This is a genomic window from Pseudoleptotrichia sp., from assembly GCF_057270515.1.
Genome location: NZ_DBHIXS010000005.1, coordinates 61,683 through 119,353 on the forward strand (window position 1 = coordinate 61,683; position 57,671 = coordinate 119,353).

A 57,671-nucleotide genomic window follows, 5' to 3' on the forward strand; every position below is an offset into this window, starting at 1 on the left:
GTACGAAATGTTTGTTTCGGATACCAAAACAGGTCTGGTAAAGACAAGAGCTTTAGAATTAGCAAGAAGATATGATAAACTGAATAAAAAATAGTTTTATGAAATAAAATTGAATAAAAATAAAAAAAATTGATAAATTGTCAATTTTTTTTATGCCCAAAATTGCTGTCAAAGCTAAGTAAATAAAAGCATTGAGCAGAATATCCGAAAATTTGACAAATTTCGTATTCATATTATAAAATAAACTATATAATTAAAATTAAAAAAAGTGGCAATATCTTATAAAAATCTATAAATCTGTGTTTTTTAATAACAGATATTAAGGTAATAAAAAAGGAGAAAATTATGCCTGAAGATATGGAAAAATTAATGAACCTTGATAATCAAAAAGAAAAGATTACCAGTATGTCGGATAAAGAAAGATTTCAAAAAATAGTAAAGTATGTGCTTGAAGTAGAGGGCGGATATTCAAATGAAAAATATGATTCCGGAGGAAAAACAACTTTTGGAATTACGGAAAAAGAAGCCAGAGCATATGGATATAAGGGAGATATGCGTAAACTTCCCAAAGAATTGGCAATAGAAATTTTAAAAAAAGATTATTATGATAAAAATAGACTAAGTGAAGTAACTCATGACGGAATAGCATTGTCAATCTTTGATTTTGCACTTGTCGGTGGAGGATTTGGAGTCAGAAAGGCACAGGAAGCATTAAATATAATTAACGGTACTAATTTAGCTGTAGACGGTATAATGGGAGAAAAAACAATAGCAGAATTGAACAAGGTAGACCCTGAAAAATTTCTGAAAGTCTATCATGATTTACAGCGTCAACGTTTTCGTGATATAGTAAAAAAATATCCTGAAAAGAAAAAGTTTTTAAAAGGTTGGCTGGATAATAGAATGCCTGCTAAAGAAAAATTTATTGAAGAAAATATGATGGGAAGAAACAAGGAAAGTATAAAAAAAGGAGTTATATCTTCTGATAATTTAAAATCCCCCAATAATATAAAAAATGCTGATAATATAAAATCTTCGGATAATCCTGAACTGCACAATAAATATGACAAAGTAGTTAAAGAAAAGGATAAATCGGAAATATATACTGAAAACTTTGAAAAAGCATTTAAATTTACATCTCAAATGGAAGGCGGATATACAGAAATAGGAGGGGAAAAAATAAACTATGGAATTACAGAAGAAAAAGCCGGAAAGTATGGTTATAAAGGTAATATGAACAATATACCTTTAGAAACGGTAAAAAATATTTATAACAAAGAATATTATCAGAAAAATAAACTTGATAAAGTCAAAGATGCAGGAATAGCTTTAACAATATTTGACAGTGTAATTTATGGAGGAGTTGAGGGAATAAAAAGAGCTCAACGTGCATTAAATTTGATAAACGGAAATAACAATCTGGCTATAGACGGCATAATTGGGAAACATACATTGGCGGAATTAAATAATACAGATATCAAAAAATTTCTAAAAATCTATAATCAGATTGAACTGGAAACATATTGGGATACAATGAGAGAGAGAACGCCGAGATTGCAAAGTTTGTTTAAAGATATAGTTAAAAGAGTAAATAAAAGAGAGGACTATGTCGAAGAAAACTTAAGAATCGTAGATGAAAAAGAGATAATAAAAAGAATAATAGATCCTTATGGCAGTCTAATAAAAGATAAAAAAGAAGATAAGAAAACAGAGAAAAATATACAGGCATCAGTCAGAAAGAATATTGAAGAAATAAAAAAAGAATTTTCTTCTCAGGGAAAAACTGGCGTAAATGAGAACGTAAAAAATGAGAATATAAACAATAAAAAAACTAATACAAGATAAAATAACAATAGGAAGCAGAGAGTGATTTTAATGAAAAAAGTAGTGTCGATAATAGCAATAGTAGCAGTGTTAGGAGCTATCGGTTTTTTTGCGGGAAGTAAATTAATAAAAAGTACAAATAAAAATGCAGGAAACAAAACAGTTCAGACAGAAGAAAAAGCTGTTGACAGTAAGAATGTTGATAACAGTAAATCGGGTAATTATGCAGCAGATCTGGAAGAAAGAATGAAAGAATACAATGAAAAAGAAGAAGCAGGATTTTCAGGTTCAACAGATGAAATGGCGAATGCAGCACTGGAAATAGAAAACGTATGGGACCAGGAGATGAATAAAGTTTATGATTTGCTAATGACAAAATTGCCTGAAAATGAAAAAGAGAAATTACGTATATCTCAGGAAGACTGGGGTAAAAAAATGGAAGAAGAAGTTAAAGAAGCGGAAAAAGAAGCCGACGGAGGTTCAGTAGCAATTTTGTTGGAAATTGGAACCAGATTGGATTTAAAAAAAGAAAGAACGAGAGAATTGGCAAAAAAATATGATGAACAGAATAAATAAAAGTAATATTGTAAGTCATAAAAGTGGGCGAGAATAAAGATTTGGAGGCGTAAAGATGGAATTATTTGATGAGGATACTTTTAATACCGATTTGATTGATGCCGGTACAAAAAAAGTAAAAGAAGAAAATGGATTTTTTTCGAGTTTGGAAGACTCTATTTCAAACGGTCTTATAAAAGGTTTAAGCAATCTGATTTCAGACAGTGGGATGTTTAACAAAATTGTCGATGATATACCTGAAGAAAGAAAGGCTATCAGAATCGATAGAGGGAGAATAGAAAGAGGCGATAAGACTGAAAATAACAGTAGAGCTGAAAATAAGAGCAGAGTTGATAATAGTAGTGATAAATCTTCTCAAAAAAAAGGTAAGATTGGTAAAATTTTAGAAAAGATTATTAGTTTCTTTAAAGGTAATAAGCATAAAAAAATGGAAACAGTAAGTAATGAAGAGACAAATACGCTCATAAATAATCAAAATATGGAAATTGTAAATCTGAAAAAAGAAAATGAGATGCTTAAAACTCAGCTGTCCAAAAATTCCGAGAGAATGGAGAAATTAATAGACATACTTGTAGATTATGTGGATAGAAACCAAGAAAAAACGGAAAAAGAAAATACCAATATTCCAAAAAGTTTTAAAGCAGAGAAAAAAGATTTGCATAATATGTAAAAATTGAAACAGACTGTCTCATAAAAAATATTCAGTTTTACAAATTTTGTGTATTTTATTTTTTATAAGTCTTATAGAAAGTAATGATTTATAGCTTATAAACAGTTTTTAATTGCAAAAAAAATGGTTTTATCGGAATATCTTTTTTAGAATATAAACATAAGGGAGTAGATTTATGGAAAAAAGAAATGGCTTTTATATTATAGAAAGCCTTACAGAAGAAGAATTAAAAGAAAGTTTTGAAAGATTGAGAAAAAAAGTAATAAAAATTCTTGCCGATTTTAGAAAAAACAATAATCAAAATATTAGGGCAGAAGAATTAAGTTATACTGCAGAAAAGTTTATAAAAATTGATATTGACGGAATTTTCAGCTTTGAAGGAAAGTATTTAAAAGAATACAATTTTGATATGGAAAAGAGTTTTTATGGGAGTAATATAAAACTTTTGGACATCACATTTAATAATCCTGTAACAGGAATAAATACAGTTTTTGAACTTGTAATAGATGATATGAAAGAATTTACTAAAAAGTCCAATCTTGTTTATAAAGACGATATAAATACTAATATAATTGACGATTTTGTCAGTTTTATAGATTATTATCTTTTATTAATCATAGATAATTACAGTATGCTCGAATTTAATTGTTTACGAATAAGAAAATATGGAAGCTTGATACAGATTGGAGCGGAAAATAGACCGGAAATGACAGACGATTATAAATTGGCGTCTTCTATGAATTTCTTTGGAAGTGAAAATAAAAAAAGATATTATTCTTTAGAGGAGATACAGGAATTAAAACTTCTTGATAATACCCCTTATGAAAATTTTAAAATAGAAAATAGAGAAATCAGTCATTAGAAAGATGTGATTTGTAATGAAGTTATATATATTACCGACAGTACTTATAATATTGGAAATAACCTTTTTCCTTTATACTATTTCCAAAGATTATAATGAACGTTTCAGAGAAACGGCGCAACGGATGAAAGAAAAAATTATAAAAAAGACAAAGCTTGATTTAAATACCGAATTAAAAGATTTTTCCAGAAGAGATTATATTATCTTTCTCGGTATTTTCGTTTTCACAATTTTTCTTGATGATAGAATGGCTGCAACAATTTTAGTAACAGTGTTTATGATTATTCTTTTAAGATTTAGAATACCATACGAAAAATTTGAAAAGATATTCATAAATTATAAACCGTCCCTCAAAAAATATAATATATATTTACTCACTCTCCTTCTGATACAAATAATTACAATAGCTTTGACGGTACTATTGGCAGGTTAGGGGGTAGATTTACGGATGTCGGACCTGATACTGAAAATAAATTCGGAAAGTTATAATTACAATATGATTGACATTGTTTTTAAGAAACTGTCCAACAGGATAATTGATATAAAATTTGATACTGTAAATGATACAAAAGATAAAAGCAATGTAATCGAAAGTACTTTTTTACTAAATACCAATGGTTATAATATAAATGTAGAAAGCAGAATTTTTTTACATCTTTTCATTTTCAGTTATTTTATTGAGCTTGAAACCAGTGAAAGTGAAGCAGTTTATAGAAAAGTTCTAAACTCTTTTATCAAAGGAGCGATAGAATATTATGAAAGGGAGTTGAAAAGAACTGATAATATATATTCTGAAAATAAAAACAGATATAAAATATATAAAACCTTAAAAAGTCTTTTGGAGATTTCTGAAAGTGTTTTTTATAGGCTTATCAGTGATATTCCAAAAAATATAAGGGAAAATATATTAAAAAAGACTGTTTCAAAATTTAATTCCCTAAACAGGGAACTTGACGGTATAGTTAGAGAAAAAAGCTCCATTAATACGAGGATTGAGAAAAGCTATAACATAATAGAGAAAATATTTGAGACGGACATAATTCAGGAACTTAAAGAATACGAATTGGAAGAGGTAAATATAAGGGAATATCTTCTGAAAATAGTCGAAGATAGTGTTAAGGCGATATATACTTGCATAATTCTTGATAGAGGGAAAAGTAGAGAAAATTTTAAAATAATTTTTAATAAAGACGCATGGTTTATATATTTTTTCAGCCTGATTTTTTCCACTTATAAGGAAAAAGGAATTAATCTTCTAAAATTAAGCGGAAATACTGATTTTCTGGAATTTGGAGCAACTACGGACATTGTAAATAAGACTGTAGAAAAGTTTATGGAAGAAAATGAATTGAAAGAAGTAAAGAAAGAACTGGAACCCGAAATTTTCTATCTTCTTTTGGGGACAGGCTACAATGAAAAAGCTATATACAGTACAGAATATAGAGATGAGAACTATGAGTTTGAAATATATCCTGTTGATGAAAATGGAAACGAAATATTTGATAAAGGCTTTAAAGTTTGGAGATTAAACAAAGATTTTTTGATACCTGATTTTGTAGATATGGTTCTTACGAGTGATAATAATAATCTTAAAAGATACGTTACTAATTTTGTTGAAAAATTTGATACAGCTATAGAGGAAATTAATAGTTCCGACTATTTAACGGTAGACATAGAAACAGCTTTAAACAATATGTTTGTAACTCTTGAAGAAAATATGAGAGAAAAATATAATGAAATAAAGACATTATATGATAACAGTACAAAACAGCAGAAAATAGATATAATAAGAGAAATAATGAATATTATGGCAGAAAAAGTCAATATTAATCTCAACAGCAGAAATAGCCTGATAAAAAATTATAAAACTGTAAATAATTCTCTAAAAAATAAAATGAATTGCGAAGTTCAGATAGGCAAAACCGAAATAAAAAAAGACAGTATATACATATCACATAATTTGACAGATACGGAAAGAATAAAAAATGAAGAAATAATGATAAAGATTTTGGAAACGGATTTTCAGACAGTTCAGGAAATAAAAAGTATATGTCAGACTGATATTGATGAAATTGGGGAAAAGAAAAGCGATACTGTCAAAACTCTCAAAGATAAACTGATAGAAAAGTATAAAGAAAAAAGCAAAATTTTTATAAAAATAGATATGGGAGCTGATATATACGAAAGAGACGAAATTCCTGAATTTGTAATACATTCAAAGATATTTTTCTATCTAATTACATACAGTAAAATAAAAAGCAACAGCTATTTTCTTGGATTAAAAGAAAAATTCAGAAAAATATATTTCAGTGTTGTAGCCGACATAATATATATGCTTAATATGAAAGACAGCTCTTTGGTATACAATCTGAGTTTTTTAAAAGAATATGACTATTTTGGGGATGTTTTTGAAGATATTGAAAGTTATTTTCTTTCCTTATATTTAAATAACGAAAAAAATATAGAAAAAATAAATTTTAAAACATTAAGAGAAGCCGAGAATTTACTAAATGTTTTCAAAAATGCTCTAATAGACGGTTATTTATATTATAAAGATAACACTGATTATTTAAAAAATAATAATAATATTTCCGAAAACAAAGAAATTGATATAAAATCAAGAGAAATATTAAATTATCTGATTGAGTCTTTAAATTTCAATGAAATATTTGTTTGAAAATATGCTTATATAAACTTATGAAATAGCCCTAAATTAAAATACGTAATAAATATAAAAAAATTTTTTTCGAGAAAATATATGTTTATATTAATGACATTTAAATTATTAATGTTAAATATTAATAAGAAAATCTTGTCTTGATTGTTAGCTAAATGGGGTTTTTAAGTAATATTTGAAAAATTGAAATTTAGCATTATTAAAGCGTAAGACAATAAATAAGATGTAGAAAAATATTTAAAGCAATTGTTTTAAGTTTCCAAAAGTGGTATAATTCAAATATAATATAATTGAAAGAAAAAGGAAAGGAAAGAACGGATGAAGAATAAGCTCGAATTATTTATTGAAAATAAGCACAGTGAACTTAAAAAAGTGATGAGTGATACTAAAATCTCTAATTTTCTCGAAAAGAATGAACTGGACGAAATTTATGATGACAGATTTCTGGAAGACAAATTACTTGTTATGAAGTTTCTTGAGATACTTCTCTGTATGTACTTTCAACATAAAGGGGAAAAAGTTATTATGAAAACAAAGATTGACAGACTTGAAAAAGAAATTGATGAACTGAAGAAAAAAAAGAGAAAGTAAAAGTAAGTGAAAGAAGGTAAAAGAAAGAAAGGATAAGAAATGACTCTTGTAGGAGAAATTTTTTTCGGTAACGAAAAAATAGATTTTCTGTTCGTAATGGGGGTGTTCGGAAGAAAGAATGTTTACGTTAAAAATAAAGGAAAAATGTATGATTTACGTTATCTTGCCGATATGTTTAAAAGTAAAAAGATAATTTCGGCTGTAAAAATATACTATGATTCAGGTATGTTTGAAGAGCACGCGAAAAAAGTTTTGGACGGTACGGAAACAGAGCCATATATATTTAAATTTATAGACCTTATTATAAAAATGAAACTGTCCGATATAGTTAAACATAATTCAATAATAACGAAAATAACGGAATTGGAAGCGGAATTTGATGAAGAAAATGATACATTTTTTATAACGGCAATAACAGGCAATAAAATAATACATAGAGATGAAAATAATATCCGCTTTTTTTATCGCAGAATAAAATTGGTACTTGGCTATTACAATTCGGATTTAAATAAAATTATAAATCTTGTAGGTTCATATATAGATTTAAAAAAAGAATATAAAATAATAGATATATCAGGAAAAGAAAGTTCCGGCTGTTTTGCTGAAAAAAGGGAAAAAACACTGTTAAATTTTAAAAATATAGGGTTTATTTCTGTTGAACATAACAGAATTATCGACAATACGGTGAAAGAAAAACTGTATGAAGAAATAGAGGACAGATTGAGCGGAATTATAAGAGGCGAGATGCTGAAAAAACTGGTAGAATATTAAATATAAGGAAGGGAATTTATGAAAAGATTAAAATTGGGAATAGGAGCATTATTAATTTTTACAACGCTAAATGTCTATGCAAAAACGTCTTTGTCAGTAAAAGTTGAAAATCAGTCTTTTGAGACTGTCCAACCGTTACCTGTTTTCAAGAATGAAGTAATGGAAGGAGCAAATTCGTACACTGTAAAAGTATTGAAAGCAGACGAGATAACACAGGATTACTACACTTTTAAAAAAGACATAGTAGTAAGAAATGATTTGTATACTTATCCTACTACAAAATTCGAAAATGCAAATCTGAAAAATGCTGAAGATGAGAACTCCATACATTTTATAAATAATGTATATTTCAGAAAAGGTGCAGTAATAAATTTGAGAACAAATGTGGAAAAAAATCTGGGAGATTTTATAAATTTTGAAGATATCTCTCTTGAAGAAAATGAGCTTTTTGTTGATATAGCAGACAGCTCCCAAGTGCCGAGATTTTTAAAAATACCTTTGTTTGTAGTACCCGGAGATGAAACTACGATGAATGATTTAAATATAAGAATGATAAAACCTCTCAAGATAGGCGAAGCGGAATACGCTCTTAAAAGGGAATATGCAGGAAACGGTAAAGTGCTTTATTTTATAGAACCTCTCTATAAAGATGAAGAAACGGCACAAAAATATGCACTTATGGAAAAAAATTATACAGATGAAAGATATGGAAATAAAGAATTGCCTCAGACAGCACTTATAAGAGAAAAAATAACGACGTTTAAAGAAAAAGGAAAAAACTTTATTTATACGAGTAATATTATAGATTTATTTATCAGATAGGAGAAAAAATGAGAAAAATTATATGGACTATGGCAGCAATAGCGACAGTTAATATATCTTATGCAAAAATAAAATTTAAATCTGCTGTATCTCCTATATCCCGAACATTTACAACGGCAACTACGGAAAATGCTAAAAGTGTTCTTGATAAATATCTTTCCGATTTTGAGTTTAAAGATAAAAAATACAGACTTCTCACTACTGATGATAACGTAACTTATGATTATATAAGGGAAAAACTCGGGAGATACAGCAATATAGGAGTGTTATTTATTCCGAAGAGTAAGAGGATAATTTGTCAGAAAGAAAGATATGGAATTACTTCAGTTTTCTTTGGAAATGGCGGGCAGGTTGATACTATCACAAGAAAAGACGGAATTTGTACTAAAAAATCCGCTGAAAGAGTTCTTACACTTCCGGGAAGAGTGGATATGTCAGAAATAGAAAGTCTGAGTATAGATTTTACTGACAAAGTTTACATAGATAAAAAAAATGCTGAAAAAATATTTAAATAAAGGAGTAGAAAATGAAAAAGAGACCGATTTATTCATCCCTTATGGACGAAATGGAGATAATGGGAGTACCTTTGACTACATTTAAAGTTATAATGGGATTTACAGGTATACTTTATCTGTTTACACGTAATTTTATGTGCTTTGTAATTGCAGCAATTTTAATGGTAATAAGCCGTCTTATATGTTTTACGGACACATATAGAATTGATTTGTTATTTAATCATTTGAGAGAAAAAGACAAACTTGACGCATAAATGTGTCTAAAAAATATAAAAAAAGTAAAAAAGGAGAAAAAATTATGAGACGGGCTACTCTATCTGTATTAATCGGTATAATCTCAGCCAATGTAATGGCAGATGAATTTTTTCTCGGGGGAGGTTATGACTTTTACAGAAAAGGAAATAATGGAATTAAAAAAATAGAACCGGGATTTAAGATTAAAGCTGAATGGCTCCCTTTTGAAAATAAAAATTTTAAAATGGGATTAGGTATAGCTCACGAATTCGGCTTTAAAGCAAAGATTGACGGGACAAAAACAAAATTGGGAAAAGCAACTCCTGTATATGCGGTGATTAAACCTGAATGGGAAACAGGCAGCGAATGGAAAGTCTATAATAAATACAAATTGGGCTGGTCATTTAATTCAGGAAAAGAATATCGGAATACAGACAGAACAATTATAAAATCAGGTTTTAAATCAGGACTTTATGCGGGAATAGAAGTAGGTGCAGAATGGAAAAATTTCTCTTTTGGACTTTCCTACGATATGAATAATAAAAAACATCAGGTAGGACTTGTAGTGGGATATGTGTTCAGTAAAGAAAAATCATATAAATCCCTGACTACTGCTCCTGTAAGACAAATAAAAATTTATGAAAGTCCTGTTCAGGATATTCCCGTCAGGGAAGTACCCGAAACAAGACCGGCAGTTATTAGAGTGAGAAATCGGAGAGAAGAGGCTCCGCGTAATTTGGATAATAATCTGAACAATGAGAATATAAACAATGATAGTTCTGATAACAACAGTTTGGATAACAGTGATTTAAAGAATAGTAATTTAAAAAATAGTAACCCGAACAATATCAATCTAAACAACAGAAATTCAAGTAATAATGATTTGAACAAACATAATTTAAAGAATAGTAATTTGAAAAATAGTGATCCAAACAATATCAATTTAAATAACAATAATTTGAATAATAAAAATTTAAATAGTAATATTGATGATAAAAATTTAGGAATAGATGAAAGCCTAAATAATAATAATCTTAATAACAATAATTTGGAAAACAGTTCAAAAATTAACAACTCAAAAATTAAAGAAAAAGAAACAACAGAGAAAAAAACAGGAACGGATTATAGAGGCTGGTTCAGTTTTGATGAAGAAATAAATAAATAATAAGAATATACCATAAATAATATAAAGAAAAAAGGAGAAAGAAAAATGCGAAAAGTTAAAAATATATTGACAGGAGTATTATTATTAGCAGTAATGGCACTTCCTGCAAGTGCGGCAGCTAAAAATAAATATTTAAGCGGTGAAGCTGTATCAAAAATGCAGGTAAAAAAATTAATATCAGGGAAGCAGGACGCTATTAAGAGGGTAGCTACAACTTTTGATTTTTATACGGACAGTATTTATGATGTATACGTAACACCGGATTTTGTAACTATGATAAAATTTGAACCTGATGAAAATATAGTGGCTGTAATAGGGGGAGATAACACAAACTTTGAAATGGAACAGGAATTTGGGGGATCGGATAATTCCATTTATCTTTTCATAAGACCTACTGATATAGACATAACTTCAAATGTAAATGTAATGACAAATAAAAGAATTTATATGTTCAATCTTTATTCCACTTTGGAAATATTCAATCCTTTAGTAAAATTCAATTATCCTGCCGCAGGAAATGTTATGAAAGCGACAGTCGGAAGAAACGGAAACAGAGTAAACAATACACCTGACAATAAAAATGGTATAATGGTGGATATAGATAAAATGGACTCCAATTATTCCATATCAAACAGAAATTTACCTTTTGCACCTACACAAGTATTTACTGACGGTGTAAAAACTATAATAATAATGCCTAAAGATATACAGGAAGCTCCTGTAATAATGGTTAAGGGTGTAGGAAGCAAAGAATTTGAGGTAGTAAACTTTGAATATGAATTTAATAAAATAATTGTACATAGAAGAATTACAGAGGCTGTCCTCAAATTAGGAAATAAGCAGGTTATAATAAAACACAGATAAGAAAGGAAACGGTTATATGTATAATAATAATGGTAATAATCGGGATTATGATGCGGATATAATGGCTGATGATGCCGATGAAATCGAACTTTTTGATGAAAATGATGATATAGGGGATATATCTGACTTTGAAGATGAACAACAAAACAAATCAAAAAACAGATTTTCTTTTGGGGCGAATAATAATGGAAATAAAGAAAAAAAACCTCTTGATAAGAAAAATCTGATGATAATGCTTGGAGCATTAGGAGTGCTTCTAATACTTGCACTTCTTGCTATACCGGGAATGATAAAAAAATCTGCTGAAAAAAATCAGACGGAAGACCCTAATAAAAAAATTGCGGAACAGCCTGTATATACAGGAGAAGCTGACCAAAATACAGTAGAAGCGGGAAACCTGAATGTAGGAGATGCTCAGAATAATATGATAAATGTGAACGAACCGTGTGATACCGCAAATCCTAATAATCCTGCTAATATTAATAACCCTAATTGTGCCAATGTACTCCCTAATCAGGCACAAAATCCGAATATTCCGAATGTAGCAGGACAGCAGGTTCCGCTAAATCCAAATCAAGGATATTCGACTTCTATGATACAGGAAATCCCTGAACCTTATAAACCTGAACCTTATCAGCCGAGGGATATAAAAAAACCGTCATCCGGCTCAATGAACTCAATGTCAAAAGGAAGTGAAAATTCGTCAAACGGTCGTTTGAACGGACAAAATGGAAATGAAGGAAATAACGGCAAAGGTTCCGGACAACAGACAGCACAGAACGACGGTAACGGAGGAGTATCCCAGCAGCAGGCAAGAACAAGAAAGTACCGTCAGACAGCTGACGGAGTAAATACATTTTATCTCCAGCAGGGAAGCTACATACCTATAGCTATAACAACACAGATGAATAGTGATAATGCTTCATATTTTATGGCGATAGTATCGGAAAATGTATATTCAAAAGACGGAAAGCATAAAATACTTATACCTATGGGAAGTAAACTGATAGGAAATTATATGGCTTTAAAAAATAATAACGATACAAGAATGTTTATGATGGTCGACAAGATAATACTTCCTAATAACAGAATAATAGAGTTTGACAATGCCAATATAGTGGACCTTAAAGGAGAAATAGGTGCAAGAGGACAGTTAAACAGAAAAATCCTGCAACGTCTTGGAAAAACCCTACTTGCTTTATCATTTAGTGTTGCGGATGTCGCATTGCAATATAGAAAGGCAAAAATTGCTGCGAGAAATGCTGACAAACTTTCAAGGGTCAGATGGGAAGATCTTATAGATGACCCTGTGGATTCCGTAAAAGATACTATGGAAACAGTGGATAAATCATGGAATTCTGTAAAAAATCGTATAAAAATCCCTGTAGGAACAAGATTGAATGTACTTACAGGAAATGAAATCGTCCTTGAAGAATATAGAACACGTGTTTATTAATAGTTTTTTGTAATAATTGTTTTACAGTTATTACAATGATTAGAGAAAAAACTTATAAAAATATGTAAGATTAAAAATAAATATATTAAGATTGGGGGTATAACTGTTATGACTGACATAAGAAAAATTACAGCGATATTTCTTCTTATATGTCATATTGGAGCTTTTTCCATAACTACTACAACAAATGCTCTTTTGGATGCACAAAATGCTGAAGAAAATAACAGGACATATAATCAGGTTGAACAGATGAACAGACAGGCTAATGATGATCCCGTTCTGTTCAATATAGGGTCAATTATGTCAACTGCGGCGGCAGGGAGTGCTTTATATGGTCTTGAAAATAAATTGAGCGGGTCAATTAAAGGAGTGGGTTCATCATCGGGACTTTCTTCCGGTAATGATACAAATTCCAGTCCTTCGACATGGAATAAAACTAAGTTAAAACCTTGGCAGATAATACTTGTTGTAATATTTATGGCAAGGGAATTAAGAGAATTGAAAAAAGGCGGAGGAGGGAACGGTTCGATAAATAATCCGAATTATGAAAGTTCCCCTATCGGTAAAATAAAAAATTCCAATGACATAAGAGGTCAAATAATAGTAAATATGTTTAAAATCACAGGAAATATTACAGATAATGTTGGACGTACTCTTTCAAATGTTTTAGCAGTCTTTCTGCTTCTTATGGGAACTTTGGAGATACTTATTGGTATACTTAAAGGTGTAACCGACTCCGGTACCGAAGAGCCGAAGTCGATATTGATAATCTTAAAGGATATGTTTCCTCAGTTAATGGTTATGGGGACATTACTTCTGTTACTCGCTAACAGTTTTTTCTGGAATTTTTATACGGGACCGTTATTTAATATTTCAGTAAAAATAGGTAGTATGCTTTCAGGACAAAAATTTGATATGTATAACTTACCTGATTATATAGGAAAACTTTTTAATGCTCCTTTTGCTATTATAGCTTCAGGAGCGGCAATGATGTTCAGTGCGAAAAACGTAACAAACAGTATACTTCCGACTGTAATATTATTTTCGGGACTCATACTTTTATGGTTCTGTTTGAAGGCAGCGATTGAAATATTGACAGTGTTGGTAGATTATCTGATTATAGGTTGTTTCACTATGGTAGTTATGCTTTTTATGGCTCTCAGAATTACAAAGAATATGGGTTCAGGAGTTATAAATGCTATTTCAGGTGCCATGGTAAATGTTATTGTTATGTTCACTCTTATAGGTTTTGCTTTCAGTAATATTGATAAACTTAATGTGAAAATAGGTCTGGATATTAATAAACTTCTCAATACAATAATAACTATCTTTATTATAAACGCTCTACTTAGTCAGATAAAAACAATAGGAAGTTTCTTAAATTCAGGAAGTGCGGCATTTATTCCGGGAAGTAAAATGATAGACGATGTTACAGGCGCAATAACTAAAATGACAACAGCAGGAAATTTCATAAAAAATTTCACTCAATCAGGCGGTTCATTGACGACTGCATTATCAGAGACTATGGGAAAACCTTTTGGCGGATCCGATGAAGGTAAAAAAATGAGAGATATCCGTACGGCTGCAAATAAAAACGTAAGAAATGCTAAAAACAGTAACAGTTCTTCAGGTTCAGGAAAAGATAAGAGTTCTTTCAAAGTCGGAGGCGGAACGGTAAATGTTAAAAATAACGGTAATAAACAAGGAAAGAAAAAATATACTGCGGAACAAATTGGAAAGTTTCTGAAAGGTGAAAGCACACCCGGAGCTTGGGAAGCAGATATGCCAAATTCAGGACCGTTTGTAGCACTCTTTGAGAAAATGTTCCCTGAAAGGGCTAAAGAGATAGATGATGAGAGAGCTGAATATGAAGCAAAAAAACAACAGAAATATATGAGACAGCCTGAACCTGATACAGGTGAGGAAAACGATGAAGGATAAAAAATAGAAAAAAGGAGAAGAAAATTGAAAAAAGCATTGCTGATTACATTCGTTATTTCATCTTTTGCTTTTTCCAGCGGAATGAGATTTACAATGGAAAAAGATAGGAAAGTTCAAAACAGACAGGAAAATACAACAACAAAAGATGTAGAAAATAAAGAAGATTCTGATAGTTCCGCTTCGCAGCGTAATTATGAAAAAGGGGACGGGGATGTAAAAGCAACAAAGGAGAAAATAAATACCAACTTTAATTTTAGAGGCTCAAGGTCAAATAAATACAGTATGTTGAATAACGCACTTAACAAACTGATAAGCGAATCAAATACCTACCTTGGAATACCTTATCTCTGGGGAGGAACTACCAGAAGAGGTCTTGATTGTTCTGCTTTTGTAAAAAACGTATATTCCAGTATAGGAATTGTACTTCCGAGAGTGTCGAGAGATCAAGCGAGAGTAGGTAGAAGTGTAAGCCTTATGTCTGCAAGAAAAGGAGATTTAATATTTTTTGAAACTGACCCTGAAAGACCTGATACAGTATCACATGTGGGAATGTATATAGGAAACGGAAAAATGATACATGCTTCCAGTGCAAGTAAAAAGGTAATAATCGTTCCACTTAATCAAGGATATTTTATGTCTAAAATGGTAGTAATAAAAAGAATAATAGATATATCCTGATAAAAGAAGGGAGAAAAATGGGAAAAGGGAGAAAAAAAAATGCAGATGAAAAGTTCCTGAAATATTTCAGGAATACTTTTTTTATAGATAGAAGCACTCTTATAAACAGTTATGATGAAAATGACATTGATACGGAATATAACTTTGAGCTTGAAAAAAGTGGAGATATAAAAAATATATTCAAAACAATAAATAATTCTTTTAACAAAGAAAAATATCAAGAAATAGAAGCTCTTTTCAGAAAAAAGGATATATTATCAAAAAATAAAAATATTGAAGACAGAAACCTAAAAGAAGATAAAGAAAATTTATCCAATTTTGAAAAATCAGAAAAATCAGATAAACAAAATAAGAATTCAGAAATTGACAGTTTGCAGAAATTATACGATAAAAAAGAAGATATTTCAGAAATCAATCTGAAAAATATAACTGATATTATAAATAATACAGATCCATATGAACTTTATGATGTGTTAAATGAAGATACTGATACACTGAACAGAGTAAATCTTGCCAAAAATATGGAATATATAAATTTAGCACACAATTATGAAAAAAAATGTCAGGAAATAAAAAATAATGAAATATTGGGAATACAGAATTTTTATTCATCAGGTTCAGCTATATTCAATAAAATCTTTTTTGAAGAGTTTGTATCGGATATTTTTAAATATGGAATAGGAAAAAGACTGAATAAATATTTCTCCCCTCTTGTAAATCTGCCAAAGAAAATGCTTTTTGGAGAGGGTTCTCTGGAAAATACAATAGATACGGTACTCAAAGTAAATAAAGATGAAAGAATGTCCGAAATAATAAAAGATGACAAGGACTTTAAGTCTGAATATGAAAATGTAAAAACAGTTATGAAACAAGAATTTTATCATACAAATCTTGATGAAATAAATGAAATAAATAAAGTAAGGAAAAATTTCAGAATAGGAACATTGGATAATTATATCGAAACTTTGAGTTTTAATTCCAATCATTATTTAAAAGAGTATAAGAAATTAGAACCTTTCCTTAAAAGATATAATATAAAAAAAATGACAAAAAGAAATCTGAAAAATTTATATGAAGATAGAGACAGATTATTTAAGGATTTAGAAAAGAAACTTGGGGAAAAACTTTCCGATACTACAAAAAATTTAGTATTGAATGAAGTAATAATAAACAGTTATATGGAAAAGAAACTTGCCGGAAAGACATATATTGTAATTGATGAAATAAAAAGCCCATTTTTCGGATTAAAAGTCCCTTTTATAAAGGGAAAAGTAGATATTGACCTTATTTATTCAGGATTTGACATACTTAGCAGACAAAGTAGAAATGAAATTGTAAAAACCGCAAAAAAATTTGCCGATAGAAAAACAAGAATTGTAAATCAGCTTATAAAAAACTACAGAAATGTTTTTAATTTTAATGACAAACAGGGAGAAATCAGAGATTTATTGCTTGATGACATGAAGCTTGAATTAGATGAAAAAACAGTTGATAAAATTATAGATTTTGAAAAACTGGAAAATATGATTAATCAAAGTTCAGCAAGCTTTGTTTTAAATAATATAAATTATGAATTTAAATCAAGATTTGATGTAGCCATTATAAAAACTGTTCTGCCTTTTATAGAGAAAAATCCTGCCAATAAAGAAAAAATAATTTCTTATTTGAATAAGAATTCAGTAATTGCGGGAAGCAAGCAAATTTATAATTATGATTTTGAAGAATTTTACCGTAATATTTCTTCCAATCCCAAATTTAAAATAGATAAAGCCGATCTGCAAAGATTGGATAGAAATAAAAATCAGATTGGCAAAATGTTGAAACAAGATATTCCCGTTACAAAAATTGTGGATAAATATAAATTTATAGATATAGGTAATATGATTTTTGTATTAAATGTATTCAAGGAAAATCTTAATGCGAGCCTCGATAATGGAATTTTTAAAAATAATCTGAACGGAAGAAATAAGCCTAATGGAAGATATAACGAAGAAAGTCTTGATTTTTCCTTTAGAGACAGTTTTTTTGAAGAGAAACCCGATTTGGAAATTTTGAATGGTCAGAGTAGCTATATTCAGAGTAAAGCTGCAGAATTTTCTAAAATTATAGAAGAAAATCAGGAAAAAATAAATGCTTTCAATCTCAAAAATAATGAAATATTTACTGAAAATTTTGACAATACGGTCCATGACAAAAACAATATAAATCTTGTCAATGAATCAAAAAAAACGGGATTTGAAATTGAAAATCTGAAATTTCTCAGTCAAAATTTAGAAAATGTCAGAAAAAGCAATTTTCTGAAAATGGGTGTACTTTCCATGCAGAATAAACTGACTTCTACACAGGCTGTAGAAATACTCCTTAAAAGCAGTATTCTTGAAAAACAGTACAGGGATTTACTAAAGGTTACAGATAGATTTTATGTGGAAATTCTTAAGGATGCTATTAAGAAAAAATGGCAGGTACTTCTAAAAGATTATTATACAGATACCGAACTTCTTAAAAACGACATAATAATAAATCCTAAACTGAATGCCAGACTTATAAGAGAGATTGAATATAATCTTGGCTTATATAATTCAGCAAATCTCAAAGAAAAAGTAAAAATGCTCAGTCAGATAATGAGCAATCTTGATATAAAACAACTGAATAAAGATTTTATAATCGAAGAACGCAGAAAGGCAGGAAATTTTGCCAAAAACTTGTTTAATAATGATTCTGTCCGATTGACGGACAATAATATAAAAATGCACGAGCTTTTGAACGGTGATATTGAAAAATTTAAAAGAATGGATGAGAATACGAAAAAAGCTGTAAATAAATTCGCAGACAGGTTTATGGAAAGACTTAGAAGCAACAAATCCGAAGATAAAGATTTTTCTGAAAAGTTTGATCTCAACACTTTCAATGACAGGGAATTTATCGATTATGTCGTAAAATATGAAAGTGTGGATAACACTTATATAAGGGAACTTCTTGCTCTTGATGATGAAGGAACTTTTGCCGAAACGGGTTATCAAAATCAGAGTTTTCAGGAATTTAGAATGAGCAACAAACTTGCAGGTTATAGAGGGCAGATGAAAATGAGTGCCTTAAGGAAAGTAAATCTTATAGGAAGAAAAGTATTTGTAAATCATGAAATAAAAAAATATAAGAATAATCTCCGAAAACTCAAGGAAGAAATCGAAGATGTGAAACTGAAAATGAAAGAGATTATGGGTGAATTTGAAAAAGAATACGAAGAAGATATGTTGAAAATCAGTAGGGACAGAAAAGAAAGTCTTGAAAATCAGGAAAAAACTAAAGAAAAATTCAAAGAAGATATTAAGATTACTGTTATGCAGGCAGTAGAAAACAAAAAAGAAGAAGAAAAAAATGAAGCTCAGAGGGAATACGAAGAAGATATGGAAAAGCTTAAGGAAGAGAAAGAAAATATTGAAGAATATGTAAGAGTTCGTGATGATTTTATGAGATAACTTATAAAAAAATTTCAATTTCAAAGTAATTTTTTTATTCCGTATTTAAGCTTAAAATATTGAATTTATTGGACTTTTTAACATTATTACAGGTGTTTTGTTTGATTTGTCAAAAATAATAAAATGATGTAAAATAAAAAAAGATGTATAATTAAAAAATGGAAATAATATCGGAATAAGTTTTTATAAAAAACTTTTTGAAAAGATATTTTGAAATATAAAAAAAATCCTTATATGAAAATATAATAAAAATTAGTCAGGAAGGAAAAAGTTATGGTAATAAACTATGGAAGCGGAAAGATTGCAGAAAGTCTTGTAAATGTTATAAGATTTGGTAAAATAGCAATGAGACAGGTACTGTCCGAGATTCTTGTCTTAGTTGTAATTCTTTTGACGTTACATATTCTCTACGAAATTCTTCTTATAGCGGTAAACGGAGAGGCAACTAAAGTTCTTTCAAAAGTTTTTAATGAGCTTATATTTGCAGGATTTCTTGTTTTTATTATGATGAACTGGTTGGGAGGCATTAATTTACTGGAAAATATAATTGAGCCTTTAATGTTTCAAAAAATACCCCAATATATGTTCAGTTTTAAAGTCGGAAACAGAGAACTGTTTGTAACGGATGGTGTACTTTTGAATCTTGATAAGCTATGGAAAACACTGGAAGAAATTCCGAATAAAATATATGATATGAAAGCTGCATGGAAAATTTTCTTTGAGTGGGTATTAATAAGTAACCTCGGATATCATCTTATAATGATATTATTAAAAATGTTTATGTATGTTGTAATTATATTGTTTTTTGCAGATATACTAAGAATGATACTGGGGGTACATCTGATGTATATATTTTCAGGAATTTCATTTGTGCTTATGACATTTAAGCCTTTGAGAGAAAACTACGGTATGGCGATACCTAAGACATTACTAGCGACATCAATACAGTACTATATGACATTTATTATAGTAGGTCTTAGTGCGGGATATATGAATTATCTATATTCGGTAGGAGGAAAATTTATACATATAGTAGGAGTATTTATTTTAATGGGTCTTATAAAAGGAATGATGAATCAGATAAGTAGAATAGGGTCTAAATTATAATTTAAAGAAAGAAAGGCAAAAAAATATGCGAAACAGAAAAACGGTAATTATGTTTATCATAGTAACTCTTATGTTGCTCATAACAGTTTCGGCAAGCGGTGCGGACGTTAAAGATACTGCAACGGAGGTAACGAGAGATGTTAATGAATTATTAGCCGGATATATTAGATTTCTCCAGTGGGCAATAACCGCAGTAATGCTTGTCATAACAGCCGCAGGCATTTTACCTGAATTGTTTTCTGCGGGGCGTCCGCCTGATATTGCAGGGATATTTATGAAATTTATTCAGGCAGCTGTTATTATTGGAATTGCATGGGGAATAGGAGACCTTATCAATGCAGTTTTTGGTGCAAACATAAATATTGCAATGATAACATAAGGATACATTAAATGTAGAATAGAAAAAATAAAAATAATACAAAAGAGATATCTCATAAATAAGTTTTTACTGTGTTTTATATACTTTTCTTATTTATAAGATATCTCCTTGTTTTTTTATATCATCAAATCATTCTTTTGTTTTATCTTTTCTGTTATACTGATTATTATGTTTAACAATTTTTTTGTGAAATGAGTTAAAAATTTTATGTATTATATTTTCGATATAAAATTTTGTTTCATAGAAAAATAAATGAAAATTATAATTATAAAAATAATTTTTTCTTTTTATATTGAAAGAATATAAAGTTACATGTTATAATACCAAAAATAAAACAAGAAAGGAGAAATGTTGATATTGTCTCAATAGTAAAAAAATGAATGGAAATTAATATAATAAATTTTTATATTATTTTATCATATGGATTTTACTGTTAAAACAGCTTCAATAAACAATAATGATAAAAAAATTAGCTCAATCAATAGTAACATTTATTATAGCGATATTTGGTCCCAATGCAGGGAGAATAATAGGAATATTTCTTATATCTCTGCTTCCTGTCATAGAGTTGAGAGGAAGCATCCCCATAGGATATTATCAGGGACTTCCATGGTATACAAATATGATAACTTCAATTATAGGAAATATGCTGCCAGTACCTTTTATACTTTTATTTGTAGTAAAAGTGTTTGAATTTATGAAAAAACATAACATAATGGTAAATATGATTGATAAGCTGGAAAAAAAGGCACTGAATAGAAGTGAAAGTTTGGCAAATAAAGAATTTATAGGGCTAATGCTGTTTGTAGCAGTACCTTTTCCGGGAACAGGTGCATGGACAGGTGCATTGATAGCTGCTTTACTCAAATTAGACGTAAAAAAATCGTTTTTTATGATACTGCTGGGAGTGATCATAGCTGCAGCTATAGTAACACTGGGAGTATACGGAGTGTTCGGATTTTTAAAAAATATAATATAAAGTATATGTTTGTATGTTAGAATAAAAAAAAAGAGGTTAAAGAGAGTAAATTTCAAAAAGATGATATAATATAATAATATACAGTAAAATAAATGTAAATTTATAAAAAATAAATAAAAATATATCTAAAAAAATAAAAATCATAATTTATTAATGATTTTTTGTTTTATAAATCAATAAAATTGATATTTGCTAAATATTTGTCATTTTGTCAGTTTTTAGGCAATTTCAATTAAAGAATATATTACTAAAACTAATTAACATAAAATAATTATGAAAGGAGAATTTTATCTGAAAATAGAAAAATAAAAATGAAATATGAGAAAATATAGGAAAAAATAGAGTAGGAACAGTAAGAAAAATTTAAATTTCTATATTTTATTTTTGTATTTCGATTATAACTTATAATTTAATTGTAGATTTCAATTATAAAATTTTCTGTTTTTAAGATAAATATTTAAATATGAAAAAAGCAATATTAGTAACAAGCTTCGGTACATCTCATAAAGATACGAGAGAAAAATGTCTTGATGTAATTGAAAATGAAGTAAGGGAAAAATATGGAAACGAAAAAGTGGAAAGGGCCTATACTTCAGGAGTTATAAGAAGAATAGTCGAAAAAAAAGAGGGGATACATATATATGACCAGAAAGAGGGCTTGGAAGCTCTTAAAAATAAAGGATATGATGAAATTATAACAATGTCGCTTCATATTTTAGGAGGAATTGAGTATTCAAAACTTAGTAATGAGTATGGGAAAGTTACGCAACCGTTACTGACAACAGATGAAGATTACCGAAAAATAGTAAATAATGAGAAATTTAATGATTTAGAGGGAAATGATGCAATCATATTTATGGGACATGGTTCTGAAAGTGCTGCGGATGTTACATATCAGAGATTACAGGAAGAGTATATAAAAGCAGGGAAAAATAATATTTTTATAGCTACAGTCGAGGGAAAAGTAACAATTGAAGATGTTATTGAAAAACTGAAAAAAACAGATTATAAAAAAATATTATTAAAACCTTTTATGATAGTGGCGGGAGACCATGCCAAAAATGATATGGCTTCTGATGAGGAAGATTCGTGGAAAACGGTGCTTCAGAATGAGGGCTATGAAGTAACTCCTGTATTGAAAGGAATGGGAGAATATAAATTTATTCGTGATATGTTTATGGAAAAATTAGAAGCAGTCTATGGAAAAGATGAAAAGAAAAATGAAAAAATCGGTTCAAAAGGAAATTTTATATCATGGTTCAAAAACTTGTTTAAAAAGAGATAGAAATAATAGAAATATATATAATAAAGTAAAAAAGCCTCAATGTACTACACCAAAATCTTGGACATAAAAAATAAAAAGGAGATATGGCACAATTCTAAGCTTATTTTTTTGACAATGAATTATGAGCATAGTATAATTCACAAAAAATATAATTAGGAGGAAAACTAATGGAAAAAAGACTTTGCAAATCAAGAACTGATAAAAAAATAGCAGGAGTATGTGGAGGAATAGGAAATTATTTTGGTGTTGACCCGACCGTTGTCAGAATTATATGGGCCATTTGTATTTTGGGCTACGGAATAGGTCTTTTTGCTTATATTATAGCAGCTTTTGTATTACCCGAGGAACCTTTGAATGAGTCGGACAATTCAAATAAAAAAGGCTTTGAAACTGATAAAAAAGATATTGAAATAGAAGAAGCCGAAAAAGTCGAAGATTAAGATTAAGAATATAATAATTTAAATATCAGAAAATAAGTTTTTAGTTTACAGTTTGGCAGTTGAGTTGGGAGTGAGATTTATTTGACTAAAAAAATATATCTTATCTTCCTCTTGACAAATAAAAAAAAAGTAGTATACTATTTATAGAGTTATAGGTGTTTTATAAACTTAATAAGGAAATCGGTTGAAATCCGATACAGCCCCCACTACTGTGAAACTGACGAAAGTACATAAAACCACTGAAATGTAATTTTGGGAAGGGTACGAGTAGGATGAAGTTAGTCAGGAGACTTGCCTAATAATTTTTCTATTAAAATTTTCTGGGAAGGGAAAATTTGATATACATCAATAAAAATAAATCAACGGCGATTTAGTTTTTTATAGTATTGTTATACGGTGTTGCATAACATTTATTATAGAGCTTTTGACGTGTATTGAATTCGGCTTTCAGCTGATTTTTTTTTAACCTGAATAATTCTCGTATGTAAAACAGGAATTTTATTTTTAAGGAGAAATAAGAATGAAAAAAAGAACATCATCATTTTTAGTTTTAATCGGGCTATTTTTAGTTGTAGTAAACGGTTATTCAATGCATATAATGGAAGGATTTCTACCTCTGAAATGGGTAGTAGTATGGTTTGTTATCTGTATTCCGTTCTGGATTATAGGGATAAGAAAACTTCAGAATATTTCTAAAGCCGGTGTGCAGGATAAAATGACACTTGCATTGGCAGGAGCGTTTATATTTATACTTTCGGCATTAAAAATACCGTCAGTAACAGGAAGTTCATCACATCCTACAGGAGTAGGACTTTCGGCTATATTATACGGTCCTTTTGTAACTTCCATATTAGGGACGATTGTATTGATATTTCAGGCGGGATTGCTTGCGCATGGAGGATTTACAACTTTGGGAGCGAATACGGTTTCAATGGCAATAGCGGGACCTATTGTATCATATTTGATTTACAAAGGGCTTGCTAAAAGAAACAGAACCCTTGCAGTATTTTTAGCAGCATCTGTAGGAGACCTCGCTACATATGTCGTTACATCATTCCAGCTGGCACTTGCTTACCCTTCTGCTGACGGAGGGATACTAACTTCATTTATAAAATTTGCAATGGTATTTGCGGTAACTCAAGTACCTTTGGCAATTATTGAAGGACTGTTGACAAATGTGGTAATGAACATACTTGAGAAATACAATGTAAAAGGGGTGGAAGCATAATGGAAGAAAATAAAAATAAAAGTGTACTCAAAAAGAATATAATCCTGATTATAATAATACTTATAATAGGTATTGTACCTCTGCTTATGGTGAAATCCGAGTTCGGAGGCTCCGATGATAAAGGAGAAGATATAATAAAAGAAATAAATCCTGATTATGAACCTTGGGCCAACAATTTAATAGAATTGCCCGGTCCTGAAACGGAAAGTCTTCTGTTTGCTTTACAGGCTGCCATAGGTGCAGGAGTTATAGGATATGTGTTAGGCTATTTCAAAGGCGAAAGAAAGAATGTTAATAGATAAAATATCTTACGGAAATCCGATAAAAGATATGAACCCCGGAATAAAGTTTATACTGTCAATGACGACATTAATATTTTTACTTTACACCGGAAGTAAAGTAGTATTTATTTTTAACCTTATACTATTTAATTTGCTTCTTTTATTTGTTGTAAAAGTAAAAATATCAGACTTGTTAAAATTGAACTTTATTCCGGCTTTATTTATTTTGACGACTGTAATTTCCTTGTTATTTATAAAATCTGATATATGGGCATTTTTATTACGTTCATTTTCAGCAATAGCAGTGGTATATTTTCTTATCTGTTCGACACCCGTCATAGATTTGGATTATATATTTGCAAAATTGAAATTTCCCAAAATATTCAGGGAAATGTTCCTACTCATTTACAGATATATATTTCTGTTGTCTGATAATAAGGAAAAATTACAGAATGCACAGGAAGTGAGACTCGGGTACAGTACTTTCAGAAACAGTATGAAATCATTTCCAATGCTCGTAGTCGCAATACTGAAAAAAACATATTACTATAATCTAAATTCTATAAAAGCCGTAGAGTCAAGATTAGGGAAAGAATTTATTTTTTCCCATAGAAAATATAAAAAAATCGGGATTGAACTAATTTTTGTAATATTAATATTTATAATAAATCTATATCTGGTGGTAAAATATAATGCTTAGACTTGAAAATATAACCTTTTCCTATGATAAGGAAACGGAAGCTCTCAAAGATGTGAGCCTGAATATTGAAAAAGGAAAGAAAACTCTGTTTTTAGGAGAAAACGGCTCGGGAAAATCCACTTTATTTCTGATAATGAACGGACTTCTTCAGGCACAGAAAGGAAATATCTATTTTGAAGGTGAAAAAATAGTGTATAGAAAAAAGGACCTTGAAAATCTTAGAAAAAAAGTAGGGATAATTTTTCAGGACCCTGAAATACAGATTTTTGCTCCTTTAGTTTTTCAGGAAGTGGCTTATGGACCCGAGAATCTTGGTTATTCCAAAGAAAAAGTAGAAAAAAATGTAAACAGGGCAATGAAAGAAATAAATATAGAAAATTTGAAAGATAGACCCTGTCATCATCTCAGCTATGGGCAGAAAAAAAGAGTATCTATAGCTGCAATTACAGCAATGGAACCTGATTTACTGATTTTAGATGAACCTACTGCGTGGCTTGATTCCAAAAATACGAGAAGAGTATCAGAAATTCTTAAAGGTTTTTCCGAAGCAGGAAAAACCCTGATAGTATCGACACATGATACAGATTTTGCATATGAATTTGCTGATTATATCTATGTCCTTGATAAAGGCAGAATAGTCAGACAGGGAAACAGGGATGAAGTTTTTGAAGATTTTGAGTTTTTAAGAAAATTGAATTTAAATATTCCAAATGTGTTAAAAATAAAGAGTTATCTGAAATATAAACAACTTGATGAAAATGATTATTATAAATTCTTGGAGGAAAAAAATTTACTATGAAAAAAATACTTATATCGGGAGCAATGAGCGGAAGCGGAAAAACTACAGTCAGCAGTATATTGATGTCGGCATTTGAGAATGTGGCACCTTTTAAAGTGGGGCCTGACTATATTGACCCCGGTTATCATGAACTTTTTACAGGGAATAAATCTCATAATCTGGATGCTTTTATGTTTGATGAAGATACGTTGAAACATATATTTAAAACAGGAGTAAAAGGACGAAATATAGCCATAGTCGAGGGAGTTATGGGACTTTATGACGGTATAGGGCATGAAAAGGATAATTTCAGTACGGCACATATATCGAGGATCTTGGATATTCCTGTGATACTTGTAGTAAACGCAAAGGGGATTTCTACAAGTATAGCTGCTGAAGTTTTAGGCTTTAAATTATTTGATAAAAATGTTAAAATAAAAGGAATCATTCTAAATAATGTTTCATCGGAAAAATTGTATCTAAATCTGAAAGAAGCTGTAGAAAGGTTTACAGGAATAGAATGTTTAGGGTATCTGCCAAAAAATGACAAACTGTCTGTAGAAAGCAGACATCTGGGACTGAAACAGGCTTTTGAGCTGAAAGACTCCGAAGAGCTTAGGGAAAAGAAAATTCTTTTTAAGGAAATCGCTGAAAATTGTCTGAATTTAAAAAGAATATATGAAATAGCCGAAGAATTTGAAACTGACGGTGGAATGGACGAATTTAAGCCGATAGAAAATCTGAAAAATAAATACAAAGGTAAAAAAGTCGGAGTAGCAAGGGACGGAGCATTTTCTTTTTATTATGAAGCCAATCTTGAGTTAATGAGGTTTTCGGGCTTGGAAATAGTGGAGTTTAGTCCTGTGAGAGATAGAAAACTTCCTGACAATCTTGATTTGATATATTTCGGTGGAGGATATCCCGAGCTGTATTATAAGGAGTTGTCAGAAAATGTGTCCATGAAAGAAAGCATAAGACAGGCTTATGAAAACGGGGTAAAGATATACGGAGAATGCGGGGGCTTTATATATCTTACAAAAAGATTAAATCTAATTGACGGAAATTATGGAGATTTTTGCGGAATTATAGATGTAGAAATTTCTATGAGAAACAAGCTGAATATTGGAAGATTTGGCTATATAAACATAGAAACGGGAGAGGGAATTAAAACGAAAGGTCATGAGTTTCATTATTCGGAGATTTCTACGGACAATGAAAATAAAAAAGACAATACACATTTTTATAAAATCGAAAAAAATGACGGAAGAAACTGGACTTGCGGTTATAAGAAAAAAAGTTTACTCGCAGGGTATCCGCATATTTCTTTTTATTCAAATATAGAATTTTTTAAGTATTTAGTAGAAAAGTTGTAAAAATATTTTCGGAAATAAAATTTTTTTAACTGATAGCAAGACTGATAGCCGGAAGTATAAAAATAGAAATATAAAAATAATAACAGGTCTTTATAAATAACACTTTATAAATTCGATAATTATAATAAATAATTATACATAAAATAAAAATAACAGGAGGAAATTGAAATTATGTCATACATTAAGGATCCTAAAGACATAGAAGTAAGAAGTTTTGAAATGATAACGGAAGGACTGGGGAACAGGGCAGACCGTTTTCCCAAACAGGAAAAACTTATTGTAAAAAGGCTTGTCCACACTACGGGAGATTTTGAATATGCCGATATTACGGAATTTCATAATGATGCTGTAAATTCTGCAATAGAAGCGATAAAATCAGGATGTAAAATATATTGTGATACAAATATGATAGTTACAGGACTGAATAAAGCAGGACTTGCGAAGTTCGGATGTTCGGCTTACTGCCTTGTAAATGATGATGAAGTGGCTAAGGAAGCTAAAGAAAGAGGCATTACGAGGTCAATGGTGGGTATAGAAAGAGCAGTGAAAGATAAGGATACAAAAATATTTTTAATAGGAAATGCTCCGACTGCGTTATTTCAGCTTCTTGAGGAAATAGAAAAAGAAGAAGTTGATAAGCCCAGATTAATCGCAGGTGTGCCTGTGGGGTTTGTAGGATGTCCTGAATCAAAAGCGGCACTTTCGGATTATGATGTGCCTTTTATCAGAACAAACGGTACAAAAGGAGGCAGCACAGTCGCTGTAGCGGTTCTGCACGGGATACTGTACCAAATATATCAGAGAGAAAGATACTAAAAAATGAACAAGGGAAGGAATGAAAGTAAAATGGAAGAATATGTATATTTTCATGGCAAGAAGCTTAGATACGGTTACACTACAGGAAGTTCTGCAACGGCAGCCACGAAAGCCGCACTGACATATCTTTTGGACAATGACAAAAATGACATACCTGAAGTAACTATCGGACTTCCCTCTGGAAAACCTTTAACGATTAAAATAAATTCATTAAAGAAAAAAGAAGATTATGTATTGGCATCGGTTTTAAAAGACGGGGGAGATGACCCCGATGTTACTCATGGACTGGAAATTTTTTCCAGAGTAAGCTTGCGTAATGATTCGGAAATAAATATTTTCGGTGGAGTAGGAGTAGGTAAAGTTACTAAAAATGGACTGCCTATACCTCCCGGAAATTCTGCAATAAATCCCACTCCTATGAAAATGATAAGGGAAACTGTCGAAAGTATATTACCTGAAGGTATGGGGGCTGATGTCGAGATATTTGTACCGAAAGGTGAAGAAACGGCTAAGAAAACGTTAAATTCAAAGTTAGGAATTGTAGGAGGGATATCTATTCTCGGAACGACGGGAATAGTAAAACCTATGTCCGAAGAAGCATGGAAAGCGTCTCTTGCAGTAGAGCTGAAAATGGCCCTTGAAATTACGGGAAGTGAAGAGGCAATCTTTCTTTTTGGAAACAGAGGAAAACAGTATCTGACCGATAATTTTCAGGATAATACTTCTCAAGCGGTAGTAATAAGCAACTTTGTAGGATATATGTTCGACAGGGCATGCGAATTTAAGGCTAAAAAGATATATTTTATAGGAGAATTAGGTAAATTTGTCAAAGTTGCAGGAGGGATATTTCACACACACAGCAGGGTTTCCGACGCAAAAATGGAAATACTCACGGCAAATGCACTGCTCGTAGGGGAAAGTATGGAAAATTTGAAAAAAATAATGGCTTCAAATACAACCGAAGAAGCTACAAAGTACATTGAAAAAACAGAAGTTTATGATTTGCTGGCTAAAAAGGCAAAGCAGAAATGTGAGGAATACTGTAGAAGAAATGGTTGGGATTTGGAAGTAGAGGTACTTATTATTTCAGCCGAGAGGGAAGAATTGGGAAGTAGCAAACATTTTTTTGAACATTTTAAAAGAAAATAGAGGATAAAGATATACTGAAAAATACAAAAATAGAAAGAGTACAGGAACATTATGAAAATAAATGTATTAGGTTTAGGTCCGGGAAACCTTGATTATACACTTCCTGCGGCTATAAAGAAACTTGAGGAAACGGAAGTCGTTATCGGAGGAAAAAGGCATATCGAAAGTTTAGGAAAATATGCCGAAAATAAAGAATACTGCTATATAACAGCAGACTTGGAGAAAGTTCTGAATTTTATAAAAGAAAACAGGAATAAAAAAATATCTTTGATATTGTCAGGAGATACAGGATTTTACAGTATGCTCACTTTTATGAAAAAACATTTTTCCGATGAAGAGCTGGAAGTTATACCGGGAATATCTTCCGTTCAATATATGTTTGCTAAAATATCCGATTACTGGTATGATGCATATCTTTCAAGCGGACACGGCAAAGAGTTTGATTATGTGGCAAAGTTGAAAGAATACGGCAAACTCGGTATGCTTACGGATAATAAAAATACACCTCAGGAAATAGCAAAACAGCTTACTGAAAACGGATTAGGAGAAACTTTGATTTATGTAGGAGAAAATTTATCCTATGAAGATGAGAAAATTTACAAATATAAGGCAGAAGAGCTGGAAAATATAGAATATAAATTTAAAATGAATGTAGTTGTGTTAAAGTCGGAATAATTTAAAAAAAATCCGATGAATAAGAAAAGAAGGTGTGAAAATATGAATAAGCTCCAATGGAAGCGGGTTTATGAAACTCCTGAAAATAACGATGGATATAGAATACTGGTTGACAGACTTTGGCCCAGAGGGCTAAAAAAAGAAAATGCAAAAATAGATTATTGGGCAAAGTCGATTACTCCAAGTGCCGAATTGCGGCAGGCTTATCATAAAGAAGAAATAAATTACGACACTTTTGCTGAAAAGTATGGGAAAGAATTGGGGAAAAATCCTGATTTTAATGACTTTATGGTATTGATAAAAAAACATCTGAAAAATGGCAATGTTACGTTAGTATATGCTAATAAAATTCCTGAATTAAGTCATATTCCTACTTTAAAGGATTTCATTAATTTAAATTTATAGAAGTTTGGACTTTTTGAACTCATAACCAAAATTTTTAAAATAAGGGATATTGTTTGAAAATTATTGTTTTATATGGTAATCAGAACATCAGAAATATTTGCAATACTTGTAATACCGAACGTTGAAGATTCAATATAATTCAATATGGAAAAGAAAATATAAGGAGATTATAAATGGATAATTTTTTTGGAATAATGGACGGTCTTTTAAAAAACAGTTTTGTTGAAGCATTGACAGTCGAAGTGGTATTTTTCAGATTATTGCTTGCCGTGGTTTTTGGCGGAATAGTCGGTTATACAAGGGAAAGATACAATAAACCCGCAGGATTTAGAACACATATATTGGTATGTTTCGGTGCGGCTATTATATCTATGGTGCAGGATCAGCTAAGACTGAATATTTTGGAACTGGCGAGAACAAATCTGCAATTATCGGCAGTTGTAAAAACCGATTTGGGAAGGCTTGGAGCTCAGGTTGTAAGCGGAATAGGATTTTTAGGTGCAGGAAGTATAATGAAAGAAAAAGGGGAAACTATTGGAGGGATGACTACCGCTGCGGGAATATGGGCAACAGGCTGTGCAGGACTGGGAATAGGCTGGGGATTTTATAACCTTGCTATACCTGCAATAGTATTTATGTTTCTTATATTAGTCTTTTTCAAGAAATTTGAATCCAAAATTGTGAAAAAAACAGTATTATTGAATTTTGAAGTGAAATTTTTAAGTGAAAGTGATTATGAAAAGGGAATTATTCAAGTATATGAAGTATTTAGCAGAAAATTGATAAGAATAACTCAGGTAGATAAATATCGTATTGAGGATACTGCATTTTTTACGGTCAGTGTAGAAGATAAAGTGATAAATATATCTGATGTAATTGTTTCTCTTTCGGCGATAAAAAGTGTCGAACAGGTAAAGACTACTTAAACAAGGGAATTGAGTATGGATATAAGAAAAATGCTTATTTACAGATAGTTGGTAAATTTAAATGAGATAAAAATATAGAAAATAATAAAATAAAACAGGGAGGAAGGCTATGGCGTCAAGCAAAGAATATTTAAATTTTGTATTGGAACAGCTATCGGAATTAGATAATATTAGTCATAGGGCGATGATGGGAGAATACATTCTCTATTATAAAGGAAAAATTATCGGGGGAATTTATGATGACAGATTTCTTATAAAGCCTGTAAAATCGGCTAAAAAACTTATGCCTAATGCTTTTTTTGAAATTCCGTATGCAGGAGCAAAAGAAATGCTGCTCGTTGATGATGTTGAAAACAAGGAATTTTTAGCGGAACTTTTTGAAGCAATGTATGAAGAATTGCCTGCCTCGAAAATAAAAAAGAAAAAATAATCAAGGCTTTTAAATTTAGTTTTGGAACGGTTTTATTATAAACATAGTCAGAAAAGGAAAGGGAAAAAATGTATCACATAAAAGATGAGGAATATGTAAAAGGAAATGCACCGATGACAAAAGAAGAAATCCGTGCGGTCAGTGTTGCAAAGCTTGAGATGAATGATAATGACATATGTCTTGACATAGGCGGAGGTACCGGAACGATAACTATGGAAATGGCGAGATTTGCCAAAAATGGTCATGTCTACACCATTGAAATGAAAGATGATGCCTATGAGATTATAAAACAGAACATAGAAAAATTTAAGCTGAAAAATATAACATTGATAAAAGGTGAAGCTCCTAATGACCTGAAAGATTTAAAAATGAAGTTTGATAAAATATTTATAGGAGGCTCGGGAGGAAATTTAGAGGAGATAATACAGTATTCTTATGATAATCTAAAAGAAAAAGGTATTCTCGTGTTGAATTTCATTGTTCTGGAAAATGTATTTAAAACAATGGAATGTATGAAAAAACTAAATTTCAGAGATACCGATATATGTCAGGTAATAGTAAGTAAAAATAGAAAAATAAAGGATTTTAATATGATGATGGCTGAAAATCCCATTTATGTGATAACGGCAAGAAAATAGATTTATAATTTAACAGTAAAAAAAATTACGGAAAGGAAAATAATGACTAATAAATCAGGAAAATTTTACGGTATCGGAGTAGGAGTGGGAGATAAGGAAAATATTACTCTAAAAGCTGTGAAAAGACTCGAAAAAGTCGATGTCGTCATATTGCCCGAAGCAAAAACAGGCGAAGGAAGTACAGCTTTTGAAATCGTAAAAGACTATGTCAAAGAAGGAATTGAACAGATTTTTATGGAATTTCCCATGGTGAAGGATCTCGAAGCGAGAAAAGTTTTCAGAAAAAATAATGCCGATATTATAAACAGATTACTTTCAGAGGGGAAAAATGTAGCATTTTTGACAATAGGGGATCCGATGACATATAGCACTTATACTTATGTACTGGAGCATATCCTGCCTGAAACAGAAGTGGAAACGATAGCAGGGATAAACTCCTATAACAGTATGGCTGCAAGGCTGAATATTCCGCTAATGGTCGGTGATGAAGATTTGAAAGTGATTTCTGTCAACAAGAAAACTAATATTCAGAAGGAAATAGAAAATAACGATAATATCGTTTTTATGAAAATAAGCAGAGACCTTGACAAATTGAAACAAGCTATCATAAATACAGGAAATACTGAAAATATAATAATCATTTCCAACTGCGGAAAAGACAATGAAGAAATATACACAGACATTGAAAAACTTGACAGCGTGCATTATTTTTCAACATTAATACTCAAAAAGAAAGGAATAAGTCAATGGAAAAGGTTTATTTTATAGGGGCAGGACCGGGAGACCCTGAACTGATTACGGTAAAAGGTAAAAAAATTGTTGAAAAAGCAGATGTAATAATATATGCAGGCTCTCTGGTAAATCGGGAAATCATAAATTGTCATAAAGAGGGGGCTGAAATTTATAATTCCGCTTCGATGAACCTCGACGAAGTAATGGAAGTTACAGTAACAGCTCAAAAAGCAGGGAAACTCGTGGCGAGAGTTCATACAGGAGATCCGAGTATTTACGGAGCGATAAGAGAACAGATGGACGTCCTTGATGAACACGGTATCGAATATGAAGTAATACCGGGAGTGAGTTCTTTTGTGGCAGCGGCAGCGGCGATAAAAAAAGAATTTACACTGCCCGATGTGAGTCAGACTGTAATATGTACAAGACTTGAGGGAAGAACACCTGTTCCCGAAACTGAAAGTCTGGAAAGCCTTGCTTCACATAAATGTTCCATGGCAATATTCTTGTCGGTACAGATGATAGACAAAGTTGTAAAAAAATTGCTGAAACATTATGATGAGAGTACACCGATTGCCATTGTTCAGAAGGCGTCATGGAAAGACCAGAAAATAGCAATGGGAACATTGGGAAATATTGAAGAAATCGTCAAAAAAGAAAAAATTACAAAAACTGCACAGATTTTAGTAGGAAACTTTATGGGAAATGAATATTCAAAATCCAAACTTTATGATAAAACATTTACTCATGAATACAGAAAGGGTATAAAAGAATGAAAGCTGCAATTTACTGTGTGAGTAAAAGCGGATACGGCATTGCCCTTGAAATAGCCGAAAAGCTGTATAAGGACTTGGATATTTATGTTTCCGCGAAAGTATATGATTTGCTGCACTGTGAAAATGAGAAAGAAAAAAATATAATAAAAATAAACGGAAGATTGGCTGAAACGATAGCCGATACGTTTAACAAATATTCCGTCCATATATTTATAATGGCAACGGGAATAGTAATAAGAATGATTGACGGGAAACTGAAGTCAAAAGATGTAGACCCTGCCGTTCTTGTAATCGATGAAGAAGCAAATTTTGTGATTTCGCTTTTGTCAGGTCATTTAGGCGGAGCAAATAATGAATGTGAAAGAGTTGCAGCAGCTGTAAATGCACTGCCTGTTATTACGACAGCAACCGATGTAAGCGGGAAAATCGCCGTGGATATGATTTCCAAAAAGATAAAAGGCAAACTTGCTGATTTGAAAGCGGCGGGCAGAGTAACTTCATTAATAGTAAATGAAGAGAAGATAAGTCTTCATCTTCCTAAAAATATAGTGGACGTGAATGAAAGCAGCTCGGGAGCTATAATTATATCAAACAGGAAAACTATTGAGGTGTCAAAAGTTATCCCGCAGAATATTATACTTGGAATAGGCTGTCGAAGAGGAGTTTCCAAAGAAAAAATAATAGAAAAAATAAATTATGTAATGGACAAACAAAATCTTGAAATGTCTTCTATAAGAAAAATTGCTTCTGCGTGGGTAAAATCCGATGAAACGGGACTTCTGGAAGCAGTTGAGGAATTAAAAATACCTGTTGAATTTATTTCCAAAGAAGATATTCTGACAGTGGAACATCTTGTAGAAGAAAAATCGGAATTTGTAAAAAATGAAATAGGTGTATACGGAGTGTCAGAGCCTTGCGCTTATCTGGCGTCCAATAAAAGAGGAGAATTTTTAGTAAAAAAAATAAAATTGGAAGGAATAACAATTTCAATATTTGAGGAGGAAATAATTAATGAATAAAACAGGAAAAATTTACGTAGTGGGAATAGGACCGGGAAAAAAGGAAGATATGACTTTCAAAGCTTATGAAGCAATGGGAAAAAGTGATATTATAGTAGGATACAAGACTTATGTGGATTTAATAAAAGAATACTATCCCGACAAGGAAATAAAAAGCTCTGTAATGACAAAAGAAGTGGACAGATGTATCGAAGTGCTGGAAATGGCAAAAAACGGTAAAAATGTGAGCCTTATAAGCAGTGGAGATGCAGGAGTATATGGAATGGCAGGAATTATGCTTGAAGTTGCTACTGACGATGTAGAAGTCGAAATCATACCGGGAGTAACGGCTACTAATGCTGCTGCGGCTATCGCGGGAGCTCCTGTAATGCACGATTATGCGACAATAAGTTTGAGTAATCTGCTGACTGATTGGGAATTAATCAAAAAGAGAATAGAATTAGCTGCGGAAGCTGACTTTGTAATGAGTCTGTACAATCCGAAAAGTAGAGGAAGAGTTACACAAATAGAGGAAGCAAGGGAAATTATGCTGAAGTATAAACCTGCTTCGACACCTGTAGCAATAGTGAAAAATGCAGGCAGAGAAGATGAAAAATACGTCGTAACGACATTGGACGAAATGCTTAATCACGAAATCGATATGCTGACAATAGTAATAATAGGAAATTCAAATACTTTTGTTAAAAACGGAAAAATCATAACTCCGAGAGGTTACAGCAAAAAATACGAATATTAAAAATAAGGGCTGTCTTAAAAAAAATCTATTTTTATTTTTTAATTTTTAAGACAACCCTTTTTATAATAAAGCCGTTTGATACTTAAATTAAATAGAGCCGAAATAAGCTCAAGATAATCAGTTATAATTCCACGATTTTATTATATAAAACTGTCGGCAATTTCCTGAAGATTATCCTTTCCGTCCAAATAAGCTTTTATTATTTCCTTGCAGGCGAGGTATCTTTTCTCGTAATTATCGGATTTTACAATGATATAAGGGATATTATATTCTTTGTATAATTCTTTCAGAAGAGCTTGGAATTTCTGCCTTCTTTCGGTCTGTCCTATGGAACGTAGCCCGTCATTTACCCATTTTACATTATTTTCTAAAAGTATTGTCAAATCAAATCTGTAATTTTGCACAAATTCTCTTATAATAGGATTATCTCTTTTTTCATAAGTCAGGCAAAAAGCCAGCGTAGTTATATAGTCGGTATCTATTAAGGCAAATTTGTTGGCATTTCTTGCGGCATACAGTACGTTGGACTGATGTCCGAACACGATTTTTTCATAATCCGAGTATTGCAGGGAGTCCTCATCGCCGCCAAGTTTTTCAAAGACATATTCGCGTCCGTATTCCCAAGCGGACGAAGTATTGAAAACATTTGCCAGTTTATCTATCATTATGCTTTTTCCGCTGCTTTCTCCGCCACATATGGTGATGATAGGTATCAGATGTTCCCTCACTTCCCGAGGCAGATATTCCCAGTATTTACTTGGATTTTCTCGTATTTCCCATGAGTTTACGGGATATTCGATATATTCAGGGTCAATGGATTTTGTTTCGGAATTGAAATATTTCAGGTTGTATTTTGTGTCATCTTTTCTGTTACTTATAAAAAGAACATCATTTTCCCAGTCCAAATCAGGCTCTCTCACTTCAATTTCTTTCTTTAGGAGAGCCGACCATTTTTCCCAACCTTCAGGAAAAGGAGGACAGCCGCTTTCATCAAACAGAAAGGAAAAAATATTGTTCTGATTTTTAAAAGTCTGTTTTACAAATCTAAGTCTGTCTTTTGGAGTAATCGGCTTTATAAAACGGGAGTTGGAAATCATTTCATTATCCCCTTTGTCCGAATAGGAAACTACAACATAAACTTTATCTACTAATCCGCTCGCTCTCTGTATAAGATTTACATGTCCTATATGCAGAGGTAAAAATCTGCCGACAACAATTCCTATTTTCATTTATTTCACATCCTTGCAATCAAATTGGTTATTCATATTAATTATATCATATAAAATTTTGAAATAACAAATTTTACTTGAAAAAAGATTTTTAAAAAAACTGAAAAATATGGTAAAATATAAAAAATTGCAATAAAAAAATATTTTCATTGAGGGGAATAATAATGGAACTGACAATACCTAAACACGTAGCCATAATAATGGACGGAAATGGACGCTGGGCAAAAGAAAGAGGTAAAATAAGACTCGAGGGACACAGACAGGGAGCAGCTACCCTTGAAAAAGTGATAGAACACTCAATAAAAATAGGAGTAAAATATCTGACTGTCTATGCTTTTTCCACTGAAAACTGGAAAAGACCCGAAAAAGAAGTGAACGGACTAATGGAATTATTCTCAAAATATCTTGACGGTAAAAAGAAAACTTTGAAAAAACAAGGGATTAAGCTGTTAGTCAGCGGAACGAAAGAAAATATTTCTGAAAAATTGCTAAAAAAAATCGGAGAAACTGAAAAATATCTGGCAGACTGTGAAACACTGATTTTCAATATAGCATTTAACTACGGAGGAAGAAAGGAAATAGTTGATGCTGTAAATAAAATAATTCAGGACAAAAAGGAAAAAATAAATGAAGCGGAGTTTGCTGAATATCTTTATAGACCTGAAATACCTGATCCGGAATTGGTAATAAGAACAAGCGGGGAATTCAGAATAAGTAATTTTCTCCTTTGGGAAATCGCTTATTCGGAATTTTATGTAACTGATGTTTACTGGCCTGATTTTACTCCCGAAGAATATGATAAAGCTATTCTGTCCTTTAATAAAAGGGATAGAAGATACGGAGGTTTAAATGCTAAGTAGAATATTTGTAATTGTGATTTTTGTGCCTTTTCTCCTTTGGATATTTTTAAAAGGGAATGTTATGTTTCTAATATTTACTATGGTAATAATAGGCGTTTCCCTTCATGAATTTTATAAAATGCTCAAAAATAAAGGGTTTGAAGTAGCCAACAGAATCGGTATGGGACTTGGATTATTTCTGCCTCTGGCGATTTATTTCCAGCAGAATTCCAAAAATATATTTTCTTTTTTCAGATTAAAATTTTTGGAGCAGATAAACTTCGATATGGGCGGATTTATAGTCTTTGCATTGATGCTTATAGCTTTCAGACAGATTATGAAAGTAAAGATAAAAGGTGCAATGGCTGAAATATCCTATACATTATTCGGAATAATATATATAGCGTATTTTTTCTCTTATATACTGCTTATAAAATACGAATTTTCCAACGGAAATGTAATTGTGGCGATGACTTTTATACTAATATGGGCATGTGATATTTCGGCATATCTTGTCGGAATTCTTATAGGTGGGAAAATATTCAGGAGAAGGCTGGCTCCCGAAATAAGTCCCAATAAATCCATTGAAGGAGCAATAGCAGGAATTTTGGGAGTATTTGCAGTAATTTCCTTTTTTGATAAAATATATCTGTTTATCTCAAGGTTTGTGTGCAGTATTTCATTCCTGTCAAAAACTTGCAACGTAAATTATGACTATATTGCCATATCGGGCTGGAAAGCCTTTATTCTCGCTCTTGGTATAGCAGTATTTGCAGAATTGGGCGACCTTGTCGAGTCTAAAATAAAAAGGGAGCTGGGAATAAAAGATTCGGGAAATTTACTGCTCGGACATGGAGGATTTCTTGACAGATTTGACAGTGCATTGTTTGTATTGCCTATAGTTTACGGATTTATGAAATATGTAATGCATATGTAAGAAAAATGAATATAACATCGTAATTACAAGATTAAAATAAAAATGATTATAAATATAGTATGTCGGAAATTAAAAATAAAACAGGAGGAAAAAATGAGTAACGACAGAGAAATCGAAATAAAAAAAGAAGTGGAAAGACAATTTGATATTTTAAAAAGAGGCTGTGATGAAATAATAAATGAAAATGAGTTTAAGAAAAAAATCGAAAAATCTATTTCTACAAATACGCCTTTGAGAGTAAAGTTAGGGATTGACCCGTCAGGGACAGATTTACATTTAGGGCATGCCGTACCTTTGAGAAAACTGAAACAGTTTCAGGATTTAGGACATCAGGTATATTTTCTTATCGGAACATTTACAGGGAGAATAGGAGACCCTACAGGAAAGTCTGAAACAAGAAAAATGCTTTCGGCAGAACAGGTGCAGGAAAATATAAAGACATATCTGGAACAGGTATCCCTGATACTGGATTTGGATAAGATTAATGTTGTGTATAATGCCGACTGGCTTGAAAAACTGACACTTGAAGATGTATTGAAACTGCTTTCACAGTTTACAGTGTCTCAGATGATTTCAAGGGAGGACTTTGCAAAAAGGCTGTCTGAAAATAAACCTGTGTCATTGATAGAATTTATGTACCCTATTTTACAGGGATACGACTCTGTTGAATTGAAAGCCGATGTGGAACTGGGAGCAACGGAACAGAAATTTAACCTGCTAAGGGGTAGGGATTTGCAGAAAAATGCGGGACAGGAACAGCAGATATGTATGATTATGCCTATTCTTGAAGGGCTTGACGGAGTGGAAAAAATGAGTAAATCCCTAAATAATTATATCGGGGTAAAAGATACTCCTAACGATATGTTCGGAAAAATTATGTCCGTATCTGATGAACTGATGTACAGATATTATGAAGTAATAACTGAAATCTCCCAGGAAGAAATTACAAAAATGAAAGAGGACATAAATAACGGTATACTTCATCCAATGGAAGCAAAAAAAAGACTGGGTGAAGAAGTAGTAAAAATATATCATAACGAAGAAGAAGGAAAAAAAGCAAGAGATTGGTTTGAAAACGTGTTCAGTAAGAAAAATCTGGATGTAGATTTACCTGAAATAGAGCTTGATTATAAAGAAACAGGTGTAATAGACTTGCTTGTAAAAGAAACAGGACTTCTAAGCTCTACGAGTGAAGCAAGACGTCTTATTGAGCAAGGAGGATTTAAGATAAACGACGAACCTGTAAAAGATGTAAAAGCTGCTGTCAATATTCAAAGCGGAATGATAATAAGAGCAGGAAAAAAGAAAATAGTCAAAGTAAAATAGAAAATTATATATCATTTTCTTGGAGAAATTGGAGGAAATAGTGAAAAATAAAAAACTTATAAGAATATGGGGAGATATTGTTTCGGTAAGTGAACTGGTAATATCCATAATTATTGTGGCGATAACGACATTCATAGGATATTTTCTGTCTTTTATAATTCCTGTAAAAGTTGACCCTAAAGCGATACAGCTTTTGCTCGGGCTGGCGGGAACTACGACAGGTTTTGTAATTACGAGCCTTTTATTTAAGCCTAAAAGAAAAATAAAAATGGAGAATAAAAATGATATTTGAAATAATAGCAGCCTCTCTTGCAGCAGTATTAATATATACAATAATCGGATTTGTACCGGGAACCGATGAAACAAGTGTTTTATTGCCGATAACTCTTATGCTGGTATTATCGGGGGCTTCCGAAGTGATAATATTGAGCTTTTTTATTTCGGCAATAGTAACTTTAAATCTTATAAATCTTATGCCTGCAATATTAGTAGGACTTCCCGGAGGAGTAATGTCCACTCCTATGATAGAAAGCGGACTTTTATTAAAGAAAAAAGGAATGAGTGCCATAGTAATAAAAAAAATGGCACTGTCGGCATTGATAGCTACATTTGTGTCAATATTGATTTCATTAGTTTTGGCAAATGCATTAGTACCTTTTGGAGAAACTATAAAAGAATATTCAAAATATTTTTTTGTAGCAGGAGCAATATTTTTATCCCTCATAAGTAAGAATAAGGCTCTGTGTCTTGTATCCATTATTCCAAGTTCTATTCTTGTAATGGCACTCAGATACCTTTATTACGGGCTGAATGTAGTTCCTGCGGGAAAAAGTATTACGACTTCCTTTTTCCTCGGGATAACAATAGGACCTCTGTTTGTGTCTATGCTTTCACTTCTGAATAAAGAAACTCTTAAGGAAATGGAAGTAAACGAATATGATAATATGATTTTACCGAAATCGGAAAATAATATAAAAATAAAACTCACAAAAGAAGAATTTAAAATTTCAGCTCTTTCTTCAATAATAGTAAATTTTCTTTTTGTATTGAGTCCTGTGGGACTGCTTATTTTATCCAAAGAGCTTATTGGAAAAGGCAAGAAAGAAACTGTTTCTCACACTGAAAAACTCGTAGGAATGGGTGCAATAGCACAGGCAACTTATCTGTCGGGAATAATAATATCACTTTTCGGACTGGGAATACCGCTATCTCCTGCGGCTATAGGACCAGGAGCGGCACTGTTTGAAGCGGGAGACAGATTTAAGATAGGACATAATCTCCATGACATCATTCCTAAGAATGTTTTTATAATAACTGTAATAATTTCTGCTCTGATTGCAGCGGGATTGAGCTATCTTCTTATTACAAAGTATGCTTTTAAGATAACTCATTTTGTTATGACGAGAATACCTCATGAAGCTGTTCTTGCAGTATTTGTATCTTTTATACTGCTGCTCTCCTATATGGAAGCGGGAGTGATAAATATATTCGGAGTATTTCTGATAGGACTTTACAGCGGATTTATGAATAAGCTCGGAGTAAATTACGGAGTGCAGTTTATGACTTTATATGCATCTTCGTTTATTGTAGAAACGATAGGAAGGATTTAATATGTCTGAAAAGAAGGAAAGAAATAACAGCGGGAAAAAAGGTTTGGGGAATGCCCACAGCAAGATAATACTGATAGGAGAACATTCCGTAGTGTACGGTCATCCTGCTATCGCCATACCTCTTAAAAATGTAACTGTAAAATGCGAAATAAGACCTTCCCAAAACAGGTTTCATTATAATTCTGAAGATACCTTATCTACTGCGATTTATGAAGCTATGAAATATCTGAAAAAGGAAAATGAGAAAATAGAATATGAAATAATATCACAGATACCTGAAAAAAGAGGAATGGGTTCTTCTGCCGCAGTGAGTATCGCCGCAGTAAGAGGTGTCTTTGATTATTTTGACAGGGAAATCGATGATAAAACTCTTGAAGCCCTTGTAAATAAAGCTGAGATTATCGCACATACTACTCCAAGCGGTCTTGATGCGAAAACTTGTTTGAGCGATAAAGCTATAAAATTTATCAGACAAATCGGATTTTTCAATATAAATATGGATTTGGGAGCCTACCTTGTAATAGCCGACTCAGGAGTACAGGGGAAAACAAAGGAAACCGTTACGATGATAAGGGAAATGGGAGAAAAGGCAACTCCTATGCTTTCAAGGCTTGGAGAGCTTACAAGTGAAATCGAAAAATATATAGAAAAAAAAGATATAATAAATATCGGAAAAAATATGACGGAAGCTCACAGACAGCTTTCAATGCTGAATCTGAATATCGAAAAAACTGATTTGCTTGTAAAAGAAGCAATGAAAAACGGAGCGTTGGGAGCAAAAATATCGGGAGGCGGAAAGGGCGGCTGTATTATAGCATTGGCTGACAGCAGAGAAAGAGCCGAAAAGATAGGAAAAGTGTTGGCTGAAAAAGGAGCAGTGAATATATGGATAGAAAATCTGTAAAAGTAAAATCCTATGCGAATATTGCAATTATAAAATATTGGGGAAAAAAAGACGCAATAAATATAATTCCTGCGACAAGCAGCATATCCCTGACCCTTGAAAATATGTATACTGAAACTGAAATAAGTATTATTCCTGAAGTCGATAATGCTGAAACGGATTTATTTTATCTCAACGGAATATTGCAGAATAAAAAACAGACTGAAAAAGTGAGTAAAGTAGTCGATTTATTTAGAAAAAATAAAGAACAGAAAGTGCTGATAAAAAGCGTAAACAATATGCCTACAGAAGCGGGACTTTCTTCAAGCTCAAGCGGACTTTCCGCATTGATAAAAGCATGTAATATATTATTCGGAAAAAATTTGCCCCAAAAAGAACTGGCTAAAATATCAAAATTAGGTTCAGGCTCATCGGCAAGGAGTTTTTTCGGTCCTATAGGTGCATGGGATAAAGATAGCGGAGAAATATACGAAATAAAGACGGATTTGAAACTGGCAATGATTATGCTCATACTGAACGAAGAAAAGAAAATAATATCCAGTAGAGAAGGGATGAAACTGTGCAGTGAAACTTCCACAATCTTTGATAAATGGATAAAAAATTCGGAAGTAGAATATGAAGAAATGAAAAAAGCACTTGCTGAAAATGACTTCAAAAAAGTGGGGGAACTCACCGAAAAAAATGCTCTGGCAATGCATGAAACGACATTATATGCAAATCCGTCATTTTCTTATCTAAATGACAGGACAAGAGAAGCTATGGATTTTGTAAAAGAACTGAGAAAAAATGGAGAAAAATGTTATTTTACAATGGATGCAGGGCCTAATGTAAAAGTGTTGTGCCTTGAGGAGGATTTTGAAAGACTGAAAGATATATTAGGGAGAAGATATAAAATAATAGCCTCAAAGACTAAGGTGATTTCCGATGAAAATGAATAATGACAGCATAGAAGTAAAAGCCTGCGGAAAATTGTACATACTCGGGGAATATGCCATATTGACGGCAGGTCGGAGTGCTGTTGTAAAGAATGTGAATATATATATAAATGCACATATAAAATTTTCCAATGAATATAAAATATATTCAGATATGTACAATCATTCAGTAACTATGGATTATGACAAGGATTATGCTTTAATACAAGAAACTGTAAATATTGTAAACGAGTATCTGCATACAAAAGAGATAAAAATTCTTCCTTTTGAACTGGATATTACAGGAAAAATGGAAAAAGAGGGCAAAAAATACGGGATTGGTTCAAGCGGGAGTGTAGTAATATTAGTAATAAGAGCAATGGCAAAACTGTATAAGTGTGAAATGGATTCTGATACAGTATTTAAACTGGCAGCCTATATTCTTCTGAAAAGAGGGGATAACGGTTCTATGGGAGATTTGGCATGTATAGTATGTGAAAGTCTTGTAGTTTACACTTCTTTTAACAGGGAAAAAATAATAAAACGTATAGCTGAACATTCTCTCAAAGACGTCATAAACAGTGATTGGGGTTACAAAATGGAAAAACTGGAATGTAAAAAAGACTGTAAATTTTTGGCAGGTTGGACCGGGAAGCCTGCAATATCAAAAGATATGATAAATAATGTAAAAAAGTCGATTAATAAAGAATTTTTAAAAAAATCTGACGAATATGTGGAAAAATTTGTAAAAGGAATAAGAACAGGAGATAAAGAGCTTATACAACAGTCTGTAAATAATGGAGGACAGTTACTTGAAAAACTTGATAAATCCATATACAGTAACGAACTGGTTAATCTTGTGAAAGCCGCAGAAAATCTTGATATATGTGCTAAAAGTAGCGGAGCCGGCGGAGGAGACTGTGGTATAGCTATATCTTTTAATGAAAATGATACAGATATACTGATTGAAAAGTGGGAAAAAATGAGTATTCAATTATTATATTCTGCGAAATTATAAACGAAAGGAGTTGAAAATATCTTGGAAATAGAAAAGTTACAAAATTTTTTATTTTCGGGATAATTTTTAGAAACAGTGATGAACAGAAAAGACGAGCATATAAAATATGCGTTGAAATATAAAAGTAATCATAACAGTTTTGACGATATGGAGCTTATTCATCAGTCAATACCTAAATATAATATTGAAGAAATAGACCTTTCAACAAATTTCGCAGGATATAGGTTTGAATATCCTTTTTTTATCAATGCTATGACCGGAGGAAGTAAAAAAGGAGAAAAAATCAACGAAAAATTGTCAGAAGTAGCCCAAAAATGCAATCTTCTTTTTGTAACGGGTTCTTACAGTGCTGCTCTTAAAAACCCCGAAGACAATTCGTTTAATATTGTGAAAAAAAATGAAAATCTTTTATTAGGAACAAACATAGGAGCTGATAAAGATTATAAAGCAGGTTTGCAGGCAGTGGAAAATTTAAATCCGATATTTCTGCAAATACATGTAAATGTTATGCAGGAGCTTATAATGCCCGAAGGAAGTAGAAATTTCAGCAAATGGGAAGATAATATAAAAGAATTTGTAAAAAAAATAAAAATCCCTCTGATATTGAAAGAAGTGGGCTTTGGAATGAGCGAAGAAACCATAAGAAAAGGGATAGAACTGGGTGTAAAAACTTTTGACATAAGCGGCAGAGGAGGAACAAATTTTGCCTATATAGAAAATGAAAGAAGAAATAATACTCTTTCTTATTTAAATGAATGGGGACAAACTACGGTTACTTCCCTTTTAAGTGCGGGGAAATATATAAATGATGTTGAAATAATAGCAAGTGGAGGAGTAAGAAACCCCCTGGATATGATAAAAGCTCTAATATTAGGAGCAAAAGGCGTAGGAATGTCGGGAGCTGTACTAAGATTAGCTGAAACAAATACAGTTGATGAAATGGTTGAAATATTAAATAACTGGAAAAAAGAGTGTAAAATAATAATGTGTGCATTGAATGCAAAAAATATAAATGAATTAAAAAAAGTAAAATATATTTTATACGGAAAAACAAAAGAATTCTCGGAACAGATATGAATTTGTTATATATATATTTAAAAAGGAGCTATCTCATAAGTCAAAAATAATTTTACTAACATAAATGTTATATATTTTTAAAAATCAACAGATATTATTTTTATTGATTTTATAAATATAGTAAAATATATAGAATTTATGATTTGGTAATTTTATTTACTTTATGAGACAACCCCAACTTTTCAAATGAACAAATATAGGTTTTACATCGTTTTTAGTATAAAGATTTTAAAATTATAAAATAGTTATAAATAAAAATATCTCAGGAAATGTTATAAGTCCCGAGATATTTTTTGTTAGGTAAGGTAAATAAGTCAAAAAATCTGTAGTTTGACAATGGTTATATTTATGTATAGATATTATTGTTCTCTTAAATAAGCATTTAGCATCCATAAGTTTTTTTCATATTCAGTAATGTATTCATCCATCATGGCTGAAGTTCCGTAATCACTTTCGTCATCGGCTGCTGTTTTGATTTCTTTCGCAAGTTTCAGCATTCCTTGGAATTCGTCTTTTACTGAAACGAGTACATCATGTACAAATATTTCCTTATTTTCAGCTTCTTTAATTGTAGTAAGTGTTAAATAGTCTTTTAGTGTTCCGTAAGGTCTTCCTCCGATAGCGAGTATTCTTTCAGCTACTTCGTCTATTTGCTCATTGATTTTATCATAAAAATCTTCCAATTTTGCATGGATTGTAAAAAATCCTTTTCCAACCACATTCCAGTGGTAATTTTGAACTTTTCTGTAAAGTACATTCAGATTTACTAAGTATAGATTTAATTTTTCTGTTGTTTTGCTCATTAATATCATCTCCTAATTTTAAAATTATTTTATATTTGTAATAATTACAAACTATTATATTAAAAATTTGGAATTTTGTCAACCTTTTTTTGTGAAAAAAGAAAAAAATTTTATAAAAACAATCAGAATTATTAAAGAAACTATTATTGACGGTCCCGAAGGAATATTCAGAATATATGAGAAATATAATCCGAGCAGAATTCCGATAAAAGAAAAAAATACAGATAAAAATACAATATTGTAATATTTTTTTGCAACCATTGAAGCCGCAGCCTGAGGAATAGTAAGTATGGAAATAATAAGTATAATTCCTATAGTTTTAATATTTATTATTATTGCAGAAGATATGAGTATTATCATAAAATAATTTATAAAATAAGTAGGAACCCCATGCAGTCTGTATAATTTTTCATCAAAACTGGTATAAACAATGCCTTTATAAAATATTATGAAAAATATTATAGTAACGATATCCAATATTAAAAGGGAAATAATATTAAAAGTATTGGAAAGAAGTATATTTCCGAATAAATAAGTAGACATATCGGACTGATAGCCGGGAGTCATAAAGGAAAATATAATCCCTATAGCCATGCCTAAAGACATTACCATACCTATACCTAAATCGCTGTCCATATAGAAGAAGTCTTTTAAAATCAATATTAAAATTCCTGATAATATTGAAAATATAAGTCCAAAAATAAGAGGGTCTTTTATCGGTAATTTAAAAAAATAGATGAGATAAATCCCTATTCCTATTCCTCCATAGGAAGCATGGCTTATACTCGAAGAAATAAAAACCATTTTTTTATTGACTATATATGTTCCTATAATCCCGCAGCATATGCTCGATAAAAGTCCCACAGTAAGGGCATTTCTCATAAAAGAATATTGTAAAATATTTATAAAGTCCATTTTTCCCCGTTCTTTAATTAAAGTCATTAATTAATATATTTATTAGTTATGAATTTTCTATTTGTTATTACTGACTATATTTATCTGAGATTAGTCGATATTATAATTGAAATAAGTTAATGTCTGTGTATAATTGCATTTTCATCTCTGTAATAATCTTTTTTATCCTTATATACTTTTATAGCTCCTTCCACGATAAATATGGAATCCACATAATTATATATTTTCTCGAGTTCATGGGAAATTATTACAAGAGTGGAGCTGGAAAGCTGTTTTATTTTTTCAAATAATTTAAACTCAAATTCTTTGTCAAGGAAAGATTCCGGCTCGTCCAAAAATATAATTTCAGGAGAAGAAACGAGTGCCCTTGCAATAAGAGCTCTCTGTAACTGTCCGCCGGAAACTTCACTTATGAGTTTATTTTTTAAATGAGAAATCCCAAACTCTTTTAGAAGATTTTCAGTTTTTTTCTTTTCATCTTTATTAAAAGGTCTGAAAAGATTTTTTCTGTTTGTAAGACCTGATATAACCAAGTCAAATATATTGATAGGAAAAGAAGAATCAAATTCCCTGATTTGAGGGAGATAACCAATTTTGTCCTTATCAATGAAAAATTTGATTTCTCCTGAATTTTTTTTCAGAAAATTTAAAAGAACTTTTACTAAAGTGGATTTTCCTCCGCCGTTTCTTCCTAAAATTGCAACGTTCCGCTCTTTTAATATATCAAAATTTATATTTTTTAGAATAAATTCAGTATGGTATTTAAAATTTAAATTCTTCACACTTATAAGTTTTTCTTCGGAATTGCTCATAACAGTCCTTTCATTTATGTATTACGTATGTATATGATTTATCGGTTTATGAAATAACTTAAATTCTTGATGTATATTTGATTAATCCAGATAGTCTACAAAGCGGTTCAGATTTTCAAATATATTTTCCAAATCTGCATTAAATTCTGCTACTTTGGAGTTAGGAACTTCTTTGGAAATAGCTTCGGCACTTTGTTTAGGAAATTGAGGTTGAACTAAAATAGTAGTTACACCGTGTTCTTTTGCCTCGTCAATAATTTCTTTGATTTGCTGGGCAGAAGGTTCCTTTCCTTCGCTTTCTATTTCGATTTCTTTAATGCCGTAGTCTTTAAGGAAATAATTCAAAGCGGGATGATAAATCATAAATACTTTTTTAGTTTTAGTGGACATTTTTTTAGTTATATCTTCTTTAAATTTAGTCAATTCAGCTAAAAAATCATTATAATTTTTTTCAAAAGTATCTTTTTTATCAGGATACATTGCAGTTAATTTATCTTTTATGTTTTTTGCGACTTGAGGCATTATTTCCAAGGAAAACCATACATGAGGGTCAACAGCGTCTTCATCATGGTCATGATCGTGGTCTTTTTTCTCATGCTCTTCGTGTTTTTCATCTTTATGGTCATGGTCTTTATCTTCGTCGTGATGATGATGATGTCCTTTTAAAAATAAAGCTTTATCGACACCGCTTAAAACATTTGTGATTTTATCTGAACCGTTCAGACTTTTTTCTATTGTTTCTTCAAAAGGAAGCATATCATAAGTAAAAAATACTTTGGAATTTTCCAGAGTTTTCAAGTCTTCGGGTTTAGGTTCAAAAAGCTCATGGTTCATATTAGGCTGTACGATAGAAATAACTTCAAAATCATTTCCTGCGATTTTCTGCACAATCCATTTGAGAGGCGGAATACTCGTTACGATTTTTTCCTTTTTAGGCATTTCCGTCTTATCGGAGCCGTTTTTTTTATCAGGGCTTTCAGTTTTTCCGCATGAAAAAACAAGAATTCCTAACAATAGTAGTGTTACAATTTTTTTCATTTTTTTAAATCCTCCTGTAAATTTTATTTATCATTAGCACCGAGTTTATATATTTAATCACAGTCGTTGCATTTACCCTTGAAAATTGATAAATGTGATAAAAGGGAAAATCCTTTTTTTTCCAATGCACTTTTTTCTTTTTGGGTTTCGGAAACAGAAAATTCGGGTACGGTTTCTATATGTTTACATATATCACATATAAAGAAATTGGCATTTTCTTCTTTAAAATAATATTTTTCATTTTCAAAATCAAAAGAAAATACGAGCTTGTTTCTCTCCAAAAAATCTAAAGCCCGATAAATCGTGGACAAATCAAAGTCAACTTTTGTTTTTAAAAATTTTGCATTTATCGGCGTGTCCGAATTACTTATTAAATCTAATATTTTTTGTCTGTTTTTTGTCAATTTCATAATGCTACCTTCTATAAATAGTTTATAAAATGCGAATGATTTGCAAATATAATTTATTCTATAACAATTTTTTTTATTTGTCAAACATTTATTTTATTAACTGTTTTTTTACAAATTTACAAATTATATGGAAATATTTGAGAGATTTTGTAGATAATATAAAGATAGATAATATAAAGTAAGTAAATAAATATATAAAACTGAAATAAATACTTGATGAAATTAAATATCTGTCTTGTAGTTATCAAAACTATATATTTTTAATCTCAAAAATTGACTTTTCCTTAAAAAAAATAAACTAATATTATAAAATATAGATAATTTTATATTATCTATAAAAAAAATAGGTATTATTTTTTAAGTTTGGGATATTTTTGGAAAAAAGATACTTGATTTTTATCTTCTATTATAGTAATAATCTATATGAAAGATAATTTTTAGTATGCTTAGTATATGAATAAGATTGTAATATATGAATTAAGATTTGAGGAGTGTGTAAAAATGAATAAAATATACCTGCTTTTAAGAAAAAATTTTAAAGATAAACTGTTGAGAAAAGCATTAGCTTTTGTAATGCTGCTGTTTTTTAATTTCAACATATTTTCCGAAATAGTACCCGACCCTGCAAGTATAGGGACAAAGGTAACAAAAACGGCTTCGGGAATAGATCAGATAGATATAGCAGCACCGAATAAGAACGGGACAAGCTATAACTCCCTTAAAGAATTACAGGTAAGTGAACAGGGGCTAATACTAAACAATAATAAACATGTGGCAGTAAATACACAGACAGCAGGACTTGTAGCAAGAAACAGAAACCTTGATAACGGAGTGGCTGCAAACCTCATCATAACGGAAGTAACAGGGAAGAACAGAACAAATATAAACGGGATAGTGGAAGTGGCAGGACAGAGAGCCGACCTTGTAATGGCAAACAGAAACGGCATATATGTAAACGGTGGAGGCTTTTTAAATACGGACAGGGTAACATTGACAACAGGAAGTTTACAGATGAAGGACGGAGACCTTGTAGCCATAGATGTATCACAGGGGCATATAGGGATAGGAGAAAAAGGAGTGGACGCATTAAGCCTAACAGACCTTGAGCTTTTAGGAAAGACGATAGATATAGCAGGAGTGATAAAAGCGTCAAAAGAAACAAGAGTGCTGGTATCAGCAGGGGGACAGACATACGAGTACAGAACGAAGGAAGTAAAAAGTAAAGGTGAAACATATAGAGGAATAGCGGTAGACGGAAAAGCAGCAGGAAGTATGTACGCAGGAAAGATAGATATAATCTCAAATGATAAAGGGGCAGGAGTAAATACAAAAGGGGATCTGGTAAGTGTAGACAATATAACACTGACAGCAAACGGAGATATAACGACAAACAAGGTAAATGCAGGAAAGCAGGTAACATATAAGAGTACAAAGAAAGTAAGAATGAAAGGGGAAACAACAGCAGGGAAGAAAGTACAGGTAAAAGCAAAAGAAACGGAAATAGACGCAAAAGTAGTAACGGGATATCTGGAAAAAGCCCTTGGAGAAAAGGCAATAGAAATAGAAAGTGAAAAGACAAGTATAACATCAAAGATAGAAGCAAACGGAAGAGTGGAAATAAAATCAAAGGAAACAAGAAACACAGGAGAAATACTTGCAACGGAAAAGATAGAAGTAACAGGAAATAAACTTAATAATAACAGCGGAGAAATAAGAAGTAACAGTAAGATAGACATCAATGTAAAAGACACATCAAATGTAAAAGGATACATACTGTCGGACGGAATAACAAAAGAACAGGCAAAAGAATGGCAAGTGGAAGAAAAAGTAAAAGAAGAAAGTAAAGAGGATAAAAAGGAAGAAAATAAGGAACAAACAACAGGAATAAATCTGAAATCTGACAGACTTGACAATACAAAAGGAATAATAGCAAGTTTAGGAAAAACAGCAGTAAATGCAGGAGGAACAGTAAATAAGGACGGAAAGATAGTATCAAGAGGTGTAGTGGAACTCATTACGCCTAACGAGTACGTATATGAGGGGACAGTAGCGGGAGATTATGCGACGACATTAAATGCAAAGAAAATAACAGTAAATGAAAAAATGGAAAGAAAGAACACACTGGAGCTAATAGCAGAACAGGGAGTAATATTAAAGGAAAACATAGTATCAAGAATACTAAGCATAGAAACAAAAGGAAACCTTGACAATGCAAAAGAGATAAAGGGTACAACAACCCTTGTATTAAAAGCGGACAATATAGAAAATAAGGGAAACCTTTTAAGTGATAAGAATCTGTATATAAAAGTGAACGGAAAAGTATTAAATAAGGAAACAGGACTAATAAAAGGGAAAGAAGAGACATATGTGGAAGCAGGGATAATAGAAAACAACAGAGGAAAGATACTGTCAGAGGGAAACCTTGCCCTGATAGCTGAAACATTAATAAGAAATGACAGGGGAAAACTGCACGCAAGAGGAGATGTATACGGAGAAGTAAGGAACGGACATTTTGAAAACATAGGAGAAACTGGCATAACGACAGACGGAAATGTAATAATAAAAGCAGAAAAAGGAGACGTAACAAATAAGGACGGGGGAAACATAGAAGCAGGAAAAGGAGTGTCGATAACAGCTAAAAACCTGTATAATACTGAAAGATATATAACGGACGGAAAAGACAGTGTAATACTTGCAGGCGGAGGAAGAATAAAAGGCTCGGATGTATATATAGACGTAAAAGGGAAAGTGGTAAACGGTACGGAAGAATATGAAAAAGGAACAAACAGAAGAAAAGACGGAGTGCTTGTAGACAACAGAAATGTAACGGCATTAAATCCGTCAATAATAGGAGGGACAAACAGTACCGCAATAAAAGGAGGAAACCTTGTAAACACATCACAAATAGGTATTACAGGAACAACACAGATAGAGCTTACAGGAAAAGGGATAAATGCAAGTATAGGAAATAATACAGGAAAAATAAACGGAAATATTGTACTTGTAGAAGGGAATAAAGGCATAAGAAATATAGGGGGAGAAATAAAGGGAGGAGAAGCGACACAAGTAACGTCAAAAGAGGGGAAAATACTGAATGAAAGTACAGTAACTACGGACGTATCGCTGATAACTAATGAAAATGCAAAAAGAAAATGGTTTGTACCGAGAAGGGAGACAGTCAGTCAAACATCCGCAGTTACTGAAACAATAAGAAATGTCGGGAAAATAGAGGGAGATAATCTTGTATATGTAAAGGGAGCCGAAGTAGAAAATATAGCCGGAGATATAAAAGGTAAAGGCGGGACATACATAAAAAGTACATCAAAAGATATAACAGACAAGACAATAACATTAGAAGACAGTAGAAAAGGTGCAGTTGAAGCAGGTACTGACAAGAAACAGTGGGATACTATAGATAAAACAAATACAGTTTCAGGAATTATAGGAGAAGGAAAAGATACTATTCTTGATTCAGCAAGGGATATCATTCTTGAAAGTAGTAATTTGAGAGCAAAAGACGACATAGTATTGAATGCTAAAAATTATTTGATGATGCTTTCAACTATAGATACTGAACATAAGTTTAAAACTCAGTCAAGTACGAGCGGCGGCGGATTATTCAGAAAGAAAAAAAGAAAAACGGAAGTATGGACAGAGGATAATATTTACGCAAATCCTGTGGAACTTACAAATGACGGGAATGTTCTTATAAATTACAGAGGGATAGGAAAACCTGCGGAAAATATGGGAGTATTCGCCCAAGGAGTAAACTTTAAGACAAAAGGTCAAATAGTAGGATTGTCTGACGGAAATATTTATATACAAGGAACAAAAGATAGACTGGAAAGTACATATGATTCTAAAACTGTAAAAAGTTTCTGGGGATTCAAATACAAAAGAATACATGATTACGTAAATGAAGATAAGGAAAATTATAAACATAGTCAGTTGTATGGTGAAGCAGGAGTCAAAATAGATTCCGAAGGAAAACTCAAAATTGAGGGAGCCGATATTCAGGCAGTAGGTTCTGTATTCCTTAGAGGAAAACTTGGACTGGAAGTAATGCCTGGAACAGAAGTAAGCAGCAAATATGAAAAGCATACAAACAGAGGACTTAGATTAGCAAATATAATGGTAGGATTAAAAGACTTCTTTACAGGAAGAAAAGATATGAAAGATAAACTTGTATCAAAAAGTATCGGAACTGTAATAAATTCTAAAGAAGGTTCTATAACAGTTGAAGGAGACTATATAATTTCTGTAGGAAGTAAGATAGGAGCAGCAGGAGATATAAATCTGTCAGGAATAAACGGAGTTTTACTAAAAGACGGAGAAAATTTTGAAAGTTTAAAAGAATTAAATGAAAAAATGAAAACAGGAACATACGGAAGAATAGGCGGGAAAAACTGGAGCGGTTCTTTCGGAGCGGAGGGTTACTATACAAGAGATATTAATAAGACAACAATAAAAGACCCTGAAAAAAATATTTTCGTAACAAATGGCAGCATATATATAAAATCTTCAGAGGGAAATATACAGTTGCAGGGAGATTTGGCAGCCAAACAAAATATAGGTATATCTGCTGAAAAGGGAAAAATATCTATAATAGATTCCCAAAGAAAAGTACTGAGTAAAAGTGAAAATATAAGTGCTCAGACAGGATTTACAGTTAATGCAACATTAGGAGGAATAAAGGATACCATACTTTCTTACAAAGATTATCTGAAAATGGTTACAGAAATGAGAAATGTGGGAAAAGTAACAAGTTTAATCAAAGATATAGCAGAAGGGAAAAGTTTACTGGAAAGTCTTGACGGTAAGGAAGAAACTTTGAATACTTTGAATACATACCTCAAAGGACCAAGTTCGGGAGGAGTATCGGCAGGAGTAACAGCAGCAGGAGCAGGAAGTTATGGAAAAACTGTAAATGAATATATTCAAAGTATAGCTACAAATTTAAGGGCAGGAAATGACATTACATTGAAAAGTAATGAACTTGAATTATATGGCGGAGTTGTAAAAGGAGACCATGATGTATCACTGGAAGCTAAAAAAATAAATGTGAATGCTTCGGAAGACAGTTATATAAGCAATATGAAAAACATTGCATCAGCTGGAAATTATGACATATTTTCCAGAAGAGGCGGAGGAAGTATAAATTACGGAAGAGGAAAAGGCGAAGGACAGAGTTATAATAACAGCCAGATTATAGCCGGAAACAGATTATACTCAAAATCTGATGAACTGACAGTACAGGGAGGAAATCTTCAGGGTAAACATACAGACGTTATAACAAAAAGTCTTGTGCTGGAAACTTTGCAGGATACGGAAAAAAATAGGGAAATAGGTGTTGGAGTAGCATTTAATTCAGAAAGACAGAACAGTAAAAACTCTTATTCAGGAAATGCAGAATTATTAACAGTAAAAAGAAATAAGGAATGGTCAGAAAATCAGAGCAGTATAACGGGAACGGAAAGTATAAAAGTGAAAGCAGATAACGGGTATATAAAAGGAGGAGTGATAGCCAATATAGATAAAAATGGAAAAGACGGCGGAAATCTATCAGTAAATATTAAAAAATTAATAACGGAAGATATAGAAAGTAAAGATAATAAATTAGGTGCAGGAGTAAGTGCAGGTGTAACAAAAAGAGCAAAAGTTCCTGCAACAGAACAAATGGTTATAAAAGATGCTAATGGAAACAGTATCGTAAAACAGAATAAGTTCGGAATGGATTTCAGCGGGTCAGTAGAAGGGTTTAAAAAAGAAAAAATAACAAAAGCAACAATAGGAAGCGGAATATTGATAACAGAAGAACAGAGCGGACCGATAAACAGAAATATAAACGATATGGAACAGATTACAAAAAATGTAAATGTCAATAAAGTAAATATGAATTATACGGAAACTAAAAGAGGTTGGGGAGAAATCGGAGCCATACTTGCAGCAGATGCGGGAATAATAGGAGGAATTGCGGACAGTATAAACGAAAAATGGTTTAGAAATCAGCCACAAAATATGGAAGAGGCATGGACAGAAACAGTTTACAGAAAAATAAGAAATGTGGAAGATTTTATAGATAAAAAACTGAAGAACGATATGCTTCCTATAGTACCGACATCAGGACAATATGGAGGAATACTCGAAGGAATACAGGTATTCGGAATAAAAGATAAATTTGATATATTTGATATAGTTCTGAAACAGGATGAAAATGGAAATGTTATCATAACAGGGAAAAAATTGCATAATCCTTCCGAGATTAAATCAAATGAAGTATTCTTAAACGGAATGACTGAAGAATCCGAAGTGTCGATAAGAAATGCAATCAGTCAGCTTGTATCAATAAACGATATAGAAAATAAGATAAAAAAAGGTAAAGAAGTAAATGTAACATTAGTTTACAGTAAAACAAGAGGTAACATCACTGACGGAATGGAGTCTGTTCTTGGGAAAATGTTTGACGGAACTTTAGCAACTTTCGGACTTGTAACAGGAACATCAAGAGGATTTGCCGATGTATTGACACAATTAAATCCTGACAGACAGTATAATATAACAACATATAGTCAGGGAAATATAGTAGCAATGGGAGGATTGAATTATTTAAATAACAAAGGCATAAAATTAAATGGTAATATAACATTTTATCATACAGGGACACCTGTAGCTCCAAAAGTATTTGATAAATTAAGTAAAGAAATGAATTTCAAAAATGGAGTGTCAATGATAAATAGTTTAGATCCTGTAGGAAGTGAACATGGAGGTTTTATAGGAATAAAAAGATTTGGGCTGATAGCTGAAACAAAAGATTACAATGGAAAAGCCAATAAAACACTTGACCAATTGTCCTCAAAAATATTTGTTTTTGGACCTTCGTTAATGAGAAGTCAGGCATACCCGATGTTGACACTAAAACAAAAAGATGAATACACTAAGGAAGAAATCAGAAGATTATCTGAAAGACAGATACTTGATGATAATTTCTGGGGATTTGTAACATATCCTCATGGAAGATATTTTAAAGAAGATAGAGAGTTTGTACAAAGACAGTTGGATTATCTGAATTTAGTCAAAGCGAATGGAGAAACAGCAGATAATAAAATAATAGACAACATAAGAAAAGAAAGACAGACTGTTACTGTTGAGAAATTCATAAATGGTCCTATAGTTTCTGATGACCAGATAATAGATTTCAGAACAAATTTATTTTATGACGAGTTCAAGGAAAATCTGGGTGCTCATTGGATAGAAAAAGAAAAACCGCTGTTGCCTAAATTAGAAATTGGGGCTTCAAAAATACAGTCAAGAAGAAATTCAACAGAATCCATAGATGTGATTGTAGAAAGGCTAAGAAAACAGGTGAAATAAGAAATCAGAGTCTGATTTAATTTGATAAATCTATCAGATTTTTAAGAAAAACAGTAGCTTTTATAATGCTACTGTTTTTAATTTCGATATATTTTCCGAAATAATATCGATGCATATTGTGGAAAGAAATTATCGAATAAATAGAAAGAATGATATATTTAATTGGATAATATTAAAAAAATTTTTGGAAAAACATAAATATAAAAAATGATATATCTAATGAGATAACATAAAAAAACTTTTTGAGAAAACATAAATACAAAAAAGAAAGTAATTTAAGTAAAAAATACTGATTTGAAATCAAAGCATATATAATATTAATCTTTTTATAAATAATAAATAATTGTATAAATGAATGGAAAAATATATAATAACGTATAATTATATAAACAAAATTATAAAACAAAAAAATGACATAGAAAGGAAACTAAAAAGTATGAAAAAAAGTTTAGCACTATTGCTTACAGGTTTAATTTTTCTGATTTCGTGTGGGA

55 protein-coding genes and 1 riboswitch (1 of these 56 only partly in view) are annotated in these 57,671 nt (G+C 31.4%); of the genes, 49 read left to right on the top strand and 6 right to left on the bottom strand.

The genetic code is table 11. The annotated features are described in order from the left end of the window. The first annotated feature begins 345 nt into the window (after positions 1 to 345). From ACO5J6_RS05345 to cobJ, 38 genes are all read left to right on the top strand, one after another. Entirely contained in the window at positions 346 to 1,845 is a 1,500-nt protein-coding gene (locus ACO5J6_RS05345) for a glycosyl hydrolase 108 family protein (protein ID WP_485642553.1), read from the top strand. Positions 1,846 to 1,875: 30 nt separating this feature from the next. After that, positions 1,876 to 2,400: a lysozyme inhibitor LprI family protein gene (locus ACO5J6_RS05350; RefSeq protein ID WP_485642653.1), complete on the top strand. Its 525-nt coding sequence runs from the start codon at positions 1,876 to 1,878 to the stop codon at positions 2,398 to 2,400. A gap of 55 nt (positions 2,401 to 2,455) precedes the next feature. Then, the gene (locus tag ACO5J6_RS05355) at positions 2,456 to 3,070 is read left to right on the top strand and encodes a hypothetical protein (protein WP_485642554.1); all 615 of its coding nucleotides are present in this window, start codon (positions 2,456 to 2,458) and stop codon (positions 3,068 to 3,070) included. Between the two features lie 175 nt (positions 3,071 to 3,245). After that, positions 3,246 to 3,932 (top strand): hypothetical protein, encoded by a 687-nt coding sequence (locus ACO5J6_RS05360; RefSeq protein ID WP_485642555.1) that lies wholly within the window; start codon positions 3,246 to 3,248, stop codon positions 3,930 to 3,932. 16 nt (positions 3,933 to 3,948) lie between these two features. Further along, positions 3,949 to 4,365: a hypothetical protein gene (locus ACO5J6_RS05365; protein ID WP_485642556.1), complete on the top strand. Its 417-nt coding sequence runs from the start codon at positions 3,949 to 3,951 to the stop codon at positions 4,363 to 4,365. Between the two features lie 15 nt (positions 4,366 to 4,380). Further along, the gene (locus ACO5J6_RS05370) at positions 4,381 to 6,609 is read left to right on the top strand and encodes a hypothetical protein (protein ID WP_485642557.1); all 2,229 of its coding nucleotides are present in this window, start codon (positions 4,381 to 4,383) and stop codon (positions 6,607 to 6,609) included. A gap of 318 nt (positions 6,610 to 6,927) precedes the next feature. After that, the gene (locus ACO5J6_RS05375) at positions 6,928 to 7,200 is read left to right on the top strand and encodes a hypothetical protein (RefSeq protein WP_485642558.1); all 273 of its coding nucleotides are present in this window, start codon (positions 6,928 to 6,930) and stop codon (positions 7,198 to 7,200) included. Between the two features lie 39 nt (positions 7,201 to 7,239). Continuing rightward, complete coding sequence (locus tag ACO5J6_RS05380) at positions 7,240 to 7,971, top strand: hypothetical protein (protein ID WP_485642559.1); 732 nt, start codon at positions 7,240 to 7,242, stop codon at positions 7,969 to 7,971. A gap of 18 nt (positions 7,972 to 7,989) precedes the next feature. Next, positions 7,990 to 8,793 (top strand): hypothetical protein, encoded by an 804-nt coding sequence (locus tag ACO5J6_RS05385; protein WP_485642560.1) that lies wholly within the window; start codon positions 7,990 to 7,992, stop codon positions 8,791 to 8,793. Between the two features lie 8 nt (positions 8,794 to 8,801). Next, entirely contained in the window at positions 8,802 to 9,308 is a 507-nt protein-coding gene (locus ACO5J6_RS05390; protein ID WP_485642561.1) for a hypothetical protein, read from the top strand. Positions 9,309 to 9,319: 11 nt separating this feature from the next. Then, on the top strand, positions 9,320 to 9,562 hold the full coding sequence (locus ACO5J6_RS05395) for a VirB3 family type IV secretion system protein (protein WP_485642562.1): 243 nt from the start codon (positions 9,320 to 9,322) through the stop codon (positions 9,560 to 9,562). A gap of 44 nt (positions 9,563 to 9,606) precedes the next feature. After that, positions 9,607 to 10,707: a hypothetical protein gene (locus ACO5J6_RS05400; RefSeq protein ID WP_485642563.1), complete on the top strand. Its 1,101-nt coding sequence runs from the start codon at positions 9,607 to 9,609 to the stop codon at positions 10,705 to 10,707. 45 nt (positions 10,708 to 10,752) lie between these two features. Then, entirely contained in the window at positions 10,753 to 11,571 is an 819-nt protein-coding gene (locus tag ACO5J6_RS05405; protein ID WP_485642564.1) for a TrbG/VirB9 family P-type conjugative transfer protein, read from the top strand. A 16-nt stretch (positions 11,572 to 11,587) separates the two neighbouring features. Next, complete coding sequence (locus ACO5J6_RS05410) at positions 11,588 to 13,027, top strand: TraB/TrbI/VirB10 family type IV secretion system protein (protein WP_485642565.1); 1,440 nt, start codon at positions 11,588 to 11,590, stop codon at positions 13,025 to 13,027. Positions 13,028 to 13,135: 108 nt separating this feature from the next. Continuing rightward, positions 13,136 to 14,968 (top strand): hypothetical protein, encoded by a 1,833-nt coding sequence (locus tag ACO5J6_RS05415; protein WP_485642566.1) that lies wholly within the window; start codon positions 13,136 to 13,138, stop codon positions 14,966 to 14,968. A 24-nt stretch (positions 14,969 to 14,992) separates the two neighbouring features. Further along, on the top strand, positions 14,993 to 15,646 hold the full coding sequence (locus ACO5J6_RS05420) for a C40 family peptidase (protein WP_485642567.1): 654 nt from the start codon (positions 14,993 to 14,995) through the stop codon (positions 15,644 to 15,646). A 17-nt stretch (positions 15,647 to 15,663) separates the two neighbouring features. Beyond that, the gene (locus tag ACO5J6_RS05425; RefSeq protein WP_485642568.1) at positions 15,664 to 19,122 is read left to right on the top strand and encodes a hypothetical protein; all 3,459 of its coding nucleotides are present in this window, start codon (positions 15,664 to 15,666) and stop codon (positions 19,120 to 19,122) included. Between the two features lie 273 nt (positions 19,123 to 19,395). Then, positions 19,396 to 20,229, top strand: a complete 834-nt coding sequence (locus ACO5J6_RS05430) for a hypothetical protein (protein ID WP_485642570.1) — start codon at positions 19,396 to 19,398, stop codon at positions 20,227 to 20,229. Positions 20,230 to 20,254: 25 nt separating this feature from the next. After that, positions 20,255 to 20,608, top strand: a complete 354-nt coding sequence (locus tag ACO5J6_RS05435) for a hypothetical protein (RefSeq protein WP_485642571.1) — start codon at positions 20,255 to 20,257, stop codon at positions 20,606 to 20,608. Positions 20,609 to 21,065: 457 nt separating this feature from the next. After that, on the top strand, positions 21,066 to 21,587 hold the full coding sequence (locus ACO5J6_RS05440; protein WP_485642572.1) for a COG2426 family protein: 522 nt from the start codon (positions 21,066 to 21,068) through the stop codon (positions 21,585 to 21,587). Between the two features lie 463 nt (positions 21,588 to 22,050). After that, a complete protein-coding gene (locus ACO5J6_RS05445; protein WP_485642573.1) occupies positions 22,051 to 22,872 on the top strand; it encodes a sirohydrochlorin cobaltochelatase in 822 nt (273 codons plus the stop codon). 167 nt (positions 22,873 to 23,039) lie between these two features. Further along, the gene (locus ACO5J6_RS05450) at positions 23,040 to 23,312 is read left to right on the top strand and encodes a PspC domain-containing protein (protein WP_485642575.1); all 273 of its coding nucleotides are present in this window, start codon (positions 23,040 to 23,042) and stop codon (positions 23,310 to 23,312) included. A gap of 136 nt (positions 23,313 to 23,448) precedes the next feature. Further along, positions 23,449 to 23,625: riboswitch (cobalamin riboswitch) on the top strand. A gap of 207 nt (positions 23,626 to 23,832) precedes the next feature. Then, a complete protein-coding gene (locus ACO5J6_RS05455) occupies positions 23,833 to 24,540 on the top strand; it encodes an energy-coupling factor ABC transporter permease (RefSeq protein WP_485642576.1) in 708 nt (235 codons plus the stop codon). Then, on the top strand, positions 24,540 to 24,842 hold the full coding sequence (locus ACO5J6_RS05460) for an energy-coupling factor ABC transporter substrate-binding protein (protein ID WP_485642578.1): 303 nt from the start codon (positions 24,540 to 24,542) through the stop codon (positions 24,840 to 24,842). Before ACO5J6_RS05455 ends, ACO5J6_RS05460 begins: the two co-directional genes overlap by 1 nt. Next, positions 24,829 to 25,521, top strand: a complete 693-nt coding sequence (locus ACO5J6_RS05465; RefSeq protein ID WP_485642579.1) for a CbiQ family ECF transporter T component — start codon at positions 24,829 to 24,831, stop codon at positions 25,519 to 25,521. Before ACO5J6_RS05460 ends, ACO5J6_RS05465 begins: the two co-directional genes overlap by 14 nt. Then, entirely contained in the window at positions 25,514 to 26,320 is an 807-nt protein-coding gene (locus ACO5J6_RS05470) for an energy-coupling factor ABC transporter ATP-binding protein (protein WP_485642581.1), read from the top strand. The genes ACO5J6_RS05465 and ACO5J6_RS05470 overlap by 8 nt, the downstream gene beginning before the upstream one ends. Beyond that, a complete protein-coding gene (locus ACO5J6_RS05475; RefSeq protein WP_485642583.1) occupies positions 26,317 to 27,672 on the top strand; it encodes a cobyrinic acid a,c-diamide synthase CobB in 1,356 nt (451 codons plus the stop codon). The genes ACO5J6_RS05470 and ACO5J6_RS05475 overlap by 4 nt, the downstream gene beginning before the upstream one ends. Before the next feature lie 171 nt (positions 27,673 to 27,843). Continuing rightward, on the top strand, positions 27,844 to 28,488 hold the full coding sequence (locus ACO5J6_RS05480) for a precorrin-8X methylmutase (RefSeq protein ID WP_485642585.1): 645 nt from the start codon (positions 27,844 to 27,846) through the stop codon (positions 28,486 to 28,488). A 3-nt stretch (positions 28,489 to 28,491) separates the two neighbouring features. Then, the gene (gene cbiD / locus ACO5J6_RS05485) at positions 28,492 to 29,637 is read left to right on the top strand and encodes a cobalt-precorrin-5B (C(1))-methyltransferase CbiD (protein WP_485642587.1); all 1,146 of its coding nucleotides are present in this window, start codon (positions 28,492 to 28,494) and stop codon (positions 29,635 to 29,637) included. 51 nt (positions 29,638 to 29,688) lie between these two features. Next, positions 29,689 to 30,312, top strand: a complete 624-nt coding sequence (gene cbiE, locus ACO5J6_RS05490) for a precorrin-6y C5,15-methyltransferase (decarboxylating) subunit CbiE (RefSeq protein ID WP_485642589.1) — start codon at positions 29,689 to 29,691, stop codon at positions 30,310 to 30,312. A 42-nt stretch (positions 30,313 to 30,354) separates the two neighbouring features. Beyond that, the gene (locus tag ACO5J6_RS05495) at positions 30,355 to 30,717 is read left to right on the top strand and encodes a DUF488 domain-containing protein (protein ID WP_485642591.1); all 363 of its coding nucleotides are present in this window, start codon (positions 30,355 to 30,357) and stop codon (positions 30,715 to 30,717) included. A 173-nt stretch (positions 30,718 to 30,890) separates the two neighbouring features. Then, positions 30,891 to 31,643, top strand: a complete 753-nt coding sequence (locus ACO5J6_RS05500) for an MgtC/SapB family protein (protein ID WP_485642593.1) — start codon at positions 30,891 to 30,893, stop codon at positions 31,641 to 31,643. Between the two features lie 109 nt (positions 31,644 to 31,752). After that, positions 31,753 to 32,073, top strand: coding sequence for a TfoX/Sxy family protein (locus ACO5J6_RS05505; protein WP_485642595.1), 321 nt, complete (start codon positions 31,753 to 31,755; stop codon positions 32,071 to 32,073). Positions 32,074 to 32,141: 68 nt separating this feature from the next. Beyond that, positions 32,142 to 32,711, top strand: coding sequence for a precorrin-6Y C5,15-methyltransferase (decarboxylating) subunit CbiT (cbiT, locus tag ACO5J6_RS05510; protein WP_485642597.1), 570 nt, complete (start codon positions 32,142 to 32,144; stop codon positions 32,709 to 32,711). Positions 32,712 to 32,753: 42 nt separating this feature from the next. After that, positions 32,754 to 33,479: a precorrin-2 C(20)-methyltransferase gene (cobI, locus tag ACO5J6_RS05515; protein WP_485642599.1), complete on the top strand. Its 726-nt coding sequence runs from the start codon at positions 32,754 to 32,756 to the stop codon at positions 33,477 to 33,479. Further along, the gene (cobM, locus tag ACO5J6_RS05520) at positions 33,458 to 34,219 is read left to right on the top strand and encodes a precorrin-4 C(11)-methyltransferase (protein ID WP_485642600.1); all 762 of its coding nucleotides are present in this window, start codon (positions 33,458 to 33,460) and stop codon (positions 34,217 to 34,219) included. Before cobI ends, cobM begins: the two co-directional genes overlap by 22 nt. Then, positions 34,216 to 35,238, top strand: a complete 1,023-nt coding sequence (cbiG, locus tag ACO5J6_RS05525) for a cobalt-precorrin 5A hydrolase (RefSeq protein ID WP_485642601.1) — start codon at positions 34,216 to 34,218, stop codon at positions 35,236 to 35,238. Before cobM ends, cbiG begins: the two co-directional genes overlap by 4 nt. Further along, positions 35,231 to 35,974: a precorrin-3B C(17)-methyltransferase gene (cobJ, locus tag ACO5J6_RS05530; protein ID WP_485642602.1), complete on the top strand. Its 744-nt coding sequence runs from the start codon at positions 35,231 to 35,233 to the stop codon at positions 35,972 to 35,974. Before cbiG ends, cobJ begins: the two co-directional genes overlap by 8 nt. A 140-nt stretch (positions 35,975 to 36,114) precedes the next feature. Here the strand turns inward: cobJ and nadR are convergent, their stop codons facing one another. Further along, the gene (gene nadR / locus ACO5J6_RS05535) at positions 36,115 to 37,203 is read right to left on the bottom strand and encodes a multifunctional transcriptional regulator/nicotinamide-nucleotide adenylyltransferase/ribosylnicotinamide kinase NadR (RefSeq protein ID WP_485642603.1); all 1,089 of its coding nucleotides are present in this window, start codon (positions 37,201 to 37,203) and stop codon (positions 36,115 to 36,117) included. A gap of 164 nt (positions 37,204 to 37,367) precedes the next feature. Between nadR and uppS the strand changes: the two genes are divergently transcribed. The 9 genes from uppS (at position 37,368) to fni (ending at position 45,828) form a co-directional block, all read left to right on the top strand. Next, the gene (uppS, locus tag ACO5J6_RS05540; RefSeq protein WP_485642604.1) at positions 37,368 to 38,063 is read left to right on the top strand and encodes a polyprenyl diphosphate synthase; all 696 of its coding nucleotides are present in this window, start codon (positions 37,368 to 37,370) and stop codon (positions 38,061 to 38,063) included. Continuing rightward, positions 38,053 to 38,979: a phosphatidate cytidylyltransferase gene (locus tag ACO5J6_RS05545; protein WP_485642605.1), complete on the top strand. Its 927-nt coding sequence runs from the start codon at positions 38,053 to 38,055 to the stop codon at positions 38,977 to 38,979. Before uppS ends, ACO5J6_RS05545 begins: the two co-directional genes overlap by 11 nt. A gap of 93 nt (positions 38,980 to 39,072) precedes the next feature. Next, complete coding sequence (tyrS, locus tag ACO5J6_RS05550) at positions 39,073 to 40,305, top strand: tyrosine--tRNA ligase (RefSeq protein WP_485642606.1); 1,233 nt, start codon at positions 39,073 to 39,075, stop codon at positions 40,303 to 40,305. 40 nt (positions 40,306 to 40,345) lie between these two features. Further along, on the top strand, positions 40,346 to 40,597 hold the full coding sequence (locus ACO5J6_RS05555) for a hypothetical protein (protein WP_485642607.1): 252 nt from the start codon (positions 40,346 to 40,348) through the stop codon (positions 40,595 to 40,597). Beyond that, on the top strand, positions 40,587 to 41,915 hold the full coding sequence (locus ACO5J6_RS05560; protein WP_485642608.1) for a tripartite tricarboxylate transporter permease: 1,329 nt from the start codon (positions 40,587 to 40,589) through the stop codon (positions 41,913 to 41,915). The genes ACO5J6_RS05555 and ACO5J6_RS05560 overlap by 11 nt, the downstream gene beginning before the upstream one ends. 1 nt (position 41,916) lies before the next feature. Next, entirely contained in the window at positions 41,917 to 42,819 is a 903-nt protein-coding gene (gene mvk / locus ACO5J6_RS05565; RefSeq protein WP_485642609.1) for a mevalonate kinase, read from the top strand. Then, on the top strand, positions 42,801 to 43,757 hold the full coding sequence (mvaD, locus tag ACO5J6_RS05570; RefSeq protein ID WP_485642610.1) for a diphosphomevalonate decarboxylase: 957 nt from the start codon (positions 42,801 to 42,803) through the stop codon (positions 43,755 to 43,757). The genes mvk and mvaD overlap by 19 nt, the downstream gene beginning before the upstream one ends. Continuing rightward, positions 43,744 to 44,751: a phosphomevalonate kinase gene (locus tag ACO5J6_RS05575; RefSeq protein WP_485642611.1), complete on the top strand. Its 1,008-nt coding sequence runs from the start codon at positions 43,744 to 43,746 to the stop codon at positions 44,749 to 44,751. Before mvaD ends, ACO5J6_RS05575 begins: the two co-directional genes overlap by 14 nt. 78 nt (positions 44,752 to 44,829) lie before the next feature. Then, complete coding sequence (gene fni / locus ACO5J6_RS05580) at positions 44,830 to 45,828, top strand: type 2 isopentenyl-diphosphate Delta-isomerase (protein ID WP_485642612.1); 999 nt, start codon at positions 44,830 to 44,832, stop codon at positions 45,826 to 45,828. Between the two features lie 359 nt (positions 45,829 to 46,187). Here the strand turns inward: fni and ACO5J6_RS05585 are convergent, their stop codons facing one another. The 5 genes from ACO5J6_RS05585 to ACO5J6_RS05605 all read right to left on the bottom strand — a co-directional run bounded on the left by ACO5J6_RS05585 (position 46,188) and on the right by ACO5J6_RS05605 (position 49,806). Continuing rightward, positions 46,188 to 46,631 (bottom strand): Dps family protein, encoded by a 444-nt coding sequence (locus ACO5J6_RS05585; protein WP_485642613.1) that lies wholly within the window; start codon positions 46,629 to 46,631, stop codon positions 46,188 to 46,190. Between the two features lie 78 nt (positions 46,632 to 46,709). Then, positions 46,710 to 47,546 (bottom strand): metal ABC transporter permease, encoded by an 837-nt coding sequence (locus tag ACO5J6_RS05590; RefSeq protein WP_485642614.1) that lies wholly within the window; start codon positions 47,544 to 47,546, stop codon positions 46,710 to 46,712. A gap of 116 nt (positions 47,547 to 47,662) precedes the next feature. Further along, the gene (locus tag ACO5J6_RS05595; protein ID WP_485642615.1) at positions 47,663 to 48,358 is read right to left on the bottom strand and encodes a metal ABC transporter ATP-binding protein; all 696 of its coding nucleotides are present in this window, start codon (positions 48,356 to 48,358) and stop codon (positions 47,663 to 47,665) included. A gap of 81 nt (positions 48,359 to 48,439) precedes the next feature. Beyond that, complete coding sequence (locus ACO5J6_RS05600; protein ID WP_485642616.1) at positions 48,440 to 49,396, bottom strand: metal ABC transporter substrate-binding protein; 957 nt, start codon at positions 49,394 to 49,396, stop codon at positions 48,440 to 48,442. 53 nt (positions 49,397 to 49,449) lie between these two features. After that, positions 49,450 to 49,806, bottom strand: a complete 357-nt coding sequence (locus ACO5J6_RS05605; protein WP_485642617.1) for a Fur family transcriptional regulator — start codon at positions 49,804 to 49,806, stop codon at positions 49,450 to 49,452. A gap of 501 nt (positions 49,807 to 50,307) precedes the next feature. Here ACO5J6_RS05605 and ACO5J6_RS05610 point away from each other — a divergent pair. Further along, the gene (locus tag ACO5J6_RS05610; RefSeq protein WP_485642618.1) at positions 50,308 to 57,177 is read left to right on the top strand and encodes a two-partner secretion domain-containing protein; all 6,870 of its coding nucleotides are present in this window, start codon (positions 50,308 to 50,310) and stop codon (positions 57,175 to 57,177) included. Between the two features lie 436 nt (positions 57,178 to 57,613). Further along, positions 57,614 to 57,671 carry the 5' end (the start) of a peptide ABC transporter substrate-binding protein gene (locus ACO5J6_RS05615; protein ID WP_485642619.1) on the top strand. Its footprint extends 1,556 nt past the window's final position, so 58 of the gene's 1,614 nt are visible here — the first part of the coding sequence; the start codon lies at positions 57,614 to 57,616; the stop codon falls past the right edge of the window.

What these genes read in the sequence shown, in the direction of transcription:
- ACO5J6_RS05345 (WP_485642553.1), top strand. Translation starts at nt 346, where the DNA reads ATGCCTGAAGATATGGAAAAATTAATGAACCTTGATAATCAAAAAGAA.
- ACO5J6_RS05350 (WP_485642653.1), top strand. Translation starts at nt 1,876, where the DNA reads ATGAAAAAAGTAGTGTCGATAATAGCAATAGTAGCAGTGTTAGGAGCT.
- ACO5J6_RS05355 (WP_485642554.1), top strand. Translation starts at nt 2,456, where the DNA reads ATGGAATTATTTGATGAGGATACTTTTAATACCGATTTGATTGATGCC.
- ACO5J6_RS05360 (WP_485642555.1), top strand. Translation starts at nt 3,246, where the DNA reads ATGGAAAAAAGAAATGGCTTTTATATTATAGAAAGCCTTACAGAAGAA.
- ACO5J6_RS05365 (WP_485642556.1), top strand. Translation starts at nt 3,949, where the DNA reads ATGAAGTTATATATATTACCGACAGTACTTATAATATTGGAAATAACC.
- ACO5J6_RS05370 (WP_485642557.1), top strand. Translation starts at nt 4,381, where the DNA reads ATGTCGGACCTGATACTGAAAATAAATTCGGAAAGTTATAATTACAAT.
- ACO5J6_RS05375 (WP_485642558.1), top strand. Translation starts at nt 6,928, where the DNA reads ATGAAGAATAAGCTCGAATTATTTATTGAAAATAAGCACAGTGAACTT.
- ACO5J6_RS05380 (WP_485642559.1), top strand. Translation starts at nt 7,240, where the DNA reads ATGACTCTTGTAGGAGAAATTTTTTTCGGTAACGAAAAAATAGATTTT.
- ACO5J6_RS05385 (WP_485642560.1), top strand. Translation starts at nt 7,990, where the DNA reads ATGAAAAGATTAAAATTGGGAATAGGAGCATTATTAATTTTTACAACG.
- ACO5J6_RS05390 (WP_485642561.1), top strand. Translation starts at nt 8,802, where the DNA reads ATGAGAAAAATTATATGGACTATGGCAGCAATAGCGACAGTTAATATA.
- ACO5J6_RS05395 (WP_485642562.1), top strand. Translation starts at nt 9,320, where the DNA reads ATGAAAAAGAGACCGATTTATTCATCCCTTATGGACGAAATGGAGATA.
- ACO5J6_RS05400 (WP_485642563.1), top strand. Translation starts at nt 9,607, where the DNA reads ATGAGACGGGCTACTCTATCTGTATTAATCGGTATAATCTCAGCCAAT.
- ACO5J6_RS05405 (WP_485642564.1), top strand. Translation starts at nt 10,753, where the DNA reads ATGCGAAAAGTTAAAAATATATTGACAGGAGTATTATTATTAGCAGTA.
- ACO5J6_RS05410 (WP_485642565.1), top strand. Translation starts at nt 11,588, where the DNA reads ATGTATAATAATAATGGTAATAATCGGGATTATGATGCGGATATAATG.
- ACO5J6_RS05415 (WP_485642566.1), top strand. Translation starts at nt 13,136, where the DNA reads ATGACTGACATAAGAAAAATTACAGCGATATTTCTTCTTATATGTCAT.
- ACO5J6_RS05425 (WP_485642568.1), top strand. Translation starts at nt 15,664, where the DNA reads ATGGGAAAAGGGAGAAAAAAAAATGCAGATGAAAAGTTCCTGAAATAT.
- ACO5J6_RS05430 (WP_485642570.1), top strand. Translation starts at nt 19,396, where the DNA reads ATGGTAATAAACTATGGAAGCGGAAAGATTGCAGAAAGTCTTGTAAAT.
- ACO5J6_RS05435 (WP_485642571.1), top strand. Translation starts at nt 20,255, where the DNA reads ATGCGAAACAGAAAAACGGTAATTATGTTTATCATAGTAACTCTTATG.
- ACO5J6_RS05440 (WP_485642572.1), top strand. Translation starts at nt 21,066, where the DNA reads ATGATAAAAAAATTAGCTCAATCAATAGTAACATTTATTATAGCGATA.
- ACO5J6_RS05445 (WP_485642573.1), top strand. Translation starts at nt 22,051, where the DNA reads ATGAAAAAAGCAATATTAGTAACAAGCTTCGGTACATCTCATAAAGAT.
- ACO5J6_RS05450 (WP_485642575.1), top strand. Translation starts at nt 23,040, where the DNA reads ATGGAAAAAAGACTTTGCAAATCAAGAACTGATAAAAAAATAGCAGGA.
- ACO5J6_RS05455 (WP_485642576.1), top strand. Translation starts at nt 23,833, where the DNA reads ATGAAAAAAAGAACATCATCATTTTTAGTTTTAATCGGGCTATTTTTA.
- ACO5J6_RS05460 (WP_485642578.1), top strand. Translation starts at nt 24,540, where the DNA reads ATGGAAGAAAATAAAAATAAAAGTGTACTCAAAAAGAATATAATCCTG.
- ACO5J6_RS05465 (WP_485642579.1), top strand. Translation starts at nt 24,829, where the DNA reads ATGTTAATAGATAAAATATCTTACGGAAATCCGATAAAAGATATGAAC.
- ACO5J6_RS05470 (WP_485642581.1), top strand. Translation starts at nt 25,514, where the DNA reads ATGCTTAGACTTGAAAATATAACCTTTTCCTATGATAAGGAAACGGAA.
- ACO5J6_RS05475 (WP_485642583.1), top strand. Translation starts at nt 26,317, where the DNA reads ATGAAAAAAATACTTATATCGGGAGCAATGAGCGGAAGCGGAAAAACT.
- ACO5J6_RS05480 (WP_485642585.1), top strand. Translation starts at nt 27,844, where the DNA reads ATGTCATACATTAAGGATCCTAAAGACATAGAAGTAAGAAGTTTTGAA.
- cbiD (WP_485642587.1), top strand. Translation starts at nt 28,492, where the DNA reads ATGAACAAGGGAAGGAATGAAAGTAAAATGGAAGAATATGTATATTTT.
- cbiE (WP_485642589.1), top strand. Translation starts at nt 29,689, where the DNA reads ATGAAAATAAATGTATTAGGTTTAGGTCCGGGAAACCTTGATTATACA.
- ACO5J6_RS05495 (WP_485642591.1), top strand. Translation starts at nt 30,355, where the DNA reads ATGAATAAGCTCCAATGGAAGCGGGTTTATGAAACTCCTGAAAATAAC.
- ACO5J6_RS05500 (WP_485642593.1), top strand. Translation starts at nt 30,891, where the DNA reads ATGGATAATTTTTTTGGAATAATGGACGGTCTTTTAAAAAACAGTTTT.
- ACO5J6_RS05505 (WP_485642595.1), top strand. Translation starts at nt 31,753, where the DNA reads ATGGCGTCAAGCAAAGAATATTTAAATTTTGTATTGGAACAGCTATCG.
- cbiT (WP_485642597.1), top strand. Translation starts at nt 32,142, where the DNA reads ATGTATCACATAAAAGATGAGGAATATGTAAAAGGAAATGCACCGATG.
- cobI (WP_485642599.1), top strand. Translation starts at nt 32,754, where the DNA reads ATGACTAATAAATCAGGAAAATTTTACGGTATCGGAGTAGGAGTGGGA.
- cobM (WP_485642600.1), top strand. Translation starts at nt 33,458, where the DNA reads ATGGAAAAGGTTTATTTTATAGGGGCAGGACCGGGAGACCCTGAACTG.
- cbiG (WP_485642601.1), top strand. Translation starts at nt 34,216, where the DNA reads ATGAAAGCTGCAATTTACTGTGTGAGTAAAAGCGGATACGGCATTGCC.
- cobJ (WP_485642602.1), top strand. Translation starts at nt 35,231, where the DNA reads ATGAATAAAACAGGAAAAATTTACGTAGTGGGAATAGGACCGGGAAAA.
- nadR (WP_485642603.1), bottom strand. Translation starts at nt 37,203, where the DNA reads ATGAAAATAGGAATTGTTGTCGGCAGATTTTTACCTCTGCATATAGGA.
- uppS (WP_485642604.1), top strand. Translation starts at nt 37,368, where the DNA reads ATGGAACTGACAATACCTAAACACGTAGCCATAATAATGGACGGAAAT.
- ACO5J6_RS05545 (WP_485642605.1), top strand. Translation starts at nt 38,053, where the DNA reads ATGCTAAGTAGAATATTTGTAATTGTGATTTTTGTGCCTTTTCTCCTT.
- tyrS (WP_485642606.1), top strand. Translation starts at nt 39,073, where the DNA reads ATGAGTAACGACAGAGAAATCGAAATAAAAAAAGAAGTGGAAAGACAA.
- ACO5J6_RS05560 (WP_485642608.1), top strand. Translation starts at nt 40,587, where the DNA reads ATGATATTTGAAATAATAGCAGCCTCTCTTGCAGCAGTATTAATATAT.
- mvk (WP_485642609.1), top strand. Translation starts at nt 41,917, where the DNA reads ATGTCTGAAAAGAAGGAAAGAAATAACAGCGGGAAAAAAGGTTTGGGG.
- mvaD (WP_485642610.1), top strand. Translation starts at nt 42,801, where the DNA reads ATGGATAGAAAATCTGTAAAAGTAAAATCCTATGCGAATATTGCAATT.
- ACO5J6_RS05575 (WP_485642611.1), top strand. Translation starts at nt 43,744, where the DNA reads ATGAAAATGAATAATGACAGCATAGAAGTAAAAGCCTGCGGAAAATTG.
- fni (WP_485642612.1), top strand. Translation starts at nt 44,830, where the DNA reads ATGAACAGAAAAGACGAGCATATAAAATATGCGTTGAAATATAAAAGT.
- ACO5J6_RS05585 (WP_485642613.1), bottom strand. Translation starts at nt 46,631, where the DNA reads ATGAGCAAAACAACAGAAAAATTAAATCTATACTTAGTAAATCTGAAT.
- ACO5J6_RS05590 (WP_485642614.1), bottom strand. Translation starts at nt 47,546, where the DNA reads ATGGACTTTATAAATATTTTACAATATTCTTTTATGAGAAATGCCCTT.
- ACO5J6_RS05595 (WP_485642615.1), bottom strand. Translation starts at nt 48,358, where the DNA reads ATGAGCAATTCCGAAGAAAAACTTATAAGTGTGAAGAATTTAAATTTT.
- ACO5J6_RS05600 (WP_485642616.1), bottom strand. Translation starts at nt 49,396, where the DNA reads ATGAAAAAAATTGTAACACTACTATTGTTAGGAATTCTTGTTTTTTCA.
- ACO5J6_RS05605 (WP_485642617.1), bottom strand. Translation starts at nt 49,806, where the DNA reads ATGAAATTGACAAAAAACAGACAAAAAATATTAGATTTAATAAGTAAT.
- ACO5J6_RS05610 (WP_485642618.1), top strand. Translation starts at nt 50,308, where the DNA reads ATGAATAAAATATACCTGCTTTTAAGAAAAAATTTTAAAGATAAACTG.